Genomic DNA, 56,333 nt, shown 5'->3' with positions numbered 1-56,333 from the left:
GGTTTTTTATCGTTTGGTCAATTTTAAATCGGATATGGCAGCGCGCACAAAAAAGGCAGGCGCGAAGGCCTGCCTTTTTAAAACCGATACTATTGCCTGGTGCGCTATTCCGCGATTTGCGGCATGCCCTTCTGTTCACGGACATAATTGACGAAGCGCGTGAACAGATAGTGGGAATCGTGCGGGCCGGGGGAGGCTTCGGGATGGTACTGGACCGAGAAAATCGGCTTGCCATCGACGGACAGCCCGGCATTGGAGCCAGCGAACAGCGAGATATGGGTTTCGCTTACGCCTGCGGGAAGCGTGTCGCGGTCCACGGCAAAGCCATGGTTCATCGAGGTGATTTCAACCTTGCCGGTGGTCAGGTCCTTGACCGGATGATTGGCACCGTGGTGGCCCTGATGCATCTTGCGGGTCTTGGCGCCGAGCGCCAGGCCGAGCAGCTGGTGGCCCAGGCAGATGCCGAAGATCGGCTTGTCGGCGGCAATGAGTGCCTGAATGGTCGGCACGGCGTATTCACCGGTCGCCGCGGGATCGCCGGGGCCGTTGGACAGGAAGATGCCATCGGGCTCGTGGGCGAGAATGTCCTCGGCGGTGGCGGTGGCCGGAACCACCGTCACGCGCGCGCCCTGATCGGCGATCGAGCGCAGGATGTTGCGCTTGGCGCCGTAATCGATGGCGACGATGTGGAAATCAGGATTTTCGACCTGTCCATACCCCTCGTTCCAGCGCCAGCTGGTCTCGTCCCAATTCAGCGTCTGGGTGGTGGAGACGTCCTTGGCCAGATCAAGGCCATCAAGGCCGGGGAAGGCATCGAGCTCGGCAGTGAGGGCTGCATCGTCGAACCTGGCATCGGGCGCATGAGCGATGACGGCGTCGGACAGGCCGTTCTCGCGGATCAGGGCGGTCAGTGCGCGGGTGTCGACACCGGAAATGCCGATGATGCCGCGCTTTTTCAGCCAGGCATCAAGGCGCTCGACGGCGCGATAGTTGGACGGATTGGTGATATCAGCCCGAACGACGACGCCGCGCACACCCGAAGCACCGGCCATATTGATGGTTTCGATGTCTTCGTCATTGGTGCCGGCATTGCCGATATGGGGGAAGGTGAAGGTGACGATCTGGCCGGCATAGGACGGATCGGTGAGGACTTCCTGATAACCGGTCATGGCGGTGTTGAAGCAGACTTCACCGGCGGCCATGCCGGAAGCGCCGATGCCATGGCCTTCGAGGCGCGTACCATCGCGCAGGACGAGGACTGCGGTGGGTGCGGATTCTTTCCAACCGGACACTGGGTTTCTCCATCGAGATTGGGGCGCGCGGAACCGCCAGCCAGTATCGCCGTTGGTGGGTATTCCGCCTGTCGCAAGATTTGGCGCGAACCTATTTCAACCACGGGGCGCGGTCAACCGAGTCGGGCGGAATTTAAGGCGTTGTATTTCAATGGCTTGCAAGGGTGCGCCAAAGCGCGCATCAGCCAATTGGCAAGGGCTGCGGGCTTGGGTATAGGATCGGCCCCATCAGATAACCATAAGGACGCGGACAATGCGTGATCAGATCAATGCGGCAATGAAGGACGCGCTCAAGGCCCGCGATGGCCGCCGGACGACGACGCTGCGCCTCATCAACGCGGCGATCAAGGACCGGGAAATCGCGGCGCGGGGCGAGGGCAAAGACGGAATCGCCGATGAAGACGTGCTCGCCATCCTGCAAAAGATGGTGAAGCAGCGCGAGGAATCGGCAACCATCTACGCGCAGAATGCCCGGCCCGAACTCGAAGCGCAGGAGCGTGAGGAAATCGAGATCATCCGCGAATTCCTGCCCAAGCCCTTGTCCGCGGCGGACGTGGACGCGGCCATCACGGCGGCGATTGCCGAAACCGGGGCCGAAGGGCTGCGCGACATGGGCAAGGTGGTGGCCGTGCTCAAGGCGAAATATCCCGGGCAGATCGATTTCGGGCAGGCCTCGCGGCAGGTGAAGGCGCAATTGGGCGCGTAAGCCTTTTCCGACAGATAAATCAGGCGTATGCTCTGCAAGTTGATTGCGGCTTGTGGGGTTACGATGCCTGCTGAAAAGAAGTCCTCTCGCTATCCATCCATTTTGACCGGCCTGCGCGGCGTGCTGATGCTCGTCGCGGGGCTTTATGCGGTGGTGTTTCCGGCCTCGGCCTTGCTGGTCCTGACGACCTTTGCGGCGGCGCTGTTCGTCGTCGACGGCGTACTGGGGCTATGGTCCATCACCTTTGGCGGCGGCAAGACCGGAAATTTCTGGTTCGACGTGGTGCGCAACGCGCTGTCCATTCTTGTCGGTGTGCTGATCCTGATCTCGCCATTCCTGGGGACGCTGATTACGGCCACGTTCCTTGTCTATCTGGTCGCTTTCCAGGCGATCTTCGTGGGCGTGATGGAAATCGTGGTCGTCATCCGCGAGCGCGAGCTTTACGAGAAAATCTGGCCGGTGCTGCTAAGCGGCGCGCTCTATGTGCTGTTCGGGCTGTTGCTGCTGTTCGCCCCGATCGCGGGGGTGCTCACTCTGGTGATGCTCGGCGGCGTGTTGCTGATCCTGTTCTCGTTCGCGCTGTTCGGGCGGGCATGGAAGCTGCGCAAGGCGGGGTATTGACCGCCTGTGGATAAGCGGGAAAAGCGTGTGAGCGCGTGACAACAGGTAAGTGAATGCTTACCTATCCTTCATGCGCTTTTCCGATGCCTTTCTGGATGAAATCCGTAATCGCCTGCCCATCACCCAGGTGGTGGGGGAGCATGTCGCGTGGGACAAGCGCAAGAGTCAGCCGGGCAAGGGCGACATGTGGGCCTGTTGCCCGTTCCACGGCGAAAAAAGCCCAAGTTTTCATGCGGATGACCGGCGCGGGCGCTATCACTGCTTTGGCTGCGGGGCGAGCGGAGACCATTTCCGCTTCCTGACCGAAAAGACCGGCGTGAGCTTTCCCGAGGCGGTGGAAATTCTCGCTGGCCGGGCCGGCGTTCCGATGCCGGAGCGCAACGAGCGCGCGGAGAAACAGGCCGCCGCCCGGCGGTCGCTGCACGACGTTATGGACCTGGCGACGACCTATTTTTCTGAAGCGCTGGCGCATAATGTCGGGGCGCGGGCCAGGGGCTATCTGCTTGAGCGCGGCGTGTCCGGGGCGATGCAGCAGCGGTTCCGGATCGGGTTTGCGCCCGACAGCCGCAACGGCCTCAAGGAATTCCTCGCCGCCAATGGCGTCTCGCTCAACGACATGATCGCCACCGGACTGGTGGTGCATGGCGACGATATCGCGGTGCCCTATGACCGGTTTCGCAACCGGCTGATGTTTCCCATCACCGATTTTCGCGGGCGGGCGATCGCGTTCGGGGGGCGGGCGCTGTCGGCTGACATGGCGGCGAAATATCTCAATTCGCCGGAAACCGAACTCTTTCACAAGCGCCAGACGCTCTATAATGGACAGTCAGCGCGCCAGGCAGGCTATGACGGCAAGCCGCTGATCGTGGTCGAGGGCTATCTCGATGTGATCGCAGCGGTTTCCGCCGGATTCGAGGGCGCGGTGGCTCCATTGGGGACGGCGCTGACCGAGGAGCACCTGACGCTGTTATGGCGCATGACCGACATTCCGGTGCTGTGCTTCGATGGTGATGCCGCCGGGATGCGTGCCGCCGAGCGGGCAATCGACATCGCCCTGCCACAGCTGCGGCCCGGCAAGTCGATCAGCATCGTGACGCTGCCCGGCGGGATGGACCCCGACGATATCATCAAGCAGCAGGGGCGACAGGCGTTCGCCGATCTGATCGCGGGCGGGCGACCACTCGCGGAAGCGGTGTGGGCGCTGGAAACGGCGGGCGGCATCCCCGAGGCGCCGGAACAACGCGCGGCGCTGGAAGCGCGGCTGCGGGAACGGGCTGCAAAGATTGCCGATGTGTCCGTGCGGCGGCACTATGGCCAGGCGTTCGACGAAAAGATCGCCAGCCTGTTCGTCTCGGCGCGCGGGCAATATCGGGGGCGCAGCGGATTCGACCAGAATCGGCGGGGCGGGCCCCGAGGCGGGCAGGGTACGGCGCGCGGCAATCCGCGTATGCTGGTGTCTGACACGCTGCGCAATTCGCGCCTGCTGCGCGGCGGGGCGGCGCCGGATATCGTCCCGCGCGAGGCGGTGATCCTCATGAGCCTCGTCAACCATCCCGAACTGGTGCATTCGCGCCATGAGGCACTGGCCGAACTCGAATTCCAGTCGCTGCCAGCGCGCCGGGTTCTTGCCGCTCTTCTGGATCTGGTGGTGATGCATCCCGATATGGGGCCGCATGGGGTGGCCGAGGCGCTGATCGCCACCGGGCACGGACCGGTTCTGGACCGGATGCGGGACGTGCTGGCGCGGCAGGGCGTATGGCAGACCGAGGCGGAAACCGCACAAATCGACGCGGAGACCGGATTAAGACACGCGCTGGCCTTGCATTACAAATCCGTTCAACTAAATAGGGAACTCAAAGCAGCCGAATTGGCGCTAGGCGAAGACCTGAGCGAGAACGCATTCGAGCGGCTGCGTGACATCCAGAATCAGATTTCCAGTGTCGATGGTACTGAGGCATTGATCGAGGGATTTGGTTCGTTATCCGGGCGTGCGACGCGGAGTCTTTGAAAAAAGATGATTCGTGTCCGCGCACTTTTGCGTGTATGGAGCGAACCTGCACCACGGAAATCGAACCAGAATCAGGGCCTTCTGCGCTCGCGGAAGCAAAGTATTAACCCTGACATGTCTTTCAATCCGGTTCCAGTGCGATCATCGGACCGATGACACCAGTGCCGCCGTACACGGCGCGGCTCAGGAGAGCGAACTATATGGCCACAAAGGCAGCCAACCAGACCAAGAACGAAACGGACAACAAGCCGGAATCGCAGAGCGAAGCCCCGGACGGCCCGCTTCTCGATCTTTCCGACGCGGCAGTCAAGAAGCTCATCAAGACCGCGAAGAAACGTGGGTACGTAACCTACGAAGAAATCAACGCCGTCCTGCCGAGCGAGGAAGTGACGTCCGAGCAGATCGAGGACATCATGGCGATGTTCTCGGACATGGGCATCAACGTCATCGACGAGGATGAGGTCGAAGAGGCCGATGCGGATTCCGCTGAGGAAGAGGGCGGTGAAATCGCCCCCGCCACGGGTACGGCGGTCGCCTCCACCTCCAACGCCAAGGCCGGTTCCGACCGCACCGACGACCCCGTTCGCATGTATCTGCGCGAAATGGGCACGGTGGAGCTGTTGAGCCGCGAAGGCGAAATCGCCATCGCCAAGCGCATCGAGGCCGGTCGCGAGACGATGATCGCGGGCCTGTGTGAAAGTCCGCTGACCTTCCAGGCCATCATCATCTGGCGCGACCAGCTCGCTGAGGGCGAAATTCTGCTGCGCGACATTATCGACCTAGAAGCGACCTATGCCGGGCCGGACGCCAAGATGGCGGAGCCTGCTGCTGCCAATCCTGACGGAGACAAGGCTGGCGCGGGCAAGGCCGGCGCCGACGACGACAAGGACGGCGGCAGCACCGAGGACGAGGACGACGACGACGAGTACGAGAACAATCTCTCGCTCTCGGCCATGGAGGCCGAACTCAAGCCTCAGGTGGTGGAAACCTTCGACCGCATTGCCGAAGCCTATGGCAAAATGCGCAAGATGCAGGACCAGCACGTCGAAGAGCAGCTTGCCGCCAAGGAACTCGATGTCACGGAAGTGCGCGAGTTGGAGACCTGGCGCGGGCAGGTGATCACCGACGTGAAATCGCTGTCGCTGAACGCATCGCGTATCGAGAGCCTTGTCGAGCAGCTGTACGACATCAACAAGCGGCTGGTGCGCAATGAGGGTCGCCTGCTGCGGCTCGCCGAAAGCTACAAGATCAAGCGCGACGATTTTCTCAATGCCTATTACGGCTCGGAACTCGATCCGGACTGGGCCGAAAAAGTATCCGAACGCTCCGAAAAGGGCTGGGACGACTTCGTTGGCCGCGAGCGCGCGACCATCGATGAGCTGCGCGGTGAAATCCAGACGCTGGCCACCGAAACCGGGCTCGACATTGCCGAATATCGCCGCATCGTTTCCAAGGTGCAGAAGGGCGAGCGCGAGGCGGCCATCGCCAAGAAGGAAATGGTCGAGGCAAACCTGCGCCTCGTCATTTCGATCGCCAAGAAATACACCAACCGCGGATTGCAGTTCCTCGATCTCATCCAGGAAGGCAATATCGGGCTGATGAAGGCGGTGGACAAGTTCGAATACCGCCGGGGTTACAAGTTCTCGACCTATGCGACGTGGTGGATCCGGCAGGCAATCACCCGCTCGATCGCCGACCAGGCACGCACCATCCGTATTCCGGTGCACATGATCGAGACGATCAACAAGATCGTGCGGACGTCACGCCAGATGCTGCACGAGATCGGGCGCGAGCCGACACCGGAAGAGCTGAGCGAAAAGCTCCAGATGCCGCTCGACAAGGTGCGCAAGGTCTTGAAGATCGCCAAGGAGCCGATCAGCCTCGAAACTCCGATCGGGGACGAGGAGGATTCCAACCTTGGGGATTTCATCCCCGATACCAATGCGATCCAGCCGATCGATGCGGCCATCCAGTCCAACCTGCGCGAGACCACCACGCGGGTGCTGGCGTCGCTCACTCCGCGCGAGGAACGCGTGCTGCGTATGCGGTTCGGGATCGGGATGAACACCGACCACACGCTGGAAGAAGTCGGCCAGCAGTTTTCGGTGACGCGTGAGCGTATCCGCCAGATCGAGGCCAAGGCGCTGCGCAAGCTCAAGCACCCGAGCCGGAGCCGCAAGCTGCGGAGCTTCCTGGATAACTAACGTAAGCGGTGGGGCAGTGCCGACGATATCGTATTTCTATGGTATCGTGATCCAGATGTTCTGGAACGATCATGCTCCACCGCATTTTCATGCTCTCTATTCCGAGCATGAAGCGGTCATTGCCATCGAGACGCTCGATGTCATCAGGGGTGGGCTGCCGCGCCGTGCAATGGCGCTGGTTCTGGAATGGGCGAGGGACAGTCGGCCCGCGCTTATGGAGAATGGGAGCTATGCCGGTTACATCAGATGCCCAAGACCATTCAACCGTTGAAATAGTGCCGGGAATCCGGCCAGTGGCACCTTGGCGGGTTGTCTCGGTGGACGCTCTTGAGGGCTTCAGGCTTAAGGTTCGCTTTGTCGACGGTCTTGAGGGGCTCGTACATATGAAGGACCTGATCCGTTCGAACAGGGCCGGCGTATTTGCTTCGCTGCGCGATCCAGCAGTTTTTGCCCAAGTTCATCTAGCGATGGGCGCTGTGACGTGGCCCGGTGGCATCGATGTCGCCCCGGATGCTATGCATGACGAAATCGAAAGGCACGGCGAATGGACGCCAGCGCCTTGACGACAACGAGGAACTATCCAGCATGTCTTTCTTGAAAAAACTCTTCGGAGGCGGTGCGCGGAAAGAGGACGGTCCGTCCGTCGACGCGCAGGAAGACTATGAGGGCTACACCATTACGGCTGCCGTGATGCGGTCTGGCGGGGAGTTCCAGATCGCCGGAACGGTGGAAAAGGACGTGGACGGCGAGGTGAAGACGCATTCGTTCATCCGCGCCGACAAGTTCACCAGCAAAGACGACTGTATTGCCGCGACCCTTGCAAAAGGACGGCAGATCATCAAAGAGCAGGGCAGAGCGCTGTTCGACTGACCAGGTTCAGTTCGCGCAAACCCTCGTTTTCAGGCCCTGCCGCCACAGTCGGGCGGCGGGGCTGTTCATATGAAGATCGGATAATTCACCATGGCCAGGAAACCAACCGTTCGCACGGAGTTCGTGCTGTTCGACATCGTCTATGAGGATGGCAGCCAGCGCTCGAACCGCAAGGTGGACGCAAGCCTGCTGGGCGGACTGGATGGGGATGAGCCCGCCCGCACGGCCATCATGGATCAGGATCGGGCGATCTCCGAGAAATCAGGCGTGCCGCCGCTCAAGATCGCGACGATCACCCGCAGTTCGAAGAAATAGGCGCCTCTGGAGCCTATTGAAGCTGGGCGCTCGGCTCCTGGACGATTTCCGGACGGCCTGTGCCATCGGGATCGCCGAGCGTAAAGGCGTACCAGCCCACAACCAGCAGAGCGACGATGGCGAGCGCGCGCAAGATCAGCCGGCCCCAGCGGGGCGTGTGGGCAGATTCATCTGGATCGAGATAGGTCATGATGGCTGCTTCCTCATGCCGTGATCCTGAAAACCGTGAGCATGGTTTTCAGTCCGATGCCCTGACTCAAATCGCAGGGCGGAAGATTGGTTCCGATGCGAGCGCCGCGAGACCAGAAAAAAAGGGCCGAAGCACAATGCTCCGGCCCTTTTTTGTTTTCTTTTCGGAGCCGATTATCCGGCAGATCCGACCATCGGGGTGATCAGCGGCGTGATGCGGCGGACGGTGACCCGGCGGTTGATGCGCTCGGCGTTCTGGGTGTTGAGCTTGAGATAGCGCTCGCCATAGCCCTGCGTCGCCAGGTTTTCGGCAGGGATGCCATAGACCCGGTTGAGCGCATAGGCCACGGCCTCGGCGCGCCGGTCCGACAGGGCCAGATTGCTCAGATCGGAGCCGACCGCATCGGTGTGGCCTTCGATGAGGAAGGTTTCCGCCGGGTTGCGGGCGATCAGATCGAGCATGGCGTTGGCAACCGCCGACAGGGTCCCAATCTCGGACTGGGAGATATTGGCGCTCGCAGTCTCGAAGGTCAGGTCGCCGATTTCCAGACGCCGGACCATGTCGCGCAGGCGGGCCGAGCGCTTGACCTCATCGATGGTGTAATAACGCTGGAGCGTTTCCACCGGCGGTTGATTGAGGAAGCTCTGCACCTGCTGCTGGTTGGCATAGGAAGCGTCGAGCACATAGTCGCGCGCCGGGATATCGAGACGAAGCGGCGGCAACTGCCGGCCCGGATCGATCCAGCGCCCCTGATCATCATAGCGGCGATAGCTGGGATCGACGTAAACGAGCAGGATTTCACGCCCATCGGGCTCGATGCGCGAGCGGCGGACGATATCGCCATAGCGATCACGAATGGTGATCAGGCGGCTGCCATCGGCACGCAGGATCGTTTCGCGGGTGCGGCCTTCCGACAGGTCCTCGACATAATATTGGCGGTCGTCGGGATAGACGATGCGCGGGGTATCGGGGGTGTCGATGAACTGGTTGGCACCGATGGCGAAAATCGTCGCCAGACCGATGGTGGCGATGATCTCGGCATTGGAGGGGCCTTCGCGCACTGGTCCGACCAGCACACCGCCCTGTTGGGCAGCAGGCGGCTGGCCGGGGGCCGCAGGTTGGCTGAGGGTTGCCGTTGCGGCTTGCTCGGCGGCCTGCTCGATCTGGGTGATCGACACTTCCTGACGGTCCTGACCTTCTTCGGCCTCGATGGACGGAATCTCCGTCACGTCGATTTCGGTAGGGGCCTGGGCCTGTTCGGCGGGGGCCGGAGCTTCGGCTTCGCCAGCGTCCGCATCGGCGGCGTCATCGATGCCGGCAGCGGCATCCTTCTGGCTGTCGAGCAGGGGAGCGACTTCGTCAACCTGAGTGCCCTCGGGGACGATTTCGCCCTGGATGTCGCCATCAAGGATGATGTCGTCTTCCATGGGCTGGGCAGGCGCGGGCTCTTCCACCGGGGCAGGCTGGCCTTCCGCCGGGGCAGGGGCCGCATTGAGCGCGGCCTCGACATCGAGGATTTCGAGATCGATGCCAAAGCCGGCAAGGCAGCCGTTCAGGTCGGTCTGGCCGAGGGCTTCGCAGATGCCCCGCAACTCGGCTTCGGCATCGCGAACCGACTGGGCGGCAGCGGTGGTATCCCCGCCAGCGGCAACCGCAGACCGGAAATCGGATGCAGCGGTCTCATAGGCGGATACCGCATTGGAAAGCGAGGCCGGGACGCCTGGTGCCGGTTCGACAGGCGCTGGCTGTTCGGCAGGTTCTGCCGGTTGAGCTTCCGGAGCAGGAGCGGGTTCTGGAGCAGGAGCCGGAGCGGGTACGGCCTCGGGTTGTGGTGCCGGCTCTGGTGCGGGCGCAGGTTGGGGCGTTGGCTGTTCGACCGGCGCAGGCGCGGGTTCCGGCTGCGGCGCGGGCTGTTCAACCGGCGCGGGAGCAGGTTCTGGAGCCGGAGCAGGAGCCGGTTCCTCAACCGGCTGCGGCGCGGGAGCCGGTTCGGGCGCAGGAGCGGGTTCGGGGGCCGGAGCCGGTTCAGGTTCCGGCGCTGGGGCAGGTTCTGGCGCGGGCACCGGTTCTTCTACAACCGGAGCAGGTTCCCCTACGGCTGGCGCGGGCTCTTCGATCACCTGAGCCGGGGCTTCCGGCTCAGGGGCGACTTCGGGGGCCGGGGCGGCGGGAGCGTTGAAGCCGCCGCTTTCAAACAGAGCGATGCAGGCGCTGACGTCCGGCTGTCCCAGTGCGGCGCACAATGCGCTCAATTCGGTATCGGCTGCGGCGAAAGTCGCCTGGGCGGCGCTCACATCCTCACCCGCGGCCTCGGCGGCGCTGAGGGCGGCCTGGGCTTCACGATAGGTCTGGATGGCACCGGCCAGCGCGGGTGGCGCGGCCTGGGCGACTGTCAGGGTGGGCATGGCGCCTTGTGCAAACAGAGGCGCAACGGGCGTGCCGAGCATGAGCAGGGCGGTGCTGGTCAAGAGCAGTTGCTTGAATTTCATGAAGATCGTCTCCTTTGCCCCCCGGCAAGGCCGGTCACCGCCATGGCGGTATCATGGAAAATTTTTTACAACACGCGCTGTCGGCGCGAATGTTGGCGTTCAAGGGTATCGCAATCCCGACTCAGAAACAGCTTTTCCGCTTTCCTGATGTCTTCAAGGATGCCTTAGCAGTGTCAAAATGACGGCAAGCTGAACGAAAACGGGGGTACAGCGCTGCACCCCCGTCAGGATCGTTATTGCACAGGCGTCACGTCCGCCGGGGCGGGCGTAACCGGAGCCGGCTCAGCGGGAGCCGGTGTGGCGGGCGCAGCCTCGGGAGCCGCATTAACAGCCGGGGCGTCGACCGCCGGGGCGGCTGGCGTCATCGGAGCCGGCTCAGTGAGCGGCGCGGTTTCGTTGGCCGGAGGGGTAATCGGGGCCGGTGCCGGCGTCGTGCTTTCCACTGCCGGGGGCGTGTCCACAGGTGCAGGTTCGCCACCGCTCAGGGCGATAAAGCCAATGATGAGAACGGCAAGAACGAGAATGCCGCCGATCCACCAGCCGGCATTACCCCCGGAGGTGACGGCGCGGGCCCGCTCCCGCTCGGCGCGTGTGCGGTCCGTGTAGTCGCGGTCAATATCAGCCATTTCAGTCTCCATTCGGGTTGAACATCAGCGGCGGCGGGCCGCCAGCCGGTGCCGGGTGTCGAGCGCGCGCGAAGACGGCGCCGCACAGAAAATCGTCCGAAATCGTCTCCATGGCGCGTACGCTCGGGATGTCACGAAAACGCGACCGGCAAGAATGGGTTCCCGACCCGGGTTCAGATAGACTAACAGTGATGCCAAGATACGACAGGTGCACAACATGCGTCAGAACAGCGAAACGCTGGAGATCAGCACCAGCGGGCCCGGGCTTTATGACTTTACCCGCGAGGTGGGGCGGTTCATGGCCGCGGCAAGGATCGAGGATGGATTGCTGACGGCGTTTTGCCGCCATACCTCGTGCTCGCTGCTGATCCAGGAAAATGCCGACCCGGACGTGCAGACCGATCTGCAGACTTTTTTCGCGCGGCTGGTGCCCGAAGGGGCGGACTGGGTGCTGCACACCACCGAGGGGCCGGACGATATGCCCGCCCATATCAAGGCGGCGCTGACCCAGACGTCGCTGTCGATCCCCATTGTCGGGGGACGGCCTGTACTGGGAACGTGGCAGGGACTTTATCTTTTCGAGCACCGCCGGCATCCGCATCGACGCCAGGTCGTGCTGCACGCCATGGGTACCTGAAACATCAGGACAGGTCGACAGAACAGGCGAACTGCCCGATAGTCGCGCTGTCGCCTTCCGGCGGGGCGGGGAGCGCAGTCGGGCCTTTCGCTTTTCACCGAATCGCTTCAAGCGCTTCACAGTGTTTGTTTTGTCCCGTTTTTTGCAAGGGCATCGGGCTTTGCAGAAAACGCAGTACCGTATCAGTGCCCGTTCCCGGCGGGCAGTTCAGGATTTTCTGTCTTGACCGATTTTCTTTCGCTCTATCTCCCCTTTGCCCTTGGTCTGAGTGTGACCGGGGCCGTTTCCGGCGTGATGGCCGGGCTGCTTGGCATCGGCGGGGGCATCATCATGGTGCCCGCCATGGTGCTGGCCTTCCAACTGCTGGGCTACAACCCGGATGTGCTCATGCATGTGGCGGTGGGCACATCGCTGGCGGTGATCATCCCGACGGGCCTGCGCAGCGCGCGATCCCACGATCGGCGCGGGGCGGTGGACCATAGTATTCTCAAGCTGTGGGGGCCCTGGATTGTTGGAGCATCGCTGATCGGGGGCCTGATGGCCGGGCTCTATACGTCCGCAGCGTTGCAGATCATCTTCGGGGTGATGGCGCTGTTCATCGCGCTCAACATGGCGCTGCCGGTGCAACGCAAGTTCATGGAATCCATGGCGGGCGTGCCGATGGTCAACCGCATATCGGCGGTTGTCATCGGGTATGTCTCGGCGCTCATGGGCATCGGTGGCGGATCTTTGACCGTGCCCACGCTGACGGCGCTGGGCAATCCCATTCACACGGCGGTGGGCACCAGTTCGGCGCTGGGCGTGCTGCTGGCCGTTCCTGCGATGATCGGCTTCGTCATTTCCGGCTGGAACGCAGTGGGCACGCCGCCGCTCAGCCTCGGCTTCATCAATATTCCGTCGCTTGTGCTGATCGGCGGGCTGGCGACGCTGACCGCGCCGTTGGGGGTGACGCTGGCGCACAAGCTGGACGCCAAGCTGCTCAAGATCGTCTTTGCGATCTTTCTGATCGTGGTGGGCGGCCGCATGATCGTGCAGGCGTTCGCAGGGTAAATTGGAATTCTGACAAAAACGGCCGGAGCAATGCCCCGGCCGTATTCTCTCCGGCAAGAGAACGATCAGTCGTCGATGTCCCAGGAAATGGTTGTGGTGATCGAATAGGTCATCTCACCGGCTTCGACCGGAACCGCCATTTCGGCGGATACGGACATGGCCCGCGCCTGATACATGGGCATGGGCGGGGCGGCCATATCGGTTTCGCGGATCGATTCGATCGATCCGAGACGGACGCCAGCCGCTTCGGCATAGGTGCGGGCCTTGGCGAGGGCATCGGCCACGGCGAGCTTTCTGGCTTCCTCTTCGAGCTTGCCGGTTTCGGCGACGGCAAATGAGACGCTGTTGATGGTGTTTGCGCCCACGGTCACGGCCTGATCGAGAACCGAGCCGAGCTGTTCGAGGTCGCGCACCACGATGGTGACGGCGTTGGAAACTTCATAGCCCTGGATTTGCGGCGGCAGGGTATATCCGGACTCGTCGCGTTGGTCCGAATAGACATATTGCGGGCTGACCGTGAAGTTCGAGGTCTGGATGTCGCGGTTTTCCAGCCCCGCATCGCGCAGCGCGGCGACGAGATCGGCCATGGCAGTCGAATTGGCGTCGAGCGCTTCACGGGCGGTTTCGCCCTGGGTGGTCACTCCGGTCGTGACCGTGGCCATGTCCGGGGCGGCACGCACCGTTCCCGTGCCGCTGAGGGTCATGGAATCGGCCAGCGCAGGACTGGCCAGCAAGGCGGCCAGGGCAATTGGCGCAAAGGTCAGGGGAAAGCGCATGAAAAGTCTCCTGAATTCTCTTTATCGGAATATTGGTTCAGCTCCTCGCAGAACGCTCGCAACACGTCCGTGCATCGCTTTGGGACATGATGCGGGTTCTCAGTCTATCATGAGAACGGCGCAGGATCGTTTAGGAGGTTTCCCCGCCGCTTTCGCGCATAGTGATTGCGATGCAATACGACTGTTTTGCGGCATCCAACTGTCTCGTGGAAAAACCGATGCCCTGACGCAAAACCGGATGGACCTTACCGCTTGAACTCGCTAGGACTTCCGGGCGTGGGCCTGTAGCTCAATTGGTTAGAGCCGACCGCTCATAACGGTCTGGTTTCCGGTTCGAGTCCGGACGGGCCCACCAATCAAATCAATGACTTAGAGATATATTGCGGTGGGGTCTGCAGTTCACTGAACCTAACTCACGATTCTGGCGCGTTTCGTGAAGTTCAGAACCTCCGCGACATTGTCGGGGCGATTGATGCAACCCATCTCGACCCTGCGGCCTTCAGGACACTTGAGAATGTACTGGCAGGAACCTTTGGGTTCGGAGGGGCGGCCACTGTTAGCGGAATGCCGTCACTACCCAATCCTTCGGTGCGTTCAAGGATGAGGCACGCCAACGCTGGATGACGCCAGTTTCGATCAGGTGGCGTTGTTTCGCTTAGTGCGTCGCCACCACCCAAACACCCGCCACAGCAAGACAACGACCAGCACAGCGCACAGTGCCAGAAATCCGAGGATCGACCCGAGCAGGGTCTCGCCCCAACCAATGAACGGCTGAGTACAGCCGAAACCGCCGAAACCAAAGGAGCAGTGCGTCTCTGCGATGTACCCGGTGATGAACAGGGCGGTAGCGCAGGCTGCAAGCAATCCCAGCATGATCCAAGGGAAGTGCCTCATCAGGTCAGCCCGGCCATGCAAACGAACCAAACGGAGCTGCGCCGTGCGAATGCTCGAAACATTGCGTACTGAAAAACCCAACGATGAGCGTGTTGGGGCCGGCGGCAAAACCGGAATCCAGTGAGTAGCTGTTTCCGGTTACAGGGTCTGTAGCGGCAATGTTCACCCCACCGTTATCGAGTTGGCGATGACGAGTGATTTTCCAGTCTTGCGAGGCCCAGGCATCAACTGCCTGCTCAAGCACTTCGGCAGCATTATCCGCTGCGCCTCTCCATCCAACCCATACATAGAACATGAGGTCTGAAAGCTCGCCTCGCTGACCGGTGCAGCGATTGATTCGGATATCGAGCCGGTCTGTTTCTGTATCTAACGTGGCGATGAAGGTCTCGATGTGCGGGGCGAATGACCGGACGGCGTCATCGGCCGAAATTGCTTGATGCGGCTGAGCCGTTGCGGGCGTTAGCATAGCCGCCATGGTGGCGACGGCGATTGCCGCAGAAGTAACCCGTAGAGACATGCTCGTTTCCGTTTCAGGTTTCAGCTGTTGGACGACCCAACTCAACCACACCTTGGCGCTGCGGACCATTTCCGCCGTTTCGCCCCTTCGGTTTGGCACCCCACGGCAACCAGCAGGCTTTCCATCGACGCCCATTCACTTGTGCCGGAAACCGGATCCCTGAAGACTGCGGTGGCTTGAGGGCGATTGTGCATGGTTATCTGCCAAAATGAATTAGGTTTGGAACTGTCCATGCTGCATTGTACGTTCCTGATGGGCATTACTCTCCAGCGGCAAGGCCACCACCCCGATGTTTAAACTCTTCATCATCAATCCGCCGGTGTTCTTCGGCGCTGTGATTGTCATCGGCCTCTTCCTCGCTATCGGCATCGTTTTTCCACATCAGGCCGATGAGGTGTTTGGCTTGATTCAGTCGGGCATCCTGCAGACTTTTGGCTGGTTCTACCTGCTCGCCGTCGGAATCTTCCTCGTGACGGTGCTGCTGCTCTGCTTTGGCCGATACGGCCGGCTCAAGCTGGGCCCTGACGACTCCACACCCGATTTCAAGTTCACTTCGTGGATTGCCATGCTGTTTGCTGCCGGCATGGGCATCGGCCTGATGTTCTATGCCGTGGGTGAGCCCATGTCCCATTTCATGGAGCCTCCAACCGCCGAGCCGCGCTCGGTCGCCGCGATGCGTGAGGCGATGACTGTCACCTTCTTCCACTGGGGCATCCATGCCTGGGCAATTTATGCAGTCGTGGGGTTGTCGCTGGGCTATTTCGGGTACCGATACAATCTGCCGCTCACCATTCGCTCCGGGCTCTATCCCTTGCTCAAGGAGCGGATCAATGGCCCGATCGGACACGCGGTCGATATTTTCGCGATCGTGGGCACCATGTTTGGTATCGCCACTTCGCTTGGCGTCGGCGTGTCGCAGATGAATGCCGGGCTGGCCTATTTGTTCGACTTCCCCGTGGGCCCGATTGTCCAGTTGCCGCTCATCGCGGGCGTTACGGCACTCGCGACTCTTTCGGTGGTCAGTGGACTGGACAAGGGCGTACGCATTCTTTCCGAGACCAATCTGATTATCGCGATCCTGCTGATGCTGTTTGTGCTTGTTGTCGGGCCCACCACGCAGCTTTTCCGCGATCTGGTGCAGAATCTCGGGCTCTACCTCGACTCGATTGTGCTCCGCACGTTCAATATTTACGCGTACGAGCCAACACCGTGGATCGATGCCTGGACCCTTTTTTACTGGGCCTGGTGGATTTCCTGGTCACCGTTCGTTGGCATGTTCATCGCCCGCATCTCGCGCGGGCGCACCGTGCGCGAGTTCGTTACTGCTGTATTGTTCATCCCTGCCGGCTTTACCTTCATCTGGATGACCGTTTTCGGCAATACCGCAATGTTCATTGATACCGGGGTTGCCGGAGGTGACGTTGGCCGGGCCATCGCTGCCGATATCTCAACCGGGATGTTCCGCTTTTTCGAATATCTGCCGTTCACCGGCCTCACCTCGACGGTCGCCATCATCCTTGTGGCCATTTTTTTCGTCACCTCCTCGGATTCCGGCTCTCTTGTGGTGGACTCCATTGCTGCCGGTGGAGAAACCGAGACGACGATAGGGCAGCGCGTCTTCTGGTGCGTCATGGAGGGGGTGGTCGCGGGCGCCCTCTTGCTGGCGGGTGGCTTGGCAGCGCTACAGTCGGCTACCGTTGCCAGCGCCTTGCCGTTCACCGTCATCATGCTGGGCTTAGTCTGGTCGCTCACTATGGGCATGCGCGCCGACCTGGCCCAACAATACGCACGCACTGCTCCACGAGCATCGGTTACGCCGGCCCAGCCTGCGGCTGGGTTGACCTGGCAGCGCCGTTTGGCCCTCATGATGCGGTCGCCGAACAAGAAGGACGTGGAGTCCTTCATCGTCAGCGAAGTCCGTCCCGCTTTGGAGCAGGTAGCAAGCGAGCTTACCGATCGCGGTCGATCGTCGCATGTGGAGACCGACGAAGACGGGAACCTCGCTCTGCGCTCGCCCGCCGAGGGGTTGCGTGACTTTATCTACGGGGTCAGCCTGACTGCACAGCCTATCGCAAATTTCGCTCCGCTTGCTGCGAGCAAACCTTCCTATCGCTATGAAGCGCGTACCTATTTTTCAAGCGGCGGTCGCGGCTATGACATAATGGGGCTGAATCGGGATCAACTCATCGCTGATATTCTGGCGCAGTTTGAGCGCTACCTCCATCTCACCCATTCCCCGGAGGTCCAGCTTTTGCACGCGGCACCCGAGCACACGCAGAGCGAATAGCGCTTGGCGGCAATTGCCAGGATCGGTCGGATAATTCTGATCGGGAGCCTTCGCCCGCACCGGATGGTCTTTTTGGAGTGCCTGTGCACCTGGCCCTGAGCGTCATGGTTCGCTGAGGAACCAACACCTTGGCTGGACATTGCTCGCTTAAGACAAAAGCGTTTTAAATCCGCAACAGCGGAAACCGCTTTTGCCGCAAACGCGCCAGCGGGAGCACTGCGAATGGACAGCAAGTCAGCACAGCACCAGGAACACCAGCCCGGTCGGGAAGCGCCGATGTACCCGGCGCCCGACTATATGCCACTTTATCCCGGCAGCGGACGGCTGGAGGGAAAGGTCGCAATCATCACCGGCGGCGATTCCGGTATCGGGCGTGCCGTGAGCGTGTTGTTTGCCCGTGAAGGAGCAAAAGTCGTCATCGTCTATCTCGAAGAAGAAGAAGACGCTGAAAAGGCCCGGGATCTCATTGAGGGCGAGGGTAGCGAGGCGCTGCTGATTGCCGGTGATGTGGGAGACCCCGACTTTTGCAAAGCGGTGGCCGAGCGCGTAATAAAGACGTTCGGTCGGATCGATATCCTGGTCAACAACGCGGCAGAGCAGCATGTTCGCGAGGATTTGGAGGATCTTGATGCCGAAGCCATGAAGCGAGTGTTCGACACCAATATCTATGGCTACTTCTACATGATCCAAGCCGTGATCGGACATTTGAAGGAGAATGCCCGCATCATCAACACCGCTTCGATTGTGGCCTATCGCGGCCATCCGGAACTGGTGGATTACGCGATGACCAAGGGGGCTATCGTTGCCTTGACGCGGTCGCTGGCCGTGCGGCTGGCCGACAGGAAAATCCTTGTCAATGCAGTTGCACCCGGCCCGATCTGGACGCCGCTGATACCGGCCAGCTTCCCGCCCGACAAGGTGGAACGCTTTGGCACCGAGACACCGCTGGGCCGTCCGGGCCAGCCCAATGAAGTGGCCCCGGCCTATCTCTTGTTGGCCTCTGAAGACGGACGGTACATTACAGGCCAGACCATCCATGTGAATGGCGGGGAGTTCCCGAGCAGTTGAGCACCGCGGCGTCGCGCAAGCAGTTGTTTGGCCCAAGGGGTCAGCGAACGGTAACGCGCGATTCATGTATCCACAGCCTGGGCTGCGGCAGCAAAGCCCGGCCTCACCTCCCGGGTCTCCGTGTTGTACGGTCCGCCGTCGCGTCAGGTATCGCCGTCCTCTAGTGCAAAATTACAATTGTTCGGCGCGCAACTGCTCAGGGCTCTTTTGCGAGAGCAGGCCGGGGGCGACGTCGAAGACGGTGAACGCGCCGTGCTGGCCCATGGCGTTGAGGCGGTGGGTGGCGCGGGCATAGGCGACGAGAACGCTGGAGGTGAACTCGGGGTTGCTGTTGAGGCGCAGACCGTACTCGATCACCTGGGTGTTTTCATCCGACGTGTTGCCGCTGCGGATCACGAAGCCGCCATGGACCATGGCCTGGTGATCGCGCGCCAGTTCTTCGGCGGTGATGAAGTTCACTGTCGTGTCATAGGCATCGAAATAATGCGGCATGGTGACGATGGCTTCGCGCACCTTGTCGGCGTCCGCGCCTTCCTCAAGCACCACGTAGCATTCGCGCAGATGCTGTTCGCGGGTGGTGAAAACGGGCCGCTCGCCGCTGCGCACGCGGTCCACAGCTGCCTTGATCGGGCGGGTATATTGCACCGCACCGGCCACGCCGGGAACACGCCGCACGGCGTCGGAATGGCCCTGGCTGAGGCCATCGCCCCAGAAAGTGTAGGTCGCGCCATCGGGTAACAGCGCCTCGCCGAGGATGCGATTGATCGAGAACATGCCGGGGTCCCACCCTGCCGAGACAAGGGCGGTCCGCTGGGCCGCGCGGGCGGGGGCATCCATCGAGGCGAAATATTCGGGAATGCGGGCGTGGGTGTCAAAGCTGTCGACGGTATTGAAAAGTCCCGCCAGTTCCGGACCCTGTTTGGGGAGGTCCTCCTTGGAGCCACCGCACAGGATGAGCACATCGATCCGGTCGGTGTGAGCGGGCAGGTCGGCCATGCCAAACACCGGCGTTTCGGCATCGAGCGGCGTGAGGGTTTCCGGCGGGCGGCGCGTATAGATGCCAACGAGACGCATATCGGCGGTCTTGCCGATGGCGCGTTCGACGCCGCGTCCGAGATTTCCGTGGCCGACAATGCCAATCCGAATTTTCTCAGCCATGACGCGCACTCCAACGGTTTGATTCCAGAGGAGTGAGGCTTAGCAGATGTCAGCGTACGGGCAAGGTGGCCGTATCGGGAAAATCAAGGATTCTCCCGATACGGCAAAGTGCGGCTCAGGTCGGGCGGCGTTCGGCCCAGCCAGCGAAGATCTTTTCCAGCGCCACAACGATGTAATAGAGAACGATGCCCAGGATCGCCAAGGCGATCAGCACCGCAAACATCAGCGGATAATTGGAGGCGATCCTGCCGGAATCAAACAGGCTCCCCAGCCCGCGCCCATGCGGGGTGACGATCTCGACAAGGTTGGTTCCGATGAACGCCAGCGTGACCGCGACTTTGAGCGCGCCGAAAAATTCGGGCAGGGTCTTGGGGAGCGCGATCTTCCAAAAGACCGTGAAGCGCGATGCCCCAAGCGAACGCAGGATGTCCCGGTATTCCGGCTCCAGGGTCGACAGGCCAATGGCGATCGACACCGAGATGGGGAAAAACGAGATCATGAAGGCCACGAGAATGGTGTTGAAATCGTGCTGGCCGATGAAGATCAGCGCAACCACCGGCACGATGGTGGCCTTGGGAATGGCGTTGAAGCCGACCAGCAGGGGATAGAGGGCGTCGTTCATCACCCGGCTGAGCCCCATCAGCATCCCCAGAACCGTGCCGACAATGACGGCAAGACCGAGCCCGACCACCGTACGCCACAGGGTCTGCCAGGCGTTGACCGCGAACAATTCGCGGTATTTCCAGAAGGCGGGCCACAGATCGGAGGGCGCCGCCATCTTGTAGGTGGGCCACCCCATATACCACACCCAGAACTCCCAGAGCGCGAGGACGATCACCATGGCGACGATGGGCGTGACGATTTTTTGCAGGTCGTTGCGGGTCATGCCACTCCCTTTCGGGGTTCGTCACGGCCCTGGCCGATTTCGATCTGGTTGCGCAGCAGGGCCAGCCACTCCACAGCCTGCGGCGAATAGAGCATGTCGATGGGACGTGGGCCGGGGATGTCGATATCGAGCACGAACTGCGTGGTTGCCGGACGCGCCGAGAGCACCACAACCTGATCGGCCAGATAAACGGATTCGCGAAGGTCATGGGTGATGAGCAGAGCGGTAAAGGGTTCTTCCGCGCGCATCTGGTGCATGAGCTGCCAGAGGTCCTCGCGGGTGAACGCATCGAGCGCGCCGAAGGGCTCGTCGAGGATCACGATGTCGGGCTTGTGGACCAGCGACCGGCACAGGGACGCGCGCTGACGCATGCCGCCGGACAGTTCGGACGGGCGCTTGTCCTCAAATTCGGAGAGCCCGACCATGGCGAGCAGGTCACGGGCGCGGGCTTCCTTTTCGGCCCGTGGCATCTTGGGGGCAACGATCTCCAGCGGCAGGATCACATTTTGCAAGATGGTGCGCCATTCGAGCAGCACTGGATTCTGAAAGGCCATTCCGACGGTCTTGCGCGGGGAAGTCACCTTTTTGCCCTGAAGCCGAACCTCGCCGGTATCGGGAAACATCAGGCCCGCGATAAGGCGGGTGAGTGTGGATTTCCCGCACCCTGAAGGTCCGACAACGGCGCAAAATCCGCCCTGCGGGATCGACAGGCTCAGGCCATCAAGGACAGGAAGTGGCCCGGCCACCGTGCGGTAGGCGTGGGTTACGTTCTCGATCTCTATGAGATTGTTCATACGTCTTTCCGTACTGCTGCCAAAACGGACGCGATGCGAATGGCGCCGCGCTTTGCAGCGCAGCGCCAGATGGTCATCGCCAGAGGATCACTGAACCGACAGGCTGCCGTCGTCGGGCAGGTAGGAGCCATCGAAATAGCGGCTCGCGTCGGGTTCGTTCTCGAAGTCGTAGGTCATCGCCAGTTGTTCGAGCGAGCGTTCGAACCGGGCATCATCGATGCCGCCCAGGCCGTTTTCGCGGACCCAGTCGGTCATGATGTTGTCGCGCAGGGCGAGTTCGAGGCGGCGGACTTCGAGGTCGGTATCCATGGCCGGGTTGTTGGCCACCATGGCGGCAACGCCCGCTTGCGGGTCATTCACCGTATCCTGCAATCCCTTGGCGATGGCGCGCAGGAAGCCGGTCAGTTTTTCAGGATTGTCCCGCGCAAAGTTGGTGTTGGCGATGATGACGTTGCCGTAGAGATCGAGGCCGTAATCGGCCATCAGCAAGACGGTCATGTCGTCTTCAGGCACGCCCAACCGCGTGGTGTTGAGAAACGATGTGAAGGAAAACCCGGTCACGGCAGCAACCTGGCCCTCGGCCAGCATCGGCTCGCGGGTGGGGAAGCCGACCGGTTCAATGGTTACCTGATCCACATCGATATCGTTCTCGGCGGCAAAGACCGGGAATTGCGCCCAGGCGCCATCCGGGGGCGGCGCGCCGAGAATGCGGCCTTCGAGGTCTTTGGGCTGTTCGATGCCGAGGCTCTTGCGACCGACGATCGCAAAGGAGGGCTTGTCATAGAACATCATCACCCCGGTGACGGGGGCATCGGGGTTCTGATCGAGAAACTTGATCAGGCTTGCCGTGTCGGCAAAGCCCACGGGATAGGCACCGGTTGCAACTTTCGGGATGGCATCGAGCGATCCCTGTCCGGCTGAAATTTCGACCGAGAGCCCCTCGGCCGCGAAGTGGCCGTTCTCGATCGCCATGAAATAGGGGGCGGCCGGGCCCTCGAACTGCCAGTCCAGAGCGAACGGCATATGGGTCTGGGCCAGGCCCGGTCCGGCAAGCGCAATGCCTGCCACCGCGGCGATAGCGACGCGTTTGAGCATTTTGTAATCCTCCCTTCGAGTTCGGCCTCTTGTTTTTTTGTGAGTGCCGCCTCAACCATGGAGCATAGGCATCCTTTATGTGCGGCGTAAACCGTTTCGTTGTGGGGCGCATGTGCGGTCGGGGTGTCCGGCCCGGTGGCCAAGGCGGCAAAACTGCCGCTTGACAATGCAACCGGTTGCATAAATCATCATCCTCGGACGAGGGAAGGATGGCGGAATCTGGCCGTCCGGATGGGGAGTGTTTTCGCCAATGGTGGGGATGCAGCAAGCAGCGTCGGAGGATGCGGGCGAGCGTCGGGTCGACCGGCTCAAGGTCAGGTCGTTTGCGACGCGTGAGGAGATGGCGCAGAGGGCCGCTGACGATATTGCGGCGGGCTTGCGGGCCGCGCTGGCGAAAAAGCAGCAGGTGCGCATGGTGTTTGCCGCTGCGCCGTCGCAGGCCGACACCCTCGCCGCAGTGCTCGCGCGCGACAACATCGACTGGGCGCGGGTGACCGCGTTCCATATGGACGAATATATCGGGTTGCCGGAGCGCGCCCCGCAGCGCTTTGCGCTGTGGCTCGATGCGCATGTGTTTTCGAGAGCCCCGTTCAGGGAAGTGGTGGCCCTGAGGCCTGACCCGGACCCGATCGCGGCGGCTTCCGCTTATGCGGCACGGTTGGCCGAGGCGGAAATCGATCTGGTGATCCTGGGGGTGGGGGTGAACGGGCATCTGGCGTTCAACGACCCGCCGGTCGCCAATTTTGAAGATCCACAGGACGTGAAGATCGTGGAGTTGGACGCAGTCTGCCGGCAGCAGCAGGTCGATGATGGCGGGTTCGCCACGGTGGATGCGGTCCCCAGTTCTGCGATCACACTGACCATTCCGCGCCTTTTGCGCGCCGATGCGCTTTATTGCGTGGTGCCGGGGGCAGCGAAACGCGCGGCGATAAAGGCCATGCTGCATGGCCCGCTGGCCCCGGCGTGCCCCGCCTCGATCCTGCGCACCCAGCCCCATTGCACTTTATATCTCGACAGGGAGTCCGACCCAGATGCCAGCCGCACCCAAGATTGACGCACGGCGCCACAGTGAAGCCTATTTGCAGGGCATCAGCGCCCATATGCAGCGCATTCTGACCGAGGAAACGCCTGCCATCGAGCGCGCGGCAGAGGCGTTGGCCGAACATGTGGCAGAAGATCGCCTCATCCATATTTTTGGCCCGGGCGGCCACTCCAATCTCGCCTCGCAGGAGATTTTCTTTCGCGCCGGCGGGCTGATGCATGTGAGCGCGATCCTCGACGAAGGGACGCTGCTGTCGAATGGGGCGCTGCGTTCCATGGCGATCGAGCGCACGCCGGGCTACGGCAAGGTTGTGATCGCCGATCAGGAGTTGGGAAGCGACGATCTGCTGATCCTCGTCAACGCCTATGGCATCAACGCGGCGCTGATCGATGCCGCGCTGGAGGCCAAGCGGCGCGGCGTGTTCCTGATCGGGGTCAGCTCGCGCGAGCACGCGGAAAAAAGCGCGCCGGATCATCCCGCGCGGCATCCGACCAAACACAATCTGCACGATCTGGTGGATATCGCCATCGACACCAAGGTGCCGGTGGGGGACGCAATCGTTGATCTGCCGGGAATGACGGAGTCCATCGCCGCGATCTCGACCTTTGCCAATGCCTTTGCGCTCAACACGTTGGTGATCCACACGGTGTCGCGTCTGCTTGAACGCGGCGTCGAGCCGCCGGTCTGGCGCAGCGGCAATGCGCCGGGCGGCGACGAGGCCAATGGCAAATTCATCGGCAGGTTCCGGCACCGGGTGAAGGCGCTGTGACCATGACCGAACTCAGCGGGATCGACCCCATCACCGGCCGTATGCAGACCGTGGCCTTTGGCGCGGGCGAAGCGATTTCGGCCATTGCCGAAGGGGGCGACGCCGATTGCTATCTGGCAGCTGGGCTCGTCGATTTGCAGGTGAACGGCTATGCCGGGTTCGATCTCAATGACGGCGCTGTCGATGCCGAGACGGTGTCAAAGCTCGCGCGGGTCATGCTGGAACACGGGGTGACCACATTCCTGCCCACGGTAATCACCGAAACAGAAGACAACATCTGCAAGGCGCTGGCCGCTATCGCACAGGCGCGCGAGGCCGATCCGGTGGTGCGGGAGATGGTGCCGGGCATCCATGTGGAAGGGCCGTTCATCTCGCCCATCGATGGGCCGCGCGGGGCGCATAAGGCGAGCGCGGTGCGGGCACCGGATATCGAGGAAGTGCGTCGCTGGCAGAACGCTTGTGGCGGACTTGTCAGGCTGATTACCCTTTCGGTCCATTGGCCCGAGAGCGAAGCGATCATCGCAGCCGCGCGCCGGGAGGGCATCGCCATCGCGATCGGGCATACGGACGCGACGGCGGAGCAGATCCATGGCGCTGCGGAGGCGGGCGCGCAATTGTCCACCCATTTGGGCAATGGGGCCGCCGCGACGCTGCCCCGTCATCCCAATTTCATCTGGGCGCAACTGGCCGATGACCGGTTGACCGCGACGTTCATCGCCGATGGGCATCACCTTCCGGCCGATACGCTCAAGGCGATGGTGCGGGCCAAGGGGCTTGAGCGTTCCATCCTTGTTTCGGACGTAGCGGCGCTGGGCGGGCTCAAGCCGGGCCTTTACGATCAGGCCATCGGTGGACAGGTGGAACTGACGGCTGAGGGGCGATTGGGTATTGCCGGTACGCCCTACCTGGCGGGTGCTGCGCGCAATCTCAATGAAGGGATTGTCAGTGCGATGGCGCTCACAGGTCTGCCGCTGGCCGATATCCTGCCATTGGCGACAGAAAATCCGGGACGATTTGCCGATGGGCGGGGACGGATCGAACGCGGCGGACGGGCGGATTTCTTCCGATTCCGCATTATTCCCGGACAGGGGGCGCTTGAGGTGGTGGATGTCTGGCTCGATGGCGAAAAGGTGGTGGGCTGATGGTGCGGGTGGGCGCGGGCGTCGTCGATATTACCCCGCCCGCCGGGCTGGCGATGACCGGCTTTGGCGCGCGCACCGAGCCTGCAACCGGCGCGCATGACCGGCTGACGGCGCGGGCGCTGGTGATCGGCGATACGGCGGTGGTCGTTGCCGATGTGCTGGGGATCGATGCGGCAATGAGCGCCCGCATCCGCGCGCGGTCCGGACTTGATGAGCGGGCCGTGGTGGTCGCGGCGGTGCACAATCACGGCGGCCCGGTTTCGATGGCGGGACGGTTGGGGGCGGAGGCCGAGCCGAACTTTCTCCAGATGCTGGAGGATGGCTGCGTCGAGGCGCTGCGCATGGCCCGGGAAACCGCCTGCGAATGCAGCTTGCATTTCGGCTATGGGGCCGAACCGGGGATCGGCAAAAACCGCAGGCATGCTGATGGGCCGATCGACCGCAAGCTGCCGGTGCTGATCGCCCGGAATGCAGGGGGTGAGGCGCTCGCTGTGCTGACCTCTTATGCCTGTCATCCGGTGGTGCTCGACGCCACCAACCTGCTCTGGACGGCGGACTATCCGCACTTTCTGCGCGCCGAGGTCGAGGGGTATTTTCCCGGTGCGGTGGCCGTGTTTTTGACCGGGTGTGCGGGGGACATCAACACCGGCCACACCGCGCAGGCGTCGATGAGCCTCGCTGCCAATCCGGCGCGCACCTATACGGAGGCCGAACGGATCGGGCGCGCCATAGCCAGGAGCGTCTGCGAGGCGGTGGTGGAGCCGGTCATGGTGGAGAAAACCGCTTTTGCCGAGGCCATGACGCTGCTCGATTTCGAGCGTCGGGAGGCCGAGAGCCTGCCCGAACTGGTGCGCCAATGGAGCATGGCGGCGGACGAGGCAGAAGGACCGCAAAAGGTCATTTTCCGGGCATGGGCAGCGTGGGCGCACCGCTTTGCCGAGGATCCGCTTTTGCCGCTGCAAGCACGTGTGAGTGCCATGCGCTGGGGTGGGGTCGGATTGGCCGCTTTGCCCGGAGAGATTTTTTCCCAGACCGCCCTCGATATACGGACGCTGATGGGGCTGCCGGGGTTTGTCATCTGCTATGCGGACGATAATCCCGGATACATTCCGCCAGCGCCTGAATATGCGCATGGCGGCTACGAAGTGGATGAGGCGCACCGCTATTACGGGTTGCCCGCCAGCTTCGCGAAAGGGTCGGCGGAGCGCCTTGTCGAGGCCGCCGCACATGCGCTGGAGCAGGCCGGGAAGGGGGCGAAAACCGCATGAGAAAGCGCGCGTCGGTGGCAAGGTGCTGCTTGACGCGCAACCGGTTGCATGTCAGCCTTCAAATGCGTGGAGGACGCAAAATATGAAAGGGAGCGAGAGAATGTCGAACAGAAAACAGACCACCGTCATGCGGGCAATGGCGCGTAACGCCATGCTCGGATCAGCCGCCATTGGCGCGTTGCTGGCCGGGATGGCCGCCGCCCAGGCCCAGACGATCACCGTCTGGTCGGGCTACCCCGAACTGGCCCCGTTCTATGAGCATGTGGCCGAGGGGTTCAAGGAAACCCATCCGGGCGTCACCATCGATGTGCAGGCCATTCCGCTGCGCGAGCATGAGCGCCGCGTGGCGCTGGGGCTGTCGTCGGGTTCGGCGGGCGCGGTCGTCATCGAAATGAACAACGCCATCGCCAGCCGCTATATCGAGAACGAGCTTGTCGACGCGGCCCCTGAAGATGTCGTCGCCTTTGTCGGCAATCCCGACAGCTTTGGCGAATTCTTCGTCGATGCGGCCAGTGCCGATGGCACCATCTATGGCGTGCCGCTGTTCCGCGGTCAGTCGGCGCTGTTCTACAACCTCGACATGTTCGAGGAGGCCGGACTCGATGGCCCGCCGCAGACCATGGCCGAGTACACCGATTACGCCAAGGCGCTGACCAAGCGCGATGACGCCGGCAATATCGAGGTGAGCGGCTGGTCGCTTCGCCTCTCGGGCGGCGGACAGGGCATTGCCGAAAAGTTCTGGATCAACATGTTCCAGTTCGACGGCGGGATGATGATCGAAGAGGTCACCCCCGGCAAGTTCCGCGTCAATCTCAATACAGATTCCGGACGGGCCGCGCTGGCTCAGTATCTCGACAACGTCCACATCTCCAAGACTGTAGCTGTGGATTCGCCCGCAGACGCAGAGGCGTTCGAGCGCGAACAGACGGCGATGTTCATCCGCGAAAGCTGGGTGATCGGGGATATCGCCGCCAAGTCTCCCGACCTTAATTATGCAACCGCGCCCATGCCTTATGGGGCGATCGGATTGCCGGTCAACATGTTCGTCAGCGCCGAGGATGATGCAGCCCGTCAGGCGGCCTGGGACTATGCCGTGGCCACCAACGAGCCGGACAATCTGGTGTGGATGCTGGAAAATGTCGGCTGGCTGCCCAACCGGAGCGATGTCGACTACAGCCCGGTGATCGAGGCGACGCCGACCTTCGCCGCCTTTGTCGACTATCCCGAAGGCTATCAGTTCTTCAACCTGCCGTCTCTGGCACCGAGCGAGGAAGTGCTGACCCGTATTGCAGCACAGCTGACCAATGCATTCGAGTCACCGCAACTGGCGGGCGACGACGAGGCGATCGGTAACCTGTTGCAGGCGGCTGAAGACGAAGCCAACCAGATCCTGCGTCGGGAAGGCCTGCTGGCCGAATAAGGCGGGTCTTTCCGTCTCAAGCAAACCGCCGGCCCAATGTGGCCGGCGGATCGCAGGTCCGACACCGGGCCGGAACCCTTCCAAACGCTTTGGAAGGTGTGGTCAACCGACAACGCGAGGTCGACATGCTTAAGCGCAGGCGCTGGCTGTTCGCGATTGCCGCCATTCTTCCCACATTGGCGATCTATTTCTGGGTGCGCATCCTGCCGATCGGCGAGATTTTGCGCCTCAGCGTGCACAAATGGGATTTGCTGTCGCGCAACAAGCCCTTCATCGGGCTGGAAAATTTCCGTGAGCTGTTCGGCGACCATTTGTTCTGGGAGGCCTTGCGCAACACGTCGATCATTGCCTTTGGCGTCCTGGTCATCACCATTCCGCTGGCCATGATCATCGCCGCCTTGATCTATCACCGCACGCGGTCGCGGTTCGCCGGGTTTTATGAAACGACGGTGTTCATTCCGCATGTGGCCTCGCTGGTGCCGGCGGCCATGGCGTGGAAATGGATTTTTGATGCGAAGCTGGGGCCGCTCAATGCGTTTCTAGGCTTGTTCGGCATTCCGGCGCAGTCCTGGCTGTTCGATCCGACCCTCTCGCTGGTGGCGGTTATCGTGCTGTGTTCCTGGCAGGCGCTGGGTTATGCGGTGATCATCTATCTGGTCGGGTTAAAGAACCTGCCCAATTCGCTGTTCGAGGCGGCCCGTCTCGATGGGGCATCGGGGGTGCAATCGTTCCGGTTCATCTCGATGCCGCTGCTCAAGCCGATCACGCTCTATGTGTCGGTGGTGACGCTGGTTTCGGCGTTCAACGTCTATGCGCAGGTGTTCGTGCTGGCGTCCGATGCGCAGGGCGCGCCGGGGCGGCAGGTGCGGGTTCTGGTGCTCGATATGCTGGAGAACGCCTTCCGCAATTATCGCGTGGGCTATGCGGCATCGGAGGCGGTTGTGCTGCTGACCATCGTTTTGTGCCTCACGGCGATCCAGTTCACGCTGCTGCGTGAGAAGGGAGGCCGCTCATGAGCGACCAGTCACTGTCCAGCACGCCATCACGTGGCAATAGCGCGCGCAAGCGCATGCTGGTGGACCGCTCCATCGATGCTTTTCTGGTCCTGTTCGGGCTGATCATGGTGCTGCCGCTGCTGATGCTGGTCGCCAACGCGTTCAAAACGCCGCAGGAGTTGATCAGTTGGCCGCCGACCCTGGTGCCGAACAATCCCACGCTCGACAACATCACCGCCGTGCTCAACGACACGCCGCTGCTGTTGTGGATGTTCAACAGCTTTGCGTTCGCGGCGCTATCCACCGTGGCCATCCTCGCTACATCGGCAATCGCGGGCTATATCCTGGGCAAGTTCCGCTACCGCTCGCTGAACATCATCTTTCTTGTCATCCTCGCCACGGCCATCGTGCCGTTCGAGGTCTATATGATCCCGCTCTATTTCCAGGTGCAGTCGCTGGGCCTGCTCAATTCGCTGTGGGGGTTGCTGATCGGCTATCTGGTGATGAGCTTTGGGATTTTCCTCATTCGCCAGAACGTCATTCACTCGATCCCCGACGAGTTGCTTGAGGCAGCGCGGATCGACGGGGCGGGGGAGTTGTGGATTTTCTTTTTCATCGTCCTGCCGCTGTTGCGCAGCGCGTTGGGGGCCTTGGCGGTGCTGGCCTTCTTCCAGGCGTGGACGGCGTTTGCCTGGCCGCTGATCGTGGCGACGACGCGCGACTCCTACACCATTGAGGTTGGTCTTGCGCTGTTCCAGACCGGGTTCACCGTCGATCTGGGCAAACTCAGCGCCGCATCGGCCATCGTCCTGATCCCGAGCGTTACGCTGTTCGTGTTGCTGCGTAAGAATTTCGTCGAAGGCGTTGCCGGAACTGGGCTTAAGGAATGACTACGGATTTTTTTCAGGCGGCGCGGCGCGACTATGTTCGCATCAACGTGGCCACACTAGACTGGTTGCTCGATCGTCCGCGTCTTGACGGGGTGTATCTCAACACCAAGCTCAATCCGCTCACTCTGGCCGATTACGGGCCGGAGGACGGGTTGCGCGGGCCGGACTTCCTGTTCGGGTGGATACAGGGCAGGGGGCTGGAATCGCTGGCGCTGCATGCCGCGTTCTTTGATGATGTTCAGCCGGAACTGGCCGGGCGTCTTGATGCGGCGGCGCGCGATCTCTGTGCGGCGCTTGATGGGCTGACCAGCGAAAGCGGACACGCCTATTTCTGCTACGACAAGGCCTATACGCCCATCCGGCGGCTGGATGGTGGCGGTTGGACGGCGCAATCGCTGCCAGCGGACATCTACACCTTCTCCGATGCCTTCGTGGCCAAGGGCATGGTTGCCGCAGCGGCGCGGTTCGGACTGCCATCACTGGATGACAATCTGGAAGCGCTGGGGAAAGTTATTGCCGCCATCGAAGATAATCGCTTCCAGATCGATGAGCATGCGCCCCTAGGGATCGAGACATTGGCAGAGCAGGATGCGGATTTCGGCCCGCGCATGATCCTGCTGGGCGCGGCGGGATTGCTGCGCCGCATCGGAGCGGGCGAAACGCATACGGCGTTTGCCGACAGGTTCATCGATCACGTGCTGACCCATCATTTCGACCCGGCGAGCGGCCTGCTGCGCAACGTTCCGGGGGGCGATGTGAGCAATGTGGGGCACGGCATCGAGTTCACAGGGTTTGCGCTCGATCATCTGGGGGCCGGGGCCGCGCCAGATGTGCTGGAGACGCTGGAAAACATCCTGTGCGGATCATTCGAAGCGGGATATGCAAAGCCGGGCCTTGCGCTGACCGTATCGGTCGCGACCGGTGAACGCCTGAGTCCTTATTGTCCGTGGTGGTCGCTGCCAGAAACCATCCGTACCGCAGCGCTGCTGTATGAACTCTCCGGTTCGGAGCGGGTTCTGGCGGTTTGGCGCACTGCGCATGAGGCGTTTTTTACATGGTATTGGCGGGAAACCCCGCCCATCGCCTACCAGTGCCGGACTGCTGAGGGTCCAATCGACTATGTGCCCGCCACCCCCGATCTCGATCCCGGCTATCATACCGGGCTGAGCCTGTTGGGGGCGATTTCGGCGATAGACAGAATGACTTCAAACAGGGAGCGCGATTGACCATGGCTGCCGTCGAAATCGTCAATGTAAAGAAATCCTACGGTGCGGTCGAAACCATCCATGGTGTATCGGTGGAGGTGCCCGATGGCGCTTTCGTCGTGCTGGTCGGTCCCTCGGGTTGCGGGAAATCTACCCTACTGCGCATGATCGCAGGGCTGGAGGATATCACCAGCGGCGATATCCGCATCGGGGATCGCGTCATCAATGACGTTGAGCCCAAGCACCGCGATATCGCCATGGTGTTCCAGAACTACGCGCTCTATCCGCATATGACCATTGCTCAGAATATGGGGTTCTCGCTGCGGCTGGCGGGCAAGCCAAAGGCCGAGATTGATGAGCGGGTGAAAGACGCGGCACGGATACTGGGGCTGGCGGACTATCTTGAACGCTACCCGCGTCAGCTATCCGGCGGGCAGCGCCAGCGCGTCGCCATGGGGCGGGCCATCGTGCGCGATCCGCAGGTGTTTTTGTTCGACGAGCCGCTGTCCAACCTCGACGCCAAGCTGCGCGTGCAGATGCGGGCCGAACTCAAGGAGCTGCACGCGCGGCTCAAGACCACCACGATCTACGTCACCCACGACCAGATCGAGGCCATGACCATGGCGGACCGGATCGTGGTGATGCGCGACGGCATCGTCGAACAGGTCGGTGCGCCGCTGGAACTCTATGACCGGCCAGCAAACCGGTTTGTCGCCGGGTTCATCGGCTCGCCGTCGATGAATTTCGTGGAGGGCACCGTGGTTGGAAAGGACGCAAAGGCGGTCTTTCGGACCAAGGGCGGAGCGGAGTTCCCGCTGCCGGAAGGGCTGGACCCGTCTTTGGCGGGGCGAAACCTCGTCATGGGGTTCAGACCCGAACACATCATTGTGTCCGGCGAGCCCGAGGCTGTCGAAGGAACGGTATCGCTGGTCGAGCCGACCGGCGCCGAGACCCATTTCACAGCCAGTGTGGGCGGAGACACCATCATCGGCGTTCTGCGCGACCGCATTACCATTGCAGCGGGCGAAACGCTGCGCTTCGTGCCCCGGCTCGATGGTGTGCATCTGTTTGATGCAGAAACGGAAATGCGCGTCAACTAAGCCGTCCCGACGTTGCCGCCATGGCGCGCAGGCGGCGTGGGAAAGTCAGAACTCGAATCGCAAGGACAGGTTGAGCCCCGTCGTCCAGACATCGTTGAGTCGATAAGGATTGATTTCGGTCGTCCCGAGATTCCCGGTCCGGAAGGCGTCGGTTTCAAAGCCGCCCAGATAAAGAAGCGACGTGCCCAGGGACAGCTTGGCACTGGAGTTGATCTCGTGTTCGATACCGAGACCGATCTGCGCTGCAGAGCTCCACACGGAATGATCAGCCAGAGTGGCAAGAAACTGTCCTGTCTGGTTGTCGAATTCGGTCACGCCGGACAGGGTGTTTATGGATAGTCCCACGCCAGCATGGGCCGTGACGGCTGTCGTCTCCGACAGGGGCATCTGGTAGCCGACATTGCCAAGCAGGGCGTTGCTGATCGATGATCCTTCAAATCCGGAGGAAACACCTACCCTTGGAAAAGATACGTCCCAGCCCACATCGCCCTGGGTATAGCGGTAGCTTAGGAAGGCCGAAAAAGGATTGTCGAATTGATATCCAACATGCCCACCAATCGCTATGGCAGGGCCGAACCTCAGGTTTCCAACGATGCCGCCGCCAGCAACGGGAGCGCCGCCGTCTGTCGTCTTCGAAGACCCCAATACTGCTGAGCCAAAAACGTCCACGCCGCTGAACAGATGTGCATCGCCGGCGATAGCCGGAGCGGGTATCGATCCGGCTACGAGCAAAAGCAGTACCCGAAGTCTCATCATGCCCTCCGATTTCGTAATCTGAGATCGTAGAAAGCTATGGTAAACAAGAAGCTAACAGGATCTTTTAAACCTTGGATCTGCGTATTTGGACCGGTTGACATCGGCCTGATGCCGCGTCCGCCAGCTGCGATCCAGCGAAGTCTGTTGTTCAAGAGAGGGTGGGCATTCTGTTGTCGACCGCCAATGAGATAGTCGCAGAAAAGGAAAAATTGTTACTTGTTGTAGGGTGCTATTTTCCCAGGTCGGGAATGCAAGCAAAAAATCTTCAAAAAACGCCATACTGACAAAAAGAACGTACTGTCTGTGACTTGACCCGGAGAACGAAACTTCCGAAAAATAGCGTGTTCTGCAAGTCTTGAGGACAGCTATGGAAACCTTAGAAAATAATAATATGCCTACCAGGAGACAGTTCCTCTCCATGGTCGGCGCTGTTGGCGGCGCGGCGGTTATGTATCAGGCCATGGGTCTGATGGGACTGGCGCAGGCCTCACCCTACACAGGTCCGATCGAGCTGGGGCAGGCGCCCGCCGGCACAAAGGTCGTGATCCTGGGCGCAGGTATTGCCGGGATGGTCTCGGCGATGGAACTGCGCGATGCCGGCTACGAAGTCGAAGTCATCGAGTTCCGCGAGATCGCTGGCGGCCGGTGCTGGACGCTGCGCAGCGGCGATACCTATGAAGAACTGGGCGGGTTCGTCCAGCAGGTCGATTTCGCCGAGGGCAATTATTTCAACCCGGGTCCGTGGCGCGTCCCGTACAACCACTACGGGATCCTCGACTACTGCCGTCGCCTCGATGTTGAACTGGAGCCCCTGATCCAGATCAACAACCATGCCTATGTCCACTCGACCAAGGCATTCGATGGCAAGCCGGTCCGTTATCGCGAGATCAACGCCGACTTCCGCGGCCACATTTCAGACCTGTTGTCCAAGGTCACCAATCAGGGTGCGCTGGATGAAGTCCTGTCCGAAGAGGACAAGGAAAATCTGTTGGCGGGCCTGCGCACGTTCGGCGCGCTGAATAACGACAATGAATACGTCAAGTCCAACAGCGCCAGCGGTCGGCGTGGCTATGAGCGCGCACCCGGCGGTGGCGTCGATGGCGCACCGATCCCCAACGATCCGCTCGACGTTTCCACGTTGCTCGAGTCCGGCCTGTGGCGGCATCTGGCGACCAGTGAAGCCCTTAACGGCTCCATGCCGATCTTCCAGCCGCGCGGCGGCATGGACATGATCGCGCGGGCGATGGCGGAAAATCTGGGCGACCTCGTCACCTACAACAAGCGCGTGACCCGCATCCGTCAGGATGAGAACGGCGTGACCGTGACGTATGAGGACAAGGACAACGGCGGAGCGGAAGTCACCACGACCGCAGACTACTGCGTCTGCACGATTCCGTTCTCGATCCTGAGCCAGATCGACCACGATTTCTCGGGGCCGCTCAGGGAAGTGATCAACACCATGCCGTATGCGACCTCGATCAAGGTCGGGCTGGAGTTCAAGCGCCGGTTCTGGGAAGAAGACGAGCACATCTACGGCGGCACGACCTACACCGATCTGCCGATCACGCAGATTTCGTACCCGTCCACCGACTATCTGGCCAAAAAGCCGGGTGTTCTGCTGGGGGCCTATTCCTGGGGCGCAACCGCGTACCAGTTCTCCTCGCTGCCTCCGGAGGAGCGGGTGGCCAAGGCGCTCGAATACGGCGCGCAAATCCACCCGCAGTACCACGAGGAGTTCAAGGCTGGCGTTGCCGTTGCATGGCACCGCGTGCCGTGGACCCTTGGCTGTAACGGGCAGTGGAAGGACAAGGAAGCCCAGTATCAGGACGGCGTGGCGATGGATCGCCGCATCGTGTGTGCGGGCGAACATCTGTCCTATCTGCCGGCCTGGATGGAAGGAGCCTTGCTGTCAGGGCTCGATGCCATTGCCCGTCTCCATGACGTGGCCGTCAGCGAAGCAGGAGAGTGATCATGAAGCGTACCCTTATCGCACTTGCCGCAACCGGCCTGTTCGCTACAGCCGCTTTCGCACAGGATGCGGCCCCGGCGGTCGACGAGAGCGCGGAGCTGTTTGCCAGCTCCACCGTGCTCACCCAGAAGACCGGCCAGGGCATCTATGAGGCTGTGTGCATTTCCTGCCATATGCCCGAGGGCAAAGGCGCCGAAGGCGCAGGCAAATACCCTGCACTGGCGGGCAATGAGATGATCGCGTTTCCCGAATACCCGATCTTCATCACGCTGCATGGTCAGGGTGGAATGCCGCCGCTTGGCGGCATCCTCAACGACGAGCAGGTTGCTGCGGTCGTGAACTATATCCGCACCAGTTTCGGCAACGACTACGCCGATCCTGTTGCGACCGCAGATATGGTTGCCGAGGCCCGCTGATCCCTTATCGACCCGGCGGGCGATCCGCCGGGTCTTTTACGCCTGTCAAGCCGATGTGAGCCCCGCCGGGCGCGCGTCGGCTTTTTTGCGGGTCGAGCCGGATCGGGATATGGATTAGGAGAGGATGCCCCTGGCGCGAAGGGTGTGCGTGAACAGACCGGTGAGGTCGTCCTCTGTCGCAACGGTAATGAAATGCCATTGGCGGCGGTTGAACTGGGCCTCGATATGGGCCTGGCGCGCCGCAAACAGCTGCCGGTAGCGGTTCAGAAGGGCCGCATCCACCGGCAGTTCGATTTCATCTCCGGTTTCCGCGTCTTCAAGGGTGACCGTGCCGCTGGTCATGGCGGCGGGATCGATTTCCACCGGAGAGAGAACCTGAATGCCGAGCAGTTCCTGCCCGTGGGCTGCCAGACTATCGAGGGCAGGCTCCACCCCTGCGTCCCACCAGTCGCTGATGACGATGACCATGCCGCGCGGCGGAAGATGCTCGGGCAGGCGGGACAGGGTTTTGGGGAATTCGAGCGTCTCGGAGGCGGACGCGCGGGAAATCCAGTCGAACATCGGTTCGGCCCGGGTCGCTCCATGCCAGCGATCGGACACAAGCAACTGGTCTCCCTCGGGGACGATGACCTGGACCCGATCCCCGCCGACCAGCGCGGTAAAGCCCAGCAGCTGAGCCAGTTGCCGGCTGCGGTCGCTCTTTTCTCCCCGCCCGATGGTCATGGAAGGGGACAGGTCCAGCACGATGGTGACCGGCAACTGCTGGTTGAGGGAATATTCGCGCATCATGAAGTCGCCGGTCCGGGCGTAAAGATGCAGGTCGAGGTGCCGCGTATCGTCCCCCGGCTGGTAGGGCCGGTGGTCGACAAATTCCATGCCCGGTCCCTTGCGCTGCGAGCGCCGTTCGCCAATGCCCACCGAAGGCTGTGCCGCGCTGGGCAGCAGCCGTGTGGTGTTGAGACGTTCGAGAAGGGCAGCGGGCGGACGCATCAGATGCGGCTCATGATCTTGTCGAACAGGCGCAGCAGCAGCCCATCGATATCGACATTGGCCGCACGACCTTCGAAATTGAGCTGCACGCGGTGGCGCATCACCGGCAGCAGCACTGCGCGCAAATCTTCGACCGACACATGGCTGTTGCCGGCCATGAAGGCATGGGCCTTGGCGGAGATGACCAACGATTGCGCGCCGCGCGGGCTGACGCCAAAGCGGATGTAGCGGGCCACGTCCTTGTCGGTTCCCGGAAGGCCAGGTTGGGTGGCAAGGCACAGATCGGCGACCGCCTGCTGCAATGGCGACGCGATGGGCACCGAGCGGACATGGGCTTGCAGGGCGACAATGTCCTCTGCCGACATGGCCTGAGTCAACTCGTCATCTTCAGTGCCGGTGGTGGCGGCAAGGATGCGGGCGAGCACATCGCGGTCGGGGTAGGGGACGTCGATGCGGAACAGGAACCGGTCGATCTGGGCTTCGGGCAGGGTGTAGGTGCCCTCCATTTCGATGGGGTTCTGGGTCGCCAGAACGAAGAACGGGCGCGGCAGCATCATGGTCGCGCCACCAGCGGAGACCGTTCCTTCCTGCATGGCTTCGAGCAGCGCCGACTGGGTGCGTGGTGTCGCTCGGTTGATCTCGTCGGCCAGCAGCAACTGGGCAAAGATCGGGCCCTTGCGGAATTCGAGTTGGGCGCGCCCTTCGGTACCGGGCACCAGAACCGACGCGCCGGTGATATCGGCAGGCATCAGGTCCGGCGTGAACTGCACGCGTGAAAAGCTCAGTCCTGCGGCCTTGGCGAGCGAGCGAACCATCAGGGTCTTGCCTACGCCCGGAGGGCCTTCGAGCAACACGTGGCCACCGGCCATCAGGGCGATCAGCATCAGATCGACCACCGGTTCCTGGCCGATAACGGCCTTGCCGATGGCGGTGCGGGTGTGGCCCAAGGCGTCACGCAATTGACTCAACCGGGCCAGACCTTCGGAAATTTGGGTGGGAGTGGACGTCGCGGTCATGAGGTCATTGTTCCTTGGCGGGATTGCGGGAAGGCCGATGCCGGGCGGCGGCGTTTGCCGCGACCGAGGTAACGCAGGGCCAGATCGATCAGTAAAAAGGCGAAGGCAAGCAGGGTCCAAAGCGGCCAGTTGGCCTGCCAGATCATGCGATAGCCCGTGCTTGCGGCGAGGTCACCGGGCTCAAGCGCCCTGCCGCCGGTGGCTTGTGCGAGAGCGGAGGCTCCGCCGGTGCGAGTAAAATCATAGCCCGCATCGTAAGAGTGGTAATAGGCGCTCTCAAGCGGTTCGGTATCGGGGGCGCGGGCGATGGAAATGGCGTAACGGCCCGTCGCGCCAAGGGCGCTCGCCGCTTCATAGCTGCCGGGGCGGGTTTCGACCAGCGGGACGATCTGTGCGATCTCGGCATTGGGGGCGGTGACCGAGGCCAGCAGCGACTGGCCGGATAGCGGCAATCCGGTTTCATCGAGCGCGCTGAGGTGCAGGCGCAGATATTCGCCGTCGCCCTCTGTGGCGAGCGAGAGGCCGGGACGGGGCGTCTGCGGCTGGAACTGGCGCAGGATATCAGCCCAGAGCGCCCCGTATTGCGGGAGAGCCTGCCACGCGCCGGACCAGGGGCCGGTGGCGTCGGTGGCGAGCGCCAGAACAAGGCCATTGCCATAGCGCCAATGCGCCAGGATCGGCATGTCGCGGCCTTCTGCATCGGTGGTGGTGATGGCAAGGGTCGCCTCGGGCTTGGCGGTAGTGCCGACGAATCCGCCCAACGGCGGCAGCGATGGTGGCAGATTGCTGAGGAACGCGGCGCTGGTATCGGTCCAGCGCGGACGGGTCACGCCCTCTTCGATCGGAGAGGCAAGCAGCATCGCTTCCTGAGACAGGATCGCCGGAAGCGCGGCAAAATCAGCGGTGACGTGGGCGGAACCGCCACCCAGTTCGGCGATGGTCTGCGCCACGTTGAAATCAGCGCGTTCGCCGATGGCGACAGCCGAGACAGTGACGCCTTCAGCGCGCAGGAGCGAAATGATGCCGGGGAAGTCGCCCGGCTGGCTCAGCCCGTCCGTCATGACGACGAGATGCTTGGCGGGGGCGTCGAACCCGCGGATCATGGAATAGGCCTCGACGAGACCCGGATAGATCGAGGTGCCGCCGCCAGCATCGAACTTTTCAAGGGCCTGCTCGACGGCCTGCGGATCGTCCGCCAGTCGTGTGAGGGGCATCAGGGTGCGCGCTTCGGCGTCGAACACCACGATGCCCACATGGCTTTGAGGGTTGAGCAACTCAGTAGCCGCAACGGTCGCGGTCTTGGCGACGTCGAGACGGGTGCCTTCGCCGACCGGCTGTTGCATCGAGCCCGACCGGTCGAGCACGAACACCATGGCCACCTCGGGGGCATCCTGTGGCACGCGGCTGGAAAGGGGCGACATGGCCTCCAGCGCGGTGCCAAAATAACCGCCGGGGCCGAAACTGTTGGGACCACCCAGCAGCAGCAGGCCCATCCCGTGGTCACGAACCGCAGTTTCGAGCAGGGTCTGCTGCAAGGTGTTGAGCGAGAGCGCGGGCGTGTTGAGCAGGATCACCGCGCCGTATTCCAGCCAGTCCTTGAGATAGTAGGGCGCCCGGCGGGGGACGAGCGGCGTCGCTTCAAGGCCTTGATCGTCCAGCAGGTTGGCCAGGGCTTCGCCATGGGCGGGGTCGGCGGAAACGATGGCGATGGGGCGGCTGGGCGCGGCGGCGATCAATTGGCCGAGCGCGTCGTTTTGCGGAAAGCGGTCGGCGGCGGCGAGGCTGAATTCGACGAAGCTTTCGCCTTCTTCGATGGCGGGCAGCACGGCCTCGATGCGGTTCTGGCCCTGGTCGAGATCGATCTGCTGGTCGGCCAGACGCTCGCCGTTGGCGCTCAGCGTCATGGTGACAGATTGCGGGCTGTTGGAATGGACCAGCGCGGTGACCGGCACCGTCTCGCCCGGCAGGACTTTCGCGGGCAGGTCCATGCGCCCAACCTGAATCTCGGCTTCATCGAGTTGCGGCGAGACCAGATAATCGACCACGATGCCGCGCGCAGCCAGGCTGGCTCCCACCGATGGCAGGGGCAAGGTGTCGCCGGCAAGGACAATGTGGCCGGTGGCGGGATCATCGAGCATGGCTGCGGCCAGTTCGATGGCGGCGGCGGTGTGGGTGAGGCGCAGCGGGCTGGCGTCGATGGATGTTTCCGACCCGATATCGGCCAGAACTGTACCATCCGGACCGGATGCGATTGTGCCTGCTGTCAGCGTTACTCTTCCAGTCGAGCTTTCGGACAATTGATCGAGGCCGGGGATGATGAGGACCGTTTGTCCGGTGCGCTCGATCCATGGCCACGCCAGATTGAACAAGCCAGCGGCGAGCATGGCCAGCGTGATGATGCGCAGGGCTGAAGGGCGGGACAGGAGTGGCGTCGAGCGTGACCACACGATCGCCTCGACAAGCAGCACGGCCAATGCGGCGGCGATCAGCCACGGGGCCAAGCCTTCTGGCCATGCGCCTGCGGATGACTCCGGCGTTGCCGGGGGCGTTACCGGGGCCCGGGGCGCGGGATTGACGGCGATCAGGCGCGTGGTCGTCCCCTGGCCGACGCGGAACAGTCCGGCCTGCTGGGGCACGAAACCATCATGGGAGACGGTAGCGGAGGGTGCGGCGGGCGCTTCGAGATTGAGCAGGCTTTGGCCCAGCAGTCGCGCGTCGATGAGGCAGGCCTGACCTGCGGTGCAACTGGACGCGGGCACAGTGCCCGGCGTGCGGCCCATCCAGTCGATCAGGTTGGCGACGAAGACCGGGAAGGCGCTGATGCGTGGCCAGTTCGAATCGGCAGGATCAAACCCGATCCGCACCTGCCGACCGGCCTCGGTGGTGCGTGCCGTGATCAACGGCACGCCACGGGCGGCGAGGATGATCGTTTCCCCGTCCACAGGCTCAAGCCCGCTGGCGGTAGTGATGTCGAACGCCGTCCAGTCGATATCGCGCGAGAGGGGATGGGCGGTGTCCCACTGGTCCGGATCGGGATCGGCGAGGATCGTGTCGCCGACGACGATGGAGAGCGAATTGGTGGGCGCGGCCGCAAGAAACTCTGCGCCATCGGTGATCACCAGATCGTAGCCGTCTGTTGCGGCGCTGAGGTCATCGTGGCGGAAAATCTGCACGCCGCCAACCGCGTCGAGCGCGCGCAGCACGTGCTGCTGGCCGTCACCCACATAGAGGACGTTGAGCTGTTCGGCAGCGGGTTCAACCACGAAGCGCAGGCGATTGTCGCGCGGATTGCTGTCAGGACCGATAAAAGCGGTGACGATACCCGGGCCGGGGAACTCAAGTTCTTTTGTGAAGGGAACGGCCTCGCCGGGGTCATCCGGAGCGGTTACGGAGATCGTCTCCCAGGTAAGCGGGGTGCGCGAGCTGTCAGCGGCATACTGGATGGTGATGGCGAGGTCGTCGCGGCCTTCAGCAAGGCGCGCGGTGCCAGCGAAGTCCCAGCGATTTTCCGCAGCGTCGATGAGCGAAAGCGTGCCGCTGATTGCCGAGTTGTCGGACGGGGCAGGGAAGATGCGCTGGGAGACGGTGATATCGGGTAGCCGTTGCAGGGTCGTCTCGTCCAGATGTGTGCTGGACACGATCAGGACTTCGGTCGTTTCGTCCTCAAAGATCACCCTCGGTACCAGATTGAGCGCACCGGCCCAGTCGGCAGGTCCATCGGTGAGGCGTGCAGCGTTGAGGCCGTTCTCAAGGGCAGTATCCGACCAGACCCGGCGGGCCGCGATATAGGCTGGCTGCTGCCCGGCGCTGATGACCGACACGCGGCTGGGCGTCGCCCGCCAGTTGTTGCCGAACTCCGAGACGACGGCTTCGCGGGCAATGTCGAACAGCGGGGAGCCGTCCTGCTGCGCCTGCATGGAGGCGCCGGTGTCGAGCACCACCACCAGATGGTCGGGGGTGGTGCGATCGCCCCAGTAGGGCTGGGCAAGCGCTGCGGCCAGAAGCAGGATGGCCGCCAGTTGCAGCAAGAAGGGCAGCGTCAGCGGCGGAACGAGGCGGGCGCGGGCGCGCGGGCGCGCTTCGTCGACAAGTTCACGCCATAGCGTAAGGCTGGGAACGATCTCGCGGTATTTCCGGCGGCTGTGCAGGAGCCACAACAGCCCTGCGGCGAGCGCAAGAAGACCGAACAAGGGTGCGGAAAAGCCCAACATTGGCGCCTCGTCTATTGTGCGGCGCGTTCGAAATAGCGGGCGGCTATTTCTCGGGCGTTGGCAGGAACGTAATCCCGGGCGGTGGAACCAGCTGTTCCATGGCCTGCGCCGGGAGCAATGGCGTTGGCCGCCCCGGCGACGGCGGCGTCGCTGGTTTCCGGCACCATATCAATGCGGATACGACTGCCCCCAGCCTGCGTTTCCGCGCTCACAGTCATATCCTCGCCCGGAGCAGCGTCGAGATGGGCGAAGGCATCGTCGATCTGGAAGTCCTCCTGGCCGAGCCCGGCGGCGTTGGACAGCCCGCGTCCGGAGTCGAGCGCCGCGCCAACCGGAATGCTGCCGATCGACTGGAGTTCGTCTGGCTGCATCAGTTGCGGCATATCGCCGGAAGAACTGCCGCCCAGATCGAGAGGTGTTTCGGCGCTGGAGGTCACCGCACCGCTGGCCAGAGTTTCGTCGGCGTTGCGGTCGGCAAACATTTCGGCCAGTTCGGGCCGCGCTTCATAGAGGCCGGGGCCCTGCTCGGACGCCAGCACATCATTGCGGCTTCTGGTGGGGTCAAGTGGGCCGGTGGGCATGCCGGGGACGGCTTCGGCGGTTTCTGACGCCTCCTCGTCGAGGCTCGAACCGGAAGGGTTGGCCAGCCAATCGGGAACGGCATCGCCATAGGCCGCTGCGGCTTGTGAGAGCAGGTCGTCCACGTCGCTGGCGAGGGCATCGGAAAGATCGCTGCTGCCAGCGGCCTCGGCTCTCTGGGCCAATTCGTTGGCGATGGCTGCGAGGAGGGAATCGTCGCGCCGCTCCGCATCTTCGGCCAGCCGTTCGGCGAGGGCTGCGACGGTTTCAGCGGTGAGCGGATCGGGCTCGACCAGTTGCTCAAGCGCAAGGGCAGGTCTGTCCGGAACGGGCATACGCGCCAGTCCCCACGCCGCACCGCCAAGTAGCAAGGCGGCAATCAGGGCCAGTGTGAGACCAGGGGTAACCAGGCGGACCAGCCGGTCGGGCGCGCTCGGGCCAACTGTGCGCCGTATCCGATCAAAGAACTCGGCAACAACCGGATTGGTCTGGCCGCCCGGCTTGCGGATCAGTTCGACGGCGGTGCCGTAGGCTTCGCGAAAATTCTCGGTGCGGTCGATGGCAAAGGCCGTTGCCAGTTCGGTTGGCGCGGTTCTGGCAATGACCAAACCGGCAAACGACGCCGCTACCACAAGCCCTATGGCGAAAGCTTGCATCGGATCGGCAGCGAACCAGCCAAGATGGTTGGATGCCAAGCCGGCGACCAACAGCGCCAACCCGCCGATCAATCCGGCAACGCCAACCCGGAGCGCCGCGCGAATGCGCCGCCGCCGCATGACGGCGTCGAGCAGTTCGATAATCGGATCGTGGGGGGCGGTGACGTTGGCCAAGGGTCAACGCGCGCCGAGCAAACGCGCCGTGTCGCCAAGGACCGAAAGCGCGGGGGTGCGATGGGCAAGGATCAGGACGGCGGCGAGGGCGATCGAGATGTAGAAGTGACGCTTGACCATCCACGCATGGGCGGAGGGCGCGACGGCCTGCAACAGATAGCCCCCGATCAGCGGCGGGAAAGGCAGCAGGTTCAGCGCAATCGTCCAGGCGGCGATATCGGCTGTCATGCGGATGGTCGCATCGACGAAGGCGGCGCTGCTGGTCGGCCAGGAGGTGGCAACCCATGGCAGGGCAAGGGGAAGGATGCGGCCAAGGGCGAAAACGGCCAATAGGGCGACAAGGCCAACGATAACAGGTGCAACGCGCCCGCCTTTGCAGGATGCGGGATCGATCTGGATGGGGCGAATCCAGCCAGTGCGCACAGGGATCGACGCGAGGAACCCCAGCGGATCGACATGGACGAACGGGTTGAGGGTCAGCTTGCGGTCATAGACGGGGCCCTTGTCGCCCAGCGCGCGCGCCGTGAGCGCCACGGCAAAGCCCATGAAGCTCAAAACGATGATCGCTCCGATGGCGCGCGATACAATCTGGAGAAAGCTCAGATCGAACATGGTCCGAACCTTGTCTTGCCTATTCCCGCCTTGTGGCCGGGATTTATTGTTCCGATGCGGCAGTCAGACCGTGCTGGCGCAGCAGGTCCTCTACTGTACCGTCTTCGACCAGTGCCGCGATAGCATCGGACAACATGCCGTTGAGATACCCATCCTCGGCCCGGGTGGCAATGCCGATTTCGATGGGATCGATGGGAAAGGGGAGGGCGTAGGTATAGCTCAATCCCGCTGCAGCGGGGTCGCCGTCCGTCGCGCCGAACAGGCCATACTCCCAGATCAGCCCGGCGCTGATGGTGCCGTCATCGAGGCGTCTGAACATTAGCTCGTTATCGGGATAAGGGGTCCGCCGCCAGGTCCGGCCTTCCGGCTGGGCGCCCAGGTACTGGATGAGCCGGTTGTCTCCCGCCGCCATCATCCGCACCCCGACGGTGTCGCCGAATGGCAGGGATTCCAGCGCTGCATCACCATCCTTGCGCACCAGAACGGTTCTGGCGCTGAGGTAGGGGCGGGTGAGGGTCATCCAGGTGGGATTGCTGGCCGAGAGCAAAAATCCCATGAAGCCGTCGCATTCCTGCGCCAGCATGATGAACATCTGATCTTCGCCCAGAACGATACGATAATCGAACGGCAAGGGCTTGCTCGGCCAGTCATTGGCCTTGATCTCGTAAAAGGAAACGTCGGTCAGCAGCGTATCGCCGATGGTTTGGGCGAAATCGCGCTCGAAATCGGCGAGGACACCGAGGGGATTGATGCAGAAGGTAAGGGTATTGCCTTCCGGCCGCATCCGCTCGTCGTACAATTCGCGCGGGATGAAATCGATATCCTGCTGGGCGTATCCGGGCGTTGCCGCACCGGTAATGGCAAGAGACACGATCAAAGAGCGCAGAACAGTCCGATACACAGGCGGCATCCTCTCAGCGCGTCGGAAACGCATTAAAGGCAATGGCTCCAGCGGCGTACCGCTGGAGCCGGATTTAAAGTCTTACTGCTCAGGCAGGGCGAAGACGTAGATCGCACCGCTCGAAGCACCCTGGTCGATATCGAGACCAGCGGGCATCAGGTTGCGCGAGAAGCCGGCAGGACCAGCAGGGATCGCCACATACTGACGGCCGTCCACTTCGTAGGTCACAGCGTGACCCGAAGCGTCCGCACCGAGGCGCGAGCGCCACAGCAGGTCACCGGTTTCGGCGTTGAACGCCTTGAGGTAGCGGTCGCCACCACCAGTGAACAGCAGGTTGCCAGCGGTCGTCATCACCGGCGAGTACTGTGCCGCGGGCTGCGACCAGCTCCAGACGGTCTCACCGGTAGCGATATCGATAGCATCGATACGGCCGGCGTCGGTCACGCCTTCAGGCAGCTTGTACTGGGAATCGACGTTATAGACGTCGAGCGCGGTCGGCTCGTTGTCGCGTGCCGTCGAAACCTGGCAGCTGTTGTTGAGCGGCAGGAAGTAGATGCCGGTGTTGGGGTTGAAGGCCGAGGGGGGCCAGTCACGACCGCCGAGGAACGACGGGCAATGCTCGTAGGCGACGCCGATCTCCGTGAGGACGGTGTCCTCGTTGATCGTCACGACACCCTGATCGTCGATGCTTTCGATCATGTTCTGATAGGCGGTATCGCGAGCCCAGAGGAACTCTCCGGTTTCGGCGTCGAACTGCCACATGGTGGCGGTCTTGCACGGCGCGCCGGTCAGAACGCGACGGGCTTCGCCCGAAGCATTGGCACCGATGGCCAGCAGGCCATCCATGTCGGCGCTCGGGTTCACGTCAGTGGTGGCCGTGATCATCTCGAACGTGCATTCCTGATCCCAGTTGTCGCGGGGCAAGGTCTGGTGACGCCAAACGATCTCACCGGTTGCAGGGCGAACTGCAAAGCGGGTGTTGGTTCCGTAAAGCGTGCCACCGGGGGTGCCGCGCTGGGTTTCGGAAGCCGGGCCAACCGCGCTTGAGCCGTAGTAAACGAGGTCGAGTTCCGGATCATAGGTGATCTGGCCCCAGACGCCGGTCATCCAGCGGGCTTCGTAGTCGTTGCCCCAGGTTTCGTCACCTTCTTCGCCCGGACGGGGAATGAAGGTGTTGCGCCAGAGTTCTTCACCGGTTTCAGCGTCATGGCCGGAAATAAAGCAGCCGAACGCCGAGTATTGGCACGACGAACCAGCGATGATCACACCATTGGCCACGATCGGACCGGAGGTGTTGGTGACCTGCTCGTCGCCCTGGCCACGATCGATTTCCCAGGCCAACTGGCCGGTCTTCATGTCGAGCGCGACGAGGTGGTTATCCCAGCTCACGAAATACAGATGATCGCCATAGATCGAGATACCGCGCTTGCGATCGCCGAGCGAATGCAGCGTTGTGGTATCGGGAAGGCGGCGGCGATACTGCCAGATCAGGTCGCCGGACACGGCGTCAAGCGCCTGGATCACGTCGCCGGCGTTGGCGAGGAACATGATGCCGTCATAGACAATCGGCGAAACCTGGACCGGGCCGGGCTCCATGCCGCGCGACCAGACCATCTGCAGCTGACCGACGTTTTCGTCGGAAATCTGGTCCAGCGGGCTGAAGCGATAGTTGTCGACGGCGCGGCCATAGGCCAGCCAGTCACCTGCCGCCGGATTGGCGAGCATTTCATCGGTGACGGGCGCCAGATCGCCGATCGGCGTCTGGGCCAGCGCCGGGGTCGCAAGCAGCCCCAGTGCAGTGGTTCCCGCAAGAACCATCCTCAACAGATTGGAAGACATATTTGTCCCTTCCCTTCCTACACGTTAGATTTCAGTGCGTCGGACATGGCAAAGCCCGTCGTCCGACGCAAAGCCAGTGATATCGGTGACCGATTGTTAGGGTGTCGGCACGATCATGATCTGCGAAAGCGCTTCCTCAGTGCCTTCGAGTTCATTTTCTCCTGCTGGAGCACCATGCAGCTGCAGCAGGTACGCTGTGATGTCAGCGTATTCCTGATCGGTGAACCAGCCGGCATTGCCCGGGGGCATATTGTGAACCATGAAGTCCCAATATGCAGACAGGGGCTGGTCGGCGTATTTGCTATCGAGCGTAAAGGCTATCAGACCGGGCGAGCCAGGTCCGCCGCGCGCGGTATTGCCATGGCAGGCCGCGCAATCGGATGCAAACATATCCTTGCCGCGATCGGCCTGTTCGTCGGTATAAACGCCATCGAAAATGGTGAGTTCGGCGTCATTTGCGGCAGCGGCGTTGGCAGCAAGCGCGGAGGTCGCAAGCAAGGCGGCTACACCGACGGCGGCCAGCGCATTACGAGCAAAGGAGCCCGGGCCAGCGTGTTTCCACATTGTCATTTCCTTCAATTCATATGCGCGGCGCGCCAAAGGGGGAGTATGACACGCCGTGTGGGGGGCAGATTTGGCAGGGGGTTGCCATGTGTCACAATGACAGCGCGACAACACGTTACATTGTGAGGTGCGAGTGAACCGTGCCGCGCCAGCAAAGTCAAGCTGTCGCAGGCCCTGTTACCGGAATGAAAGCGCTGGTCGGAAGCCGTTTTTGAAATGGTAGCCTGTTGTGGCTGTGAAACGGGGAAAATCAGCCCTTTTCACGTCCCGTATCCATTTTTGGTGGCGGAACAGGGCTGGCCGCCAAGCAGAACGATCATACTAAAGTATAATAACAAAATGTATATGCCGAACGGGCCCCTTGGGGAGGCAAAAGGCCGTCTATATCAATTGTTTACCATTGGCTGGTTTCAGAATTCCGGCATTTCCGCTATGATGCAACAGTCAGCGCCGTGCGCCGAAATGTCGGGTTGGATCGGATTTCATGAACAGCCGCCAAGCCAGATTGTCCTGCCGTCCGATTCGGAATGCCGTGCTTGTCTCGGTCACGCTGCTGGCATCGTTCGCCGGAGCGTTTACAGCGATCGCGGAGGAGGGCGCAGGAGCCTGGCGGAATGGATCGGAGGGGCCGCAACCTCGATCGGAGATGGCCGTCGCCGCGGAAGGCGAGCGCGCCTATCTGGTGGGCGATTATATCGACGCAACCGAAATCCTCATTTACGATGCGGCGACCGGGCAATGGGCCATCGGCCCGGACCTGGAAGCCCATGTCCACCACCCGATGGCGGCGGCGCTGGATGGGGTTCTCTATGTGGCGGGCGGTTATGATGGCAGTTGGCGGGCCAGTGATCGGCTGCGTGCGCTCGATATCGCTACAGGCACATGGGCAGAGCGCGCGCCCTTGCCAGCACCGCTTGCAGCGGGTGGCGCGGCGGTTCTTGATGGCCGCATCCACCTGATCGGAGGCTCATCTTCGGGCGGCGTCAACGTTCCCGCCCATTTTGTCTATGATCCCGCCGCCGATGTCTGGCAGGTGGCGGCGCCGCTTCCCACGCTGCGGGATCATCTGGGAGTCGTCGCACTCGACGGCAAGATTGTCGCGATCGGCGGGCGAATCAATGGCGATCCGGCCTTCAACCTCGCCACTGTCGAAATCTACGACCCGCAATCGGACAACTGGCAAAGCGGCGCTCCGATGCCGACGGCGCGCAGCGGAGTTGCGGCGGCGTTTCTGGATGGCATTGCCTATATTTTCGGCGGGGAAACCCGGACCATGACCTTCGATACCGTCGAGGCTTACGATGCGGTTGCCGACAGCTGGCAAGCCATGGCGTCGATGCCCACCGCGCGACACGGTTTTGGAGCGATAGCATATGAGGGCGAGATCCATACCCTGATGGGCGCGCCGACCGCGGGCGGAAGCCGGTCGGACATCGTGGAGATATTCCGTCCGTAAGCGCCCAGCTCCCACTTATATGGCAAACAAAAAGGGCCCGCTTCTGGCGGGCCCCCGATATGGCGGATTGTGAAAGACTCAGGCGGCGTGGAAGCGCGCCATGGTGTCGACGGCGTAACCCGTTGCCAGCGCCGCAAGCTTTTGCGGATCGGCGGGCAGCTGATTGCCGCGCCAGGCGATATGCAGGTCCGGACGCACGAGAAAATAGTTGCGGCCGTAAAGGTCGCGGAACCGATCCTCGGGCAGGTCGATCACGGTGATCGGCGCGCCGATCTGGCGGAACGCTTCGACGATGGCATCGACGTCTTCCACCTTGGGGCCCATGCGCAGCACGGCGAAGGTGCGACCCACAAGGTCCTGCATGGCAACGCCGGGACGGACCCAGCAGTTGGGCAGGCGCACACCGGTCCAGGCGGTCGGATCATAGGTGCGGAACCGCTGTTCGGGTCCGCCCGGCTCATCCCAGATCAGCGGGCTGTCGATATAGCGATAGCCAAGTTCGGCGCCGATCATCTCGTTGGTCTTGCGCTGTTCGACATCGGCCACTGCGGCCAGGTTGTTGCGCAGGGCCTCGCCTTCGGCGGTCTCATCGTCAAAGCCGGGCTTCCACTGCCCGCGCCATTTGCGCCGGCCCAATGAGGCGTAGCGCGATGCGCCGATATTGCGATCGCCGACCTGGCGGCGCTCTATCTCATAGCTTTCGAGCAGTTTGGGGCCGCCCCAGCCTTGCAGGATGGCGGCAAGCTTCCACGACAGGTCGATGGCGTCGCCAACCCCTGTATTCATGCCCAACCCACCGGTGGGGATCACCAGATGCGCGGCGTCTCCGGCAAGGAACACGCGGTTTTCGCCATAGCGGTCGGCCAGCAGCAGGTTCTGCTTCCACTCGCCGACATAGAGCATTTCGTAATCGACCGGGGTGCCGACCACTTTTTCGAACTGGGTGGCCATGGCGGCGTCGTCTTCGACGACGGCGTGCAGGGTCCAGTGGCGGGTTGAATCCTGCATGATCAGGAACGAGGATTGGTTGTCGGCCACGTGATAGTGGCGACCATGGCCGGGGCCATCGCCCAGGGGCAGGCGGTCGAACAGCTCGTCGCACCGATAGAGCGCCTGACGCAGCTGGAGAATGTTGCCCTCGCCGCGCAGGGAGATATCGAGCGCCTTGCGCACCCGGCTGGCGCCACCATCGCAGCCGGCCATATAGGCGGAGCGGATGGTGAGGACCTCGCCATCGGCGCGGCGCACGGTGGTCGTCACCCCGGTTTCGTCCTGGGTAAAGGACTCGAATTCGGTGCCATACATCACCCGCACCGACGGCAGGGTCTCGGCCACCGATTTGAGCAGCGGCTCCAGCGTGTACTGGGAGACCAGCTGATAGGATTCGGCGGGCAGCGCTGTGGTTTCGCTCGCCGCGATCTCTGCGGTGGCCGCGTTCACGGAATCATATTCGAGGCGCAGCAGCGGCGGCTCGGTCATCTTGGTGACCACATAGACGTCCATGGGCACATCGCCATCCAGCCCGGCGGCGCGGATCTGCCCGGCGATGCCCAGACGGCGATAAATCTCCATGGTGCGCGCGTTACAGCGCTCCATCTTGGGCAGAAACTCGGGCGCTTCCTTCTTTTCAATCAGAATGCAGTCAATGCCCTGCTTTCCCAGATCGATGGCCAGCGTCAGCCCGACTGGCCCTGCGCCCACGATGAGTACCTGCGTATTCATGCTCTCCCACCTGTTCGGTCTTGTTTGCGTGACGGCAACCTAGAATGAGGGAGTGCATGCGTCAATTAGAAATCATAAAAATCTCATTTTATGCGACAGGTTGCAATTTAACGGCTGCAGGCCGTGTCTTTTCGGGCCTGATTGCGCAAGACGTTGAGGCAAACAGGGGGGCGTACTATAGGGAAGGGGTGCGGGAAGCGGGATTCCTGAACGGGACGATCGCGTTACGGACGTTCCGAAGCCGCGTCGATAAAGGGGGTGCATAGTGCTCAGTCACGAGAGAATGTTGAGCGTTTTGGATCTGTTCGATCTTGAGCATCCGGAATGGAGCTTCGATGCGATGTACGCGAAGCTGGGCTACTCGCGCTCTACGCTTTACCGCTATCTCAAGACCCTGACCGACGCCGGGTTTCTCACTACGTTCCCCGGGCGCGGCTATACGCTGGGGCCGCGGGTGATCGAGCTCGATTACCAGATCGTGACCACCGATCCGCTGATTCATGTGGCGCGTCCGGTGATGAACGAGCTGGTTACGGGCTATTCGTGCATCTCGCTTTTATGCCGGCGCTACAAGCATAAGGTGTTGTGCGTACATCAGGAAACCAGCACCAGCCAGTTCCGCTCGACCTATGAGCGCGGCAAGGCGCGGCCCCTGCTGCAAGGGGCGGCATCGCTGGCGATCCTGGCCCATTTCTCCACCTATCAGCTCACCAGGCTTTATGAGGAGCAGGCCGAGGAATTCAAGGAGGCGGAGCTTGGTGACACGCTTGCCAGCGTGCGCGAAACCCTCAAGCGGTTCCGCCAGAAAGGCTGGGTGCAGACGGAGGGGCAGGTGACCGAAGGGGTCACCGGCATCGCTGCGCCGATCTTTGACGGCAAGAACGAGATCATCGGCAGTCTGTCGCTGACTTTGCCCGAAATCGGCATGGCCACGGAAAAGGTCGAATCGGTCGCCGAGCGTGTTCAGTTCTGCGCGAGAATCATCTCTAAATCTCTGGAGTAGTTCCCGGTTTCCGGTCTGGTTGCGCCGGCTTTCGGCGTTTTCTTGCCCGGCGTTCGATCACGTCGGCGTGACATGCAAGGCCGCGCCGGGTGCTGGAGGCTCTGGCGTCCATCCCCGTTCCCTGCCGCCCGGATCTCTTCGGGTTCGCCCCGCCGAATCGTATTCTGGCCCCTTTCCTGCTTTTCCTTGCTGTTGTCGCTGCCGGATCAATCGGGGGTGGGCCGTCGCGAGCGATTTTCGCCAATTTCGGCCAAATTCGCAGATTGTGGGATTGTTGTAACAAATTTATTGACATCCATTGTCGCATAGCAATAGCTTTGTCAGCACAGTTGGGAGCGTCCTGAAAAGGGGCCTTCCATGCATTACGACAGGAGGATGGTGCAGTGTCGGCGCATGAAAATCTTCTCGAAGACATGGTCGCGGCTAACCGCATTCTGGCCTCGCAGGGCGTTTGCGACGCATTCGGCCATATCAGCGTGCGCAACCCGGACAATCCGCAGGCCTATTTCCTCTCCTGTGCCAAGGCGCCGCAATTGGTCGAGCGCGAGGACATCATGGAGTTCACCTTCGATGGAACGCCGGTGGGTGGCGATACGCGCAAGCCGTTTCTGGAGCGGTTCATTCATGGCAGTCTTTATGAGGCGCGCCCGGACGTTCAGTCGGTAATCCACAGCCATTCGCGCAGCGTCATCCCCTTCACCATCACCCCCGCCAAGCTGCGTCCGGTTGTCCACAGCTGCGCAACCATCGGCCACGAGGTGCCGGTGTGGGACGCCCAGACCGCGTTCGGCGATACCAATCTTTTGATCTCCAATGAGGCGATGGGCCGGGATTTTGCCGGGGTGCTCGCCGATGGCCGCAGCGCGCTGATGCGCGGGCATGGCTCGACTGTGGTTGGCGCGTCCATCCGCGAGGCGGTCTATACGGCGGTTTATCTCGAAGTGAACGCCAATCTTCAAATTCAGGCCGCCGCTCTGGGGCCGATCACGTTCCTCACCGATGGCGAGATCGACAAGATTCAGTCGCGCCTGGCTGATGCCAAGCCCGGCGAGGGCTACAACCGCGCCTGGGAATACTGGTGCCGCCAGGCCGGCATCGAGCCGCGCCAGATCGGGGCCGAAGGGTGACCGCGGACATGGGGCGTTCGGACATGCCGCTCAATCGAGTCGAGCAGCCGGAAGGCGCAACTGAGAATGCGCCGCGCTTTGGCTCGGACGTCATCGCCCAGACCCTGCGCGATCTCGATATTCGCTATATCGCGCTCAATCCGGGCGCGAGCTTTCGCGGGCTGCATGACAGTCTGGTCAACTATCTGGGCAATGCCGATCCGCGCATGCTGTTGTGCCTGCATGAAGAGCATGCGGTGGCCATTGCCCATGGCTATGCCAAGGTCACCGGCAAAGCGATGGCCGCGGCGGTGCATTCCAATGTCGGGCTGATGCACGCTACCATGGCGATCTTCAACGCGTGGTGCGATCGCATGCCGGTGCTGGTACTGGGCGCGACCGGGCCGGTCGATGCCGACAAGCGCCGCCCGTGGATCGACTGGATTCACACTGCTGCCGATCAGGGCGCGCTGGTGCGCAATTATGTCAAATGGGACGATCAGCCCGCTTCGCCCGCCGCCGCCCGCGAAGCCTTGCTGCGCGGCACCTGGCTGGCGGACAGCGCGCCCAAGGGACCCGTTTATATCAATTTCGATTCCGCGATGCAGGAAGCGGAGTTGAGCGGAGAGATGTCCCGTGCCGACACGGCACGGTTCGTGCAACCGCCGCGCTCGGGTGTCGATGCGAAAACCCTCGATGAGATCGCGGGACTGATTGCGGCGGCAAAAGCGCCGGTGGTTCTGGCCGGTCGCGTCTCGCGCGATGAAGCGGCCTGGGCGCAGCGCATCGCCCTGGTTGAAGCTATGGGCGCCAAGGTCATTACCGATCTCAAGGTGGCGACGGCGTTCCCTACCACGCATCCGTCTTATGCCGGTGATTTGCGCGGTCGACGGGGCGCTGAAACGCTGGCGGTTCTCAAACAGGCCGATCTGGTGATCGCGCTCGATTGGGTCGATCTGCATGGCGCGCTGACGGTCGCATTTGGAGCGCAAGGGCCCAAGGGCACGGTGATCCGCGTCGGGCTCGACCGGCATATTCACAATGGCTGGTCGATGGACCATCAGGCCCACCCGCTGGCTGATCTGACGCTCGATTGCGATCCGGACGCGTTCACCGCGGCTCTGGCTACGCGACTTGGTGCAGCGCAACCGGCTGCACAGGTCCCCACCGTGCCGGTGCCGCCCGTTCCTGCACAACAGGGTGCGCTCAGCGTCGAGCAGATTGCGCTGGCCCTGCGCCATGCGCTGGACGGTGAAAAAACCTCTCTCACCCATGTCACCCTGTCCTGGGATGGCGGGTATTGGCCCTTCGCCCATCCGCTCGATTATCTGGGGTCGGATGGTGGCGGTGGCATCGGGGCGGGGCCCGGCCATGCGGTTGGCGCGGCGCTTGGACTGCGCGAAATCGGTTCGGACCGGATCGCGGTAGCGGTGTGTGGCGACGGTGATTTCCTCATGGGCGTCACCGCCCTGTGGACGGCGGTGCATTACGGCATTCCGTTGCTGATCGTGGTCGCTAACAACCGTTCGTTTTTCAACGACGAAGTGCATCAGGAAAAGGTCGCCCGGATGCGGGGGCGGGAAGTGGCCAACAAGTGGATCGGCATGCGCATGAGCGATCCGGCCATCGCCATCGCCGATATGGCCACGGCCCAAGGCTGCTCGGGGTTCGGCCCGGTCGAAACGCTCGATGATTTGTCGGCGGCGCTTTCCAAGGCGGTTGCCGAAGTGAAAGCGGGCCGGGTGGCGGTGGTCGAGGTGATCACCGACGCGAGTTATCCGGAATCGCTGGTTGCCGCGCTGACGCCGGAGGCCAAGGGCTAGCGAAGGGCCAAATGGCCGCACTGACTGATCTTGAGGGAGAGGATTTATGACGATGACTATGTTTGCCTCGCGCAGAGGCGTATTGGCCGGGCTGGCGCTCAGCCTGTGCGCCGCGCTCGCTCCGGTTGCAGGGGCGCTGGCGCAGGATGCGGTGGCCGATTTCTATCGCGGCAAGACCGTCACCATCTATGTCGGGTTTGGGCCCGGCGGGGGCTACGACGTCTATGCGCGGCTGGTTTCGGAATTTCTGAGCCGTCATATCCCCGGCAATCCCAACGTAGTTGTCGAAAACATGCCGGGCGCCGGGGGACGAATTGCGGTGCAGTATCTATACGCCGTTGCGCCGCAGGATGGCACTGCGCTGAGCGTGCCGGTACAGTCGATGGCGCTTGACAGTCTGCTCAACGTCTTGCCCGGCGAGGTCGACGCGCGCGATTTTCTCGCTATCGGACGGATGACCACCGAGTATGAGCTGGGCATGGTCTGGAACAATGTCGAGGCCAATACGCTCGAAAAAATCATGGAAACGCCGATCAGCTTTGCTTCGACCGGTGCGGGATCGGCATCGAGCTTCGTTCCCCTGATGCTCAACGACATGATCGGGACCCAGTTCAATGTCATTCAGGGATATCAGGGTGCCAATGCCGCGATGATGGCGCTGGAAACCGGTGAAGTGGATGGCGCCATGCAGGGTATTGCCGGCATGACGGCTTCGCGCCCGGAGTGGATTCCCAGCGGAGTGGTCGACGTGGTCTGGCAGTTGGGCCTGCGACGCCACGAATTGGTTCCTGACGCTCCGGCTGTTGCAGAATTGGGTAATACCGACATTGACCGAGCAGCACTGAGACTGGTCTCGGGTGCGGCCGAAATCGGGCGGGCTCTGATCACCACCCCCAATGTTCCCGATGATCGGGTCGAGATGCTCAGGACTGCCTTCGACGCAATGGTGGCCGATCCGGATTTCGTCGCGGCGGCACAAGAGCGCAACTATCTGCTGGAACCGATGAACGGCGCTGACCTGCAAGCGGAAATCGCCGCGCAAATGGATATTCCCCAGGACGTGATCGACAGGGTTCTGCCGTACGTCGTGGCGCAATAATCAATCTTGAGGGAGAGGATTTATGACGATGACTATGTTTGCCTCGCGCAGAGGCGTATTGGCCGGGCTGGCGGTCAGCCTGTGCGCCACGCTCGCTCCGGTTTCAGGGGCGCTGGCGCAGGATGCGGTGGCCGATTTCTATCGCGGCAAGACTGTCACCATCTATGTCGGGTTTGGGCCCGGCGGGGGCTATGATCTCTATGGCCGTCTCGCGTCTGATTATCTGGGCCAGTACATTCCGGGCAATCCCGATGTGATCGTGGAGAACATGCCCGGCGCCGGGGGGCGGCTGGCGGCGCAGTACCTTTATGCTGTCGCGCCCAAGGATGGCACCGCGCTCAGTGTCGTGGTGCAATCGGTCGCCATGGACAGCGCCACCGGCGCAATTCCCGGCAATATCGATGCGGCCCGATTCAATGCCATCGGACGGATGACCGCCAATTACGAGTTGGGAATCACCTGGCACACCACCGGGATCGAAACCTTTGACGATACGCTGACCACCCCCGTCGCCTTTGCGTCCACCGGCGCGGGCTCGGCTTCGGCCTTCGTTCCGCTGATGCTCAACGATCTCGAAGGCACGCAATACAAGATCATCCAGGGCTATGAAGGCGTTGCCTCGGCGCGTCTGGCTCTGGAGAGCGGAGAGGTGGACGCCATGATGGCCGGGCTGGCCGGGCTGCAATCCTCCAATCCGGAATGGATCAACGACGGCATCGTCAATGTCATCTGGCAGCTTTCGACGGCTCCGCATCCGGATTTCCCGGATGTTCCGGCCATTGGCCAGTTGGGTGAGACCGAGGACGAGCAGGCGATGTTCCGCCTCGTGGCGGGCGCCGCCGATATCGGGCGCGCACTGATCACCACGCCCGACGTGCCGCAAGACCGGGTCGATGCCCTGCGCGCCGCCTTCGATGCCATGGCCGCCGATCCCGCGTTCATCGAAGCGGCAGCTCAGCGCAATCTCGATCTCGACATTCTGTCGGGCGCCGCATTGCAGGAGGTGATCCACAGCCAGATGGATGTCTCGGACGAGGCCATCGATCTGACCCGCTCCTACGTTCTGGCGCAGTAACAATACGCTTGAATGCGACGCCGGGAGTTCCTGGCCTGATGGCTCAGATCAG

General features: G+C 62.2%; 51 protein-coding genes and 1 tRNA gene. 30 read left to right on the top strand and 22 right to left on the bottom strand.

The window, feature by feature from the left end:
• Positions 1-104: 104 nt before the first annotated feature.
• The gene (gene carA / locus VNS12_RS08040; RefSeq protein WP_325487310.1) at positions 105-1,292 is read right to left on the bottom strand and encodes a glutamine-hydrolyzing carbamoyl-phosphate synthase small subunit; all 1,188 of its coding nucleotides are present in this window, start codon (positions 1,290-1,292) and stop codon (positions 105-107) included.
• Positions 1,293-1,545: 253 nt separating this feature from the next.
• On the opposite strand from carA, the gene VNS12_RS08035 reads away from it, so the two are divergent.
• The 8 genes from VNS12_RS08035 to VNS12_RS08005 all read left to right on the top strand — a co-directional run bounded on the left by VNS12_RS08035 (position 1,546) and on the right by VNS12_RS08005 (position 8,016).
• The gene (locus VNS12_RS08035; RefSeq protein WP_325487309.1) at positions 1,546-1,998 is read left to right on the top strand and encodes a GatB/YqeY domain-containing protein; all 453 of its coding nucleotides are present in this window, start codon (positions 1,546-1,548) and stop codon (positions 1,996-1,998) included.
• Positions 1,999-2,061: 63 nt separating this feature from the next.
• On the top strand, positions 2,062-2,619 hold the full coding sequence (locus VNS12_RS08030) for an HdeD family acid-resistance protein (RefSeq protein ID WP_325487308.1): 558 nt from the start codon (positions 2,062-2,064) through the stop codon (positions 2,617-2,619).
• A gap of 70 nt (positions 2,620-2,689) precedes the next feature.
• Positions 2,690-4,627 carry a DNA primase gene (dnaG, locus tag VNS12_RS08025; RefSeq protein WP_325487339.1) on the top strand — a complete coding sequence of 646 codons (1,938 nt, stop codon included), beginning with the start codon at positions 2,690-2,692 and terminating at the stop codon, positions 4,625-4,627.
• Positions 4,628-4,827: 200 nt separating this feature from the next.
• Positions 4,828-6,831 (top strand): RNA polymerase sigma factor RpoD, encoded by a 2,004-nt coding sequence (rpoD, locus tag VNS12_RS08020; RefSeq protein ID WP_325487307.1) that lies wholly within the window; start codon positions 4,828-4,830, stop codon positions 6,829-6,831.
• Between the two features lie 16 nt (positions 6,832-6,847).
• Entirely contained in the window at positions 6,848-7,102 is a 255-nt protein-coding gene (locus VNS12_RS08015) for a DUF4160 domain-containing protein (protein ID WP_325487306.1), read from the top strand.
• Entirely contained in the window at positions 7,053-7,394 is a 342-nt protein-coding gene (locus VNS12_RS15440) for a DUF2442 domain-containing protein (protein WP_414693088.1), read from the top strand. The genes VNS12_RS08015 and VNS12_RS15440 overlap by 50 nt, the downstream gene beginning before the upstream one ends.
• The gene (locus VNS12_RS08010) at positions 7,351-7,701 is read left to right on the top strand and encodes an HlyU family transcriptional regulator (RefSeq protein WP_325487305.1); all 351 of its coding nucleotides are present in this window, start codon (positions 7,351-7,353) and stop codon (positions 7,699-7,701) included. The genes VNS12_RS15440 and VNS12_RS08010 overlap by 44 nt, the downstream gene beginning before the upstream one ends.
• A 90-nt stretch (positions 7,702-7,791) precedes the next feature.
• On the top strand, positions 7,792-8,016 hold the full coding sequence (locus tag VNS12_RS08005; protein ID WP_325487304.1) for a hypothetical protein: 225 nt from the start codon (positions 7,792-7,794) through the stop codon (positions 8,014-8,016).
• 13 nt (positions 8,017-8,029) lie between these two features.
• On the opposite strand, the gene VNS12_RS08000 is transcribed toward VNS12_RS08005, so the two are convergent.
• The 3 genes from VNS12_RS08000 to VNS12_RS07990 all read right to left on the bottom strand — a co-directional run bounded on the left by VNS12_RS08000 (position 8,030) and on the right by VNS12_RS07990 (position 11,321).
• Complete coding sequence (locus tag VNS12_RS08000) at positions 8,030-8,206, bottom strand: hypothetical protein (RefSeq protein WP_325487303.1); 177 nt, start codon at positions 8,204-8,206, stop codon at positions 8,030-8,032.
• 173 nt (positions 8,207-8,379) lie between these two features.
• A complete protein-coding gene (locus VNS12_RS07995; protein WP_325487302.1) occupies positions 8,380-10,695 on the bottom strand; it encodes an OmpA family protein in 2,316 nt (771 codons plus the stop codon).
• Positions 10,696-10,928: 233 nt separating this feature from the next.
• Complete coding sequence (locus tag VNS12_RS07990; RefSeq protein ID WP_325487301.1) at positions 10,929-11,321, bottom strand: hypothetical protein; 393 nt, start codon at positions 11,319-11,321, stop codon at positions 10,929-10,931.
• Between the two features lie 217 nt (positions 11,322-11,538).
• Here VNS12_RS07990 and VNS12_RS07985 point away from each other — a divergent pair, with 217 nt between their 5' ends.
• Together VNS12_RS07985 and VNS12_RS07980 are read left to right on the top strand one after the other, a co-directional pair.
• A complete protein-coding gene (locus VNS12_RS07985; protein ID WP_325487300.1) occupies positions 11,539-11,958 on the top strand; it encodes a secondary thiamine-phosphate synthase enzyme YjbQ in 420 nt (139 codons plus the stop codon).
• Positions 11,959-12,180: 222 nt separating this feature from the next.
• Positions 12,181-13,008, top strand: coding sequence for a sulfite exporter TauE/SafE family protein (locus VNS12_RS07980; protein ID WP_325487299.1), 828 nt, complete (start codon positions 12,181-12,183; stop codon positions 13,006-13,008).
• Positions 13,009-13,073: 65 nt separating this feature from the next.
• Here the strand turns inward: VNS12_RS07980 and VNS12_RS07975 are convergent, their stop codons facing one another.
• Positions 13,074-13,784 (bottom strand): SIMPL domain-containing protein, encoded by a 711-nt coding sequence (locus VNS12_RS07975; RefSeq protein WP_325487298.1) that lies wholly within the window; start codon positions 13,782-13,784, stop codon positions 13,074-13,076.
• Between the two features lie 278 nt (positions 13,785-14,062).
• Between VNS12_RS07975 and VNS12_RS07970 the strand changes: the two genes are divergently transcribed.
• A tRNA-Ile gene (locus tag VNS12_RS07970) sits at positions 14,063-14,139 on the top strand.
• Positions 14,140-14,420: 281 nt separating this feature from the next.
• Here the strand turns inward: VNS12_RS07970 and VNS12_RS07965 are convergent.
• The 3 genes from VNS12_RS07965 to VNS12_RS07955 all read right to left on the bottom strand — a co-directional run bounded on the left by VNS12_RS07965 (position 14,421) and on the right by VNS12_RS07955 (position 15,540).
• A complete protein-coding gene (locus tag VNS12_RS07965) occupies positions 14,421-14,678 on the bottom strand; it encodes a hypothetical protein (RefSeq protein WP_325487297.1) in 258 nt (85 codons plus the stop codon).
• Positions 14,679-14,682: 4 nt separating this feature from the next.
• The gene (locus VNS12_RS07960; RefSeq protein ID WP_325487296.1) at positions 14,683-15,330 is read right to left on the bottom strand and encodes a hypothetical protein; all 648 of its coding nucleotides are present in this window, start codon (positions 15,328-15,330) and stop codon (positions 14,683-14,685) included.
• Positions 15,331-15,408: 78 nt separating this feature from the next.
• The gene (locus VNS12_RS07955) at positions 15,409-15,540 is read right to left on the bottom strand and encodes a hypothetical protein (RefSeq protein ID WP_325487342.1); all 132 of its coding nucleotides are present in this window, start codon (positions 15,538-15,540) and stop codon (positions 15,409-15,411) included.
• On the opposite strand from VNS12_RS07955, the gene VNS12_RS07950 reads away from it, so the two are divergent.
• Positions 15,485-17,482 (top strand): BCCT family transporter, encoded by a 1,998-nt coding sequence (locus tag VNS12_RS07950; protein ID WP_325487295.1) that lies wholly within the window; start codon positions 15,485-15,487, stop codon positions 17,480-17,482. The two genes, VNS12_RS07955 and VNS12_RS07950, sit on opposite strands and share 56 nt — an antisense overlap.
• 222 nt (positions 17,483-17,704) lie before the next feature.
• Positions 17,705-18,550: a glucose 1-dehydrogenase gene (locus tag VNS12_RS07945; RefSeq protein ID WP_325487294.1), complete on the top strand. Its 846-nt coding sequence runs from the start codon at positions 17,705-17,707 to the stop codon at positions 18,548-18,550.
• A 171-nt stretch (positions 18,551-18,721) separates the two neighbouring features.
• On the opposite strand, the gene VNS12_RS07940 is transcribed toward VNS12_RS07945, so the two are convergent.
• From VNS12_RS07940 to VNS12_RS07925, 4 genes are all read right to left on the bottom strand, one after another.
• Positions 18,722-19,708, bottom strand: coding sequence for a diaminopimelate dehydrogenase (locus VNS12_RS07940; RefSeq protein ID WP_325487293.1), 987 nt, complete (start codon positions 19,706-19,708; stop codon positions 18,722-18,724).
• Positions 19,709-19,823: 115 nt separating this feature from the next.
• A complete protein-coding gene (locus VNS12_RS07935) occupies positions 19,824-20,594 on the bottom strand; it encodes an ABC transporter permease (RefSeq protein WP_325487292.1) in 771 nt (256 codons plus the stop codon).
• The gene (locus VNS12_RS07930) at positions 20,591-21,388 is read right to left on the bottom strand and encodes an ABC transporter ATP-binding protein (protein ID WP_325487291.1); all 798 of its coding nucleotides are present in this window, start codon (positions 21,386-21,388) and stop codon (positions 20,591-20,593) included. The genes VNS12_RS07935 and VNS12_RS07930 overlap by 4 nt, the downstream gene beginning before the upstream one ends.
• Before the next feature lie 87 nt (positions 21,389-21,475).
• Positions 21,476-22,483 carry an ABC transporter substrate-binding protein gene (locus tag VNS12_RS07925; protein WP_325487290.1) on the bottom strand — a complete coding sequence of 336 codons (1,008 nt, stop codon included), beginning with the start codon at positions 22,481-22,483 and terminating at the stop codon, positions 21,476-21,478.
• 259 nt (positions 22,484-22,742) lie between these two features.
• On the opposite strand from VNS12_RS07925, the gene VNS12_RS07920 reads away from it, so the two are divergent.
• The 9 genes from VNS12_RS07920 to VNS12_RS07880 all read left to right on the top strand — a co-directional run bounded on the left by VNS12_RS07920 (position 22,743) and on the right by VNS12_RS07880 (position 32,314).
• The gene (locus VNS12_RS07920; RefSeq protein WP_325487289.1) at positions 22,743-23,537 is read left to right on the top strand and encodes a 6-phosphogluconolactonase; all 795 of its coding nucleotides are present in this window, start codon (positions 22,743-22,745) and stop codon (positions 23,535-23,537) included.
• A complete protein-coding gene (locus VNS12_RS07915) occupies positions 23,515-24,294 on the top strand; it encodes a sugar isomerase domain-containing protein (protein ID WP_325487288.1) in 780 nt (259 codons plus the stop codon). The genes VNS12_RS07920 and VNS12_RS07915 overlap by 23 nt, the downstream gene beginning before the upstream one ends.
• A 2-nt stretch (positions 24,295-24,296) precedes the next feature.
• Complete coding sequence (locus tag VNS12_RS07910; RefSeq protein ID WP_325487287.1) at positions 24,297-25,436, top strand: N-acetylglucosamine-6-phosphate deacetylase; 1,140 nt, start codon at positions 24,297-24,299, stop codon at positions 25,434-25,436.
• Positions 25,436-26,704, top strand: coding sequence for a neutral/alkaline non-lysosomal ceramidase N-terminal domain-containing protein (locus VNS12_RS07905; protein WP_325487286.1), 1,269 nt, complete (start codon positions 25,436-25,438; stop codon positions 26,702-26,704). Before VNS12_RS07910 ends, VNS12_RS07905 begins: the two co-directional genes overlap by 1 nt.
• A 100-nt stretch (positions 26,705-26,804) precedes the next feature.
• A complete protein-coding gene (locus VNS12_RS07900) occupies positions 26,805-28,124 on the top strand; it encodes an extracellular solute-binding protein (protein ID WP_325487285.1) in 1,320 nt (439 codons plus the stop codon).
• A 125-nt stretch (positions 28,125-28,249) separates the two neighbouring features.
• Positions 28,250-29,140 carry a carbohydrate ABC transporter permease gene (locus tag VNS12_RS07895; protein WP_325487284.1) on the top strand — a complete coding sequence of 297 codons (891 nt, stop codon included), beginning with the start codon at positions 28,250-28,252 and terminating at the stop codon, positions 29,138-29,140.
• Between the two features lie 53 nt (positions 29,141-29,193).
• Entirely contained in the window at positions 29,194-30,009 is an 816-nt protein-coding gene (locus VNS12_RS07890) for a carbohydrate ABC transporter permease (protein ID WP_414693091.1), read from the top strand.
• On the top strand, positions 30,006-31,235 hold the full coding sequence (locus VNS12_RS07885) for an AGE family epimerase/isomerase (RefSeq protein ID WP_325487282.1): 1,230 nt from the start codon (positions 30,006-30,008) through the stop codon (positions 31,233-31,235). Before VNS12_RS07890 ends, VNS12_RS07885 begins: the two co-directional genes overlap by 4 nt.
• 2 nt (positions 31,236-31,237) lie before the next feature.
• Positions 31,238-32,314 (top strand): ABC transporter ATP-binding protein, encoded by a 1,077-nt coding sequence (locus VNS12_RS07880; RefSeq protein WP_325487281.1) that lies wholly within the window; start codon positions 31,238-31,240, stop codon positions 32,312-32,314.
• 45 nt (positions 32,315-32,359) lie between these two features.
• Here the strand turns inward: VNS12_RS07880 and VNS12_RS07875 are convergent, their stop codons facing one another.
• Positions 32,360-33,070 (bottom strand): outer membrane protein, encoded by a 711-nt coding sequence (locus VNS12_RS07875; protein WP_325487280.1) that lies wholly within the window; start codon positions 33,068-33,070, stop codon positions 32,360-32,362.
• Between the two features lie 391 nt (positions 33,071-33,461).
• Between VNS12_RS07875 and VNS12_RS07870 the strand changes: the two genes are divergently transcribed.
• On the top strand, positions 33,462-35,039 hold the full coding sequence (locus VNS12_RS07870; protein WP_325487279.1) for a flavin monoamine oxidase family protein: 1,578 nt from the start codon (positions 33,462-33,464) through the stop codon (positions 35,037-35,039).
• A gap of 2 nt (positions 35,040-35,041) precedes the next feature.
• On the top strand, positions 35,042-35,455 hold the full coding sequence (locus VNS12_RS07865; RefSeq protein WP_325487278.1) for a c-type cytochrome: 414 nt from the start codon (positions 35,042-35,044) through the stop codon (positions 35,453-35,455).
• A gap of 114 nt (positions 35,456-35,569) precedes the next feature.
• On the opposite strand, the gene VNS12_RS07860 is transcribed toward VNS12_RS07865, so the two are convergent.
• The 8 genes from VNS12_RS07860 to VNS12_RS07825 all read right to left on the bottom strand — a co-directional run bounded on the left by VNS12_RS07860 (position 35,570) and on the right by VNS12_RS07825 (position 46,997).
• Complete coding sequence (locus VNS12_RS07860) at positions 35,570-36,445, bottom strand: DUF58 domain-containing protein (RefSeq protein ID WP_325487277.1); 876 nt, start codon at positions 36,443-36,445, stop codon at positions 35,570-35,572.
• Entirely contained in the window at positions 36,445-37,461 is a 1,017-nt protein-coding gene (locus VNS12_RS07855; RefSeq protein ID WP_325487276.1) for an AAA family ATPase, read from the bottom strand. Before VNS12_RS07855 ends, VNS12_RS07860 begins: the two co-directional genes overlap by 1 nt.
• Positions 37,458-41,672 carry a VWA domain-containing protein gene (locus VNS12_RS07850; protein WP_325487275.1) on the bottom strand — a complete coding sequence of 1,405 codons (4,215 nt, stop codon included), beginning with the start codon at positions 41,670-41,672 and terminating at the stop codon, positions 37,458-37,460. The genes VNS12_RS07855 and VNS12_RS07850 overlap by 4 nt, the downstream gene beginning before the upstream one ends.
• Before the next feature lie 11 nt (positions 41,673-41,683).
• Entirely contained in the window at positions 41,684-43,081 is a 1,398-nt protein-coding gene (locus VNS12_RS07845) for a hypothetical protein (protein WP_325487274.1), read from the bottom strand.
• Positions 43,082-43,084: 3 nt separating this feature from the next.
• Positions 43,085-43,693: a zinc metalloprotease gene (locus VNS12_RS07840; RefSeq protein WP_325487273.1), complete on the bottom strand. Its 609-nt coding sequence runs from the start codon at positions 43,691-43,693 to the stop codon at positions 43,085-43,087.
• Between the two features lie 43 nt (positions 43,694-43,736).
• On the bottom strand, positions 43,737-44,594 hold the full coding sequence (locus VNS12_RS07835) for a substrate-binding periplasmic protein (protein ID WP_325487272.1): 858 nt from the start codon (positions 44,592-44,594) through the stop codon (positions 43,737-43,739).
• 81 nt (positions 44,595-44,675) lie between these two features.
• A complete protein-coding gene (locus VNS12_RS07830) occupies positions 44,676-46,433 on the bottom strand; it encodes a pyrroloquinoline quinone-dependent dehydrogenase (protein ID WP_325487271.1) in 1,758 nt (585 codons plus the stop codon).
• A gap of 96 nt (positions 46,434-46,529) precedes the next feature.
• On the bottom strand, positions 46,530-46,997 hold the full coding sequence (locus VNS12_RS07825; protein WP_325487270.1) for a c-type cytochrome: 468 nt from the start codon (positions 46,995-46,997) through the stop codon (positions 46,530-46,532).
• A 646-nt stretch (positions 46,998-47,643) separates the two neighbouring features.
• Between VNS12_RS07825 and VNS12_RS07820 the strand changes: the two genes are divergently transcribed.
• Positions 47,644-48,453: a Kelch repeat-containing protein gene (locus VNS12_RS07820; protein ID WP_325487269.1), complete on the top strand. Its 810-nt coding sequence runs from the start codon at positions 47,644-47,646 to the stop codon at positions 48,451-48,453.
• A 78-nt stretch (positions 48,454-48,531) separates the two neighbouring features.
• On the opposite strand, the gene VNS12_RS07815 is transcribed toward VNS12_RS07820, so the two are convergent.
• Positions 48,532-50,175 (bottom strand): FAD-dependent monooxygenase, encoded by a 1,644-nt coding sequence (locus tag VNS12_RS07815; protein ID WP_325487268.1) that lies wholly within the window; start codon positions 50,173-50,175, stop codon positions 48,532-48,534.
• Positions 50,176-50,458: 283 nt separating this feature from the next.
• On the opposite strand from VNS12_RS07815, the gene VNS12_RS07810 reads away from it, so the two are divergent.
• The 5 genes from VNS12_RS07810 to VNS12_RS07790 all read left to right on the top strand — a co-directional run bounded on the left by VNS12_RS07810 (position 50,459) and on the right by VNS12_RS07790 (position 56,281).
• A complete protein-coding gene (locus VNS12_RS07810) occupies positions 50,459-51,178 on the top strand; it encodes an IclR family transcriptional regulator (protein WP_325487267.1) in 720 nt (239 codons plus the stop codon).
• Positions 51,179-51,561: 383 nt separating this feature from the next.
• Complete coding sequence (locus VNS12_RS07805) at positions 51,562-52,305, top strand: class II aldolase/adducin family protein (protein WP_325487266.1); 744 nt, start codon at positions 51,562-51,564, stop codon at positions 52,303-52,305.
• A gap of 23 nt (positions 52,306-52,328) precedes the next feature.
• Complete coding sequence (locus tag VNS12_RS07800) at positions 52,329-54,107, top strand: thiamine pyrophosphate-binding protein (protein WP_325487265.1); 1,779 nt, start codon at positions 52,329-52,331, stop codon at positions 54,105-54,107.
• A gap of 46 nt (positions 54,108-54,153) precedes the next feature.
• The gene (locus VNS12_RS07795; protein WP_325487264.1) at positions 54,154-55,206 is read left to right on the top strand and encodes a Bug family tripartite tricarboxylate transporter substrate binding protein; all 1,053 of its coding nucleotides are present in this window, start codon (positions 54,154-54,156) and stop codon (positions 55,204-55,206) included.
• 22 nt (positions 55,207-55,228) lie between these two features.
• Positions 55,229-56,281 carry a Bug family tripartite tricarboxylate transporter substrate binding protein gene (locus VNS12_RS07790; RefSeq protein WP_325487263.1) on the top strand — a complete coding sequence of 351 codons (1,053 nt, stop codon included), beginning with the start codon at positions 55,229-55,231 and terminating at the stop codon, positions 56,279-56,281.
• Positions 56,282-56,333: the final 52 nt, after the last annotated feature.

This window comes from Pelagibacterium sp., assembly GCF_035555455.1.
GTDB lineage: Bacteria > Pseudomonadota > Alphaproteobacteria > Rhizobiales > Devosiaceae > Pelagibacterium.
This window is presented reverse-complemented; position numbering and strand designations above follow the sequence as displayed.

What these genes read in the sequence shown, in the direction of transcription:
- VNS12_RS08035 (WP_325487309.1), top strand. Translation starts at nt 1,546, where the DNA reads ATGCGTGATCAGATCAATGCGGCAATGAAGGACGCGCTCAAGGCCCGC.
- VNS12_RS08030 (WP_325487308.1), top strand. Translation starts at nt 2,062, where the DNA reads ATGCCTGCTGAAAAGAAGTCCTCTCGCTATCCATCCATTTTGACCGGC.
- dnaG (WP_325487339.1), top strand. Translation starts at nt 2,690, where the DNA reads ATGCGCTTTTCCGATGCCTTTCTGGATGAAATCCGTAATCGCCTGCCC.
- rpoD (WP_325487307.1), top strand. Translation starts at nt 4,828, where the DNA reads ATGGCCACAAAGGCAGCCAACCAGACCAAGAACGAAACGGACAACAAG.
- VNS12_RS15440 (WP_414693088.1), top strand. Translation starts at nt 7,053, where the DNA reads ATGGGAGCTATGCCGGTTACATCAGATGCCCAAGACCATTCAACCGTT.
- VNS12_RS08010 (WP_325487305.1), top strand. Translation starts at nt 7,351, where the DNA reads ATGACGAAATCGAAAGGCACGGCGAATGGACGCCAGCGCCTTGACGAC.
- VNS12_RS08005 (WP_325487304.1), top strand. Translation starts at nt 7,792, where the DNA reads ATGGCCAGGAAACCAACCGTTCGCACGGAGTTCGTGCTGTTCGACATC.
- VNS12_RS08000 (WP_325487303.1), bottom strand. Translation starts at nt 8,206, where the DNA reads ATGACCTATCTCGATCCAGATGAATCTGCCCACACGCCCCGCTGGGGC.
- VNS12_RS07995 (WP_325487302.1), bottom strand. Translation starts at nt 10,695, where the DNA reads ATGAAATTCAAGCAACTGCTCTTGACCAGCACCGCCCTGCTCATGCTC.
- VNS12_RS07990 (WP_325487301.1), bottom strand. Translation starts at nt 11,321, where the DNA reads ATGGCTGATATTGACCGCGACTACACGGACCGCACACGCGCCGAGCGG.
- VNS12_RS07985 (WP_325487300.1), top strand. Translation starts at nt 11,539, where the DNA reads ATGCGTCAGAACAGCGAAACGCTGGAGATCAGCACCAGCGGGCCCGGG.
- VNS12_RS07975 (WP_325487298.1), bottom strand. Translation starts at nt 13,784, where the DNA reads ATGCGCTTTCCCCTGACCTTTGCGCCAATTGCCCTGGCCGCCTTGCTG.
- VNS12_RS07965 (WP_325487297.1), bottom strand. Translation starts at nt 14,678, where the DNA reads ATGAGGCACTTCCCTTGGATCATGCTGGGATTGCTTGCAGCCTGCGCT.
- VNS12_RS07960 (WP_325487296.1), bottom strand. Translation starts at nt 15,330, where the DNA reads ATGGGCGTCGATGGAAAGCCTGCTGGTTGCCGTGGGGTGCCAAACCGA.
- VNS12_RS07950 (WP_325487295.1), top strand. Translation starts at nt 15,485, where the DNA reads ATGTTTAAACTCTTCATCATCAATCCGCCGGTGTTCTTCGGCGCTGTG.
- VNS12_RS07955 (WP_325487342.1), bottom strand. Translation starts at nt 15,540, where the DNA reads ATGACAATCACAGCGCCGAAGAACACCGGCGGATTGATGATGAAGAGT.
- VNS12_RS07945 (WP_325487294.1), top strand. Translation starts at nt 17,705, where the DNA reads ATGGACAGCAAGTCAGCACAGCACCAGGAACACCAGCCCGGTCGGGAA.
- VNS12_RS07940 (WP_325487293.1), bottom strand. Translation starts at nt 19,708, where the DNA reads ATGGCTGAGAAAATTCGGATTGGCATTGTCGGCCACGGAAATCTCGGA.
- VNS12_RS07935 (WP_325487292.1), bottom strand. Translation starts at nt 20,594, where the DNA reads ATGACCCGCAACGACCTGCAAAAAATCGTCACGCCCATCGTCGCCATG.
- VNS12_RS07930 (WP_325487291.1), bottom strand. Translation starts at nt 21,388, where the DNA reads ATGAACAATCTCATAGAGATCGAGAACGTAACCCACGCCTACCGCACG.
- VNS12_RS07925 (WP_325487290.1), bottom strand. Translation starts at nt 22,483, where the DNA reads ATGCTCAAACGCGTCGCTATCGCCGCGGTGGCAGGCATTGCGCTTGCC.
- VNS12_RS07920 (WP_325487289.1), top strand. Translation starts at nt 22,743, where the DNA reads ATGCAGCAAGCAGCGTCGGAGGATGCGGGCGAGCGTCGGGTCGACCGG.
- VNS12_RS07915 (WP_325487288.1), top strand. Translation starts at nt 23,515, where the DNA reads ATGCCAGCCGCACCCAAGATTGACGCACGGCGCCACAGTGAAGCCTAT.
- VNS12_RS07910 (WP_325487287.1), top strand. Translation starts at nt 24,297, where the DNA reads ATGACCGAACTCAGCGGGATCGACCCCATCACCGGCCGTATGCAGACC.
- VNS12_RS07905 (WP_325487286.1), top strand. Translation starts at nt 25,436, where the DNA reads ATGGTGCGGGTGGGCGCGGGCGTCGTCGATATTACCCCGCCCGCCGGG.
- VNS12_RS07900 (WP_325487285.1), top strand. Translation starts at nt 26,805, where the DNA reads ATGTCGAACAGAAAACAGACCACCGTCATGCGGGCAATGGCGCGTAAC.
- VNS12_RS07895 (WP_325487284.1), top strand. Translation starts at nt 28,250, where the DNA reads ATGCTTAAGCGCAGGCGCTGGCTGTTCGCGATTGCCGCCATTCTTCCC.
- VNS12_RS07890 (WP_414693091.1), top strand. Translation starts at nt 29,194, where the DNA reads ATGCTGGTGGACCGCTCCATCGATGCTTTTCTGGTCCTGTTCGGGCTG.
- VNS12_RS07885 (WP_325487282.1), top strand. Translation starts at nt 30,006, where the DNA reads ATGACTACGGATTTTTTTCAGGCGGCGCGGCGCGACTATGTTCGCATC.
- VNS12_RS07880 (WP_325487281.1), top strand. Translation starts at nt 31,238, where the DNA reads ATGGCTGCCGTCGAAATCGTCAATGTAAAGAAATCCTACGGTGCGGTC.
- VNS12_RS07875 (WP_325487280.1), bottom strand. Translation starts at nt 33,070, where the DNA reads ATGATGAGACTTCGGGTACTGCTTTTGCTCGTAGCCGGATCGATACCC.
- VNS12_RS07870 (WP_325487279.1), top strand. Translation starts at nt 33,462, where the DNA reads ATGCCTACCAGGAGACAGTTCCTCTCCATGGTCGGCGCTGTTGGCGGC.
- VNS12_RS07865 (WP_325487278.1), top strand. Translation starts at nt 35,042, where the DNA reads ATGAAGCGTACCCTTATCGCACTTGCCGCAACCGGCCTGTTCGCTACA.
- VNS12_RS07860 (WP_325487277.1), bottom strand. Translation starts at nt 36,445, where the DNA reads ATGCGTCCGCCCGCTGCCCTTCTCGAACGTCTCAACACCACACGGCTG.
- VNS12_RS07855 (WP_325487276.1), bottom strand. Translation starts at nt 37,461, where the DNA reads ATGACCGCGACGTCCACTCCCACCCAAATTTCCGAAGGTCTGGCCCGG.
- VNS12_RS07850 (WP_325487275.1), bottom strand. Translation starts at nt 41,672, where the DNA reads ATGTTGGGCTTTTCCGCACCCTTGTTCGGTCTTCTTGCGCTCGCCGCA.
- VNS12_RS07840 (WP_325487273.1), bottom strand. Translation starts at nt 43,693, where the DNA reads ATGTTCGATCTGAGCTTTCTCCAGATTGTATCGCGCGCCATCGGAGCG.
- VNS12_RS07830 (WP_325487271.1), bottom strand. Translation starts at nt 46,433, where the DNA reads ATGTCTTCCAATCTGTTGAGGATGGTTCTTGCGGGAACCACTGCACTG.
- VNS12_RS07825 (WP_325487270.1), bottom strand. Translation starts at nt 46,997, where the DNA reads ATGTGGAAACACGCTGGCCCGGGCTCCTTTGCTCGTAATGCGCTGGCC.
- VNS12_RS07820 (WP_325487269.1), top strand. Translation starts at nt 47,644, where the DNA reads ATGGCCGTCGCCGCGGAAGGCGAGCGCGCCTATCTGGTGGGCGATTAT.
- VNS12_RS07815 (WP_325487268.1), bottom strand. Translation starts at nt 50,175, where the DNA reads ATGAATACGCAGGTACTCATCGTGGGCGCAGGGCCAGTCGGGCTGACG.
- VNS12_RS07810 (WP_325487267.1), top strand. Translation starts at nt 50,459, where the DNA reads ATGTTGAGCGTTTTGGATCTGTTCGATCTTGAGCATCCGGAATGGAGC.
- VNS12_RS07800 (WP_325487265.1), top strand. Translation starts at nt 52,329, where the DNA reads ATGCCGCTCAATCGAGTCGAGCAGCCGGAAGGCGCAACTGAGAATGCG.
- VNS12_RS07795 (WP_325487264.1), top strand. Translation starts at nt 54,154, where the DNA reads ATGACGATGACTATGTTTGCCTCGCGCAGAGGCGTATTGGCCGGGCTG.
- VNS12_RS07790 (WP_325487263.1), top strand. Translation starts at nt 55,229, where the DNA reads ATGACGATGACTATGTTTGCCTCGCGCAGAGGCGTATTGGCCGGGCTG.